Source organism: Corynebacterium sp. 22-2729, assembly GCF_053479475.1.
The window spans coordinates 230,687-280,427 of sequence record NZ_JBRBCA010000002.1; the positions used below are offsets into that span (position 1 = coordinate 230,687).

General features: G+C 58.3%; 35 protein-coding genes, 2 tRNA genes, 1 other RNA gene and 1 pseudogene (1 of these 39 only partly in view). 16 read left to right on the forward strand and 23 right to left on the reverse strand.

Translation table 11 applies throughout. From position 1 onward, the window contains the following. Positions 1–516 carry the 3' portion of an ammonia-dependent NAD(+) synthetase gene (gene nadE / locus ACUY2T_RS02540; RefSeq protein ID WP_448307439.1) on the forward strand. The gene continues 405 nt to the left of window position 1, outside the view, so only the last 516 of its 921 coding nucleotides appear in the window; the start codon falls outside the window, past its left edge; the stop codon is at positions 514–516. Here nadE and ACUY2T_RS02545 read toward each other — a convergent pair whose 3' ends face one another. The 4 genes from ACUY2T_RS02545 to pgm form a co-directional block, all read right to left on the reverse strand. Then, positions 517–1,086, reverse strand: coding sequence for a vitamin K epoxide reductase family protein (locus ACUY2T_RS02545; protein ID WP_293791907.1), 570 nt, complete (start codon positions 1,084–1,086; stop codon positions 517–519). Between the two features lie 230 nt (positions 1,087–1,316). Further along, positions 1,317–1,389 (reverse strand) — tRNA-Ala (locus ACUY2T_RS02550). 118 nt (positions 1,390–1,507) lie between these two features. Next, entirely contained in the window at positions 1,508–2,254 is a 747-nt protein-coding gene (locus ACUY2T_RS02555; RefSeq protein WP_408924706.1) for a DsbA family protein, read from the reverse strand. Positions 2,255–2,397: 143 nt separating this feature from the next. Further along, complete coding sequence (pgm, locus tag ACUY2T_RS02560) at positions 2,398–4,053, reverse strand: phosphoglucomutase (alpha-D-glucose-1,6-bisphosphate-dependent) (RefSeq protein WP_408924707.1); 1,656 nt, start codon at positions 4,051–4,053, stop codon at positions 2,398–2,400. Positions 4,054–4,276: 223 nt separating this feature from the next. On the opposite strand from pgm, the gene ACUY2T_RS02565 reads away from it, so the two are divergent. The 3 genes from ACUY2T_RS02565 (at position 4,277) to ACUY2T_RS02575 (ending at position 9,138) form a co-directional block, all read left to right on the forward strand. Beyond that, complete coding sequence (locus ACUY2T_RS02565) at positions 4,277–5,722, forward strand: alanine/glycine:cation symporter family protein (RefSeq protein ID WP_408924708.1); 1,446 nt, start codon at positions 4,277–4,279, stop codon at positions 5,720–5,722. An 84-nt stretch (positions 5,723–5,806) separates the two neighbouring features. Then, positions 5,807–7,480 (forward strand): AMP-binding protein, encoded by a 1,674-nt coding sequence (locus ACUY2T_RS02570; protein WP_448307443.1) that lies wholly within the window; start codon positions 5,807–5,809, stop codon positions 7,478–7,480. Between the two features lie 104 nt (positions 7,481–7,584). After that, entirely contained in the window at positions 7,585–9,138 is a 1,554-nt protein-coding gene (locus ACUY2T_RS02575) for a metallophosphoesterase (protein WP_448307445.1), read from the forward strand. Between the two features lie 22 nt (positions 9,139–9,160). Here the strand turns inward: ACUY2T_RS02575 and ACUY2T_RS02580 are convergent, their stop codons facing one another. From ACUY2T_RS02580 to ftsE, 7 genes are all read right to left on the reverse strand, one after another. Next, positions 9,161–10,516 (reverse strand): Na+/H+ antiporter family protein, encoded by a 1,356-nt coding sequence (locus ACUY2T_RS02580; RefSeq protein WP_448307447.1) that lies wholly within the window; start codon positions 10,514–10,516, stop codon positions 9,161–9,163. Positions 10,517–10,580: 64 nt separating this feature from the next. Continuing rightward, positions 10,581–13,295, reverse strand: coding sequence for a DEAD/DEAH box helicase family protein (locus tag ACUY2T_RS02585; protein WP_448307449.1), 2,715 nt, complete (start codon positions 13,293–13,295; stop codon positions 10,581–10,583). Positions 13,296–13,402: 107 nt separating this feature from the next. After that, positions 13,403–13,785: a transfer-messenger RNA gene (ssrA, locus tag ACUY2T_RS02590) on the reverse strand. Between the two features lie 76 nt (positions 13,786–13,861). Further along, on the reverse strand, positions 13,862–14,833 hold the full coding sequence (locus tag ACUY2T_RS02595) for a hypothetical protein (protein WP_448307451.1): 972 nt from the start codon (positions 14,831–14,833) through the stop codon (positions 13,862–13,864). Positions 14,834–14,842: 9 nt separating this feature from the next. Further along, positions 14,843–15,376, reverse strand: a complete 534-nt coding sequence (gene smpB / locus ACUY2T_RS02600; RefSeq protein WP_034975289.1) for an SsrA-binding protein SmpB — start codon at positions 15,374–15,376, stop codon at positions 14,843–14,845. Positions 15,377–15,426: 50 nt separating this feature from the next. Then, on the reverse strand, positions 15,427–16,329 hold the full coding sequence (gene ftsX / locus ACUY2T_RS02605) for a permease-like cell division protein FtsX (protein ID WP_034975291.1): 903 nt from the start codon (positions 16,327–16,329) through the stop codon (positions 15,427–15,429). A 41-nt stretch (positions 16,330–16,370) separates the two neighbouring features. Continuing rightward, the gene (gene ftsE / locus ACUY2T_RS02610) at positions 16,371–17,060 is read right to left on the reverse strand and encodes a cell division ATP-binding protein FtsE (protein WP_034975322.1); all 690 of its coding nucleotides are present in this window, start codon (positions 17,058–17,060) and stop codon (positions 16,371–16,373) included. 224 nt (positions 17,061–17,284) lie between these two features. On the opposite strand from ftsE, the gene ACUY2T_RS02615 reads away from it, so the two are divergent. Both ACUY2T_RS02615 and ACUY2T_RS02620 read left to right on the forward strand, forming a co-directional pair. Further along, entirely contained in the window at positions 17,285–18,904 is a 1,620-nt protein-coding gene (locus ACUY2T_RS02615) for an AbgT family transporter (RefSeq protein WP_293791922.1), read from the forward strand. Positions 18,905–19,059: 155 nt separating this feature from the next. Continuing rightward, positions 19,060–22,539 carry a bifunctional proline dehydrogenase/L-glutamate gamma-semialdehyde dehydrogenase gene (locus ACUY2T_RS02620; RefSeq protein WP_448307454.1) on the forward strand — a complete coding sequence of 1,160 codons (3,480 nt, stop codon included), beginning with the start codon at positions 19,060–19,062 and terminating at the stop codon, positions 22,537–22,539. 11 nt (positions 22,540–22,550) lie between these two features. Here ACUY2T_RS02620 and prfB read toward each other — a convergent pair whose 3' ends face one another. Next, positions 22,551–23,678: a peptide chain release factor 2 gene (gene prfB, locus ACUY2T_RS02625; protein ID WP_293791925.1), complete on the reverse strand. Its 1,128-nt coding sequence runs from the start codon at positions 23,676–23,678 to the stop codon at positions 22,551–22,553. A gap of 30 nt (positions 23,679–23,708) precedes the next feature. Here prfB and ACUY2T_RS02630 point away from each other — a divergent pair, with 30 nt between their 5' ends. Both ACUY2T_RS02630 and hisN read left to right on the forward strand, forming a co-directional pair. Next, complete coding sequence (locus ACUY2T_RS02630; RefSeq protein ID WP_448307481.1) at positions 23,709–24,578, forward strand: inositol monophosphatase family protein; 870 nt, start codon at positions 23,709–23,711, stop codon at positions 24,576–24,578. A 73-nt stretch (positions 24,579–24,651) separates the two neighbouring features. Beyond that, positions 24,652–25,497, forward strand: coding sequence for a histidinol-phosphatase (gene hisN, locus ACUY2T_RS02635; protein ID WP_448307457.1), 846 nt, complete (start codon positions 24,652–24,654; stop codon positions 25,495–25,497). Positions 25,498–25,511: 14 nt separating this feature from the next. Here the strand turns inward: hisN and ACUY2T_RS02640 are convergent, their stop codons facing one another. Beyond that, positions 25,512–27,035, reverse strand: a complete 1,524-nt coding sequence (locus ACUY2T_RS02640; protein WP_448307459.1) for an NAD-dependent succinate-semialdehyde dehydrogenase — start codon at positions 27,033–27,035, stop codon at positions 25,512–25,514. Between the two features lie 166 nt (positions 27,036–27,201). Here ACUY2T_RS02640 and pgi point away from each other — a divergent pair, with 166 nt between their 5' ends. Continuing rightward, positions 27,202–28,905: a glucose-6-phosphate isomerase gene (pgi, locus tag ACUY2T_RS02645; RefSeq protein ID WP_448307461.1), complete on the forward strand. Its 1,704-nt coding sequence runs from the start codon at positions 27,202–27,204 to the stop codon at positions 28,903–28,905. A 460-nt stretch (positions 28,906–29,365) separates the two neighbouring features. Here pgi and ACUY2T_RS02650 read toward each other — a convergent pair whose 3' ends face one another. From ACUY2T_RS02650 to ACUY2T_RS02665, 4 genes are all read right to left on the reverse strand, one after another. Beyond that, complete coding sequence (locus ACUY2T_RS02650) at positions 29,366–30,124, reverse strand: neuraminidase (RefSeq protein ID WP_293791929.1); 759 nt, start codon at positions 30,122–30,124, stop codon at positions 29,366–29,368. Positions 30,125–30,235: 111 nt separating this feature from the next. Further along, the gene (locus ACUY2T_RS02655; RefSeq protein WP_448307463.1) at positions 30,236–31,150 is read right to left on the reverse strand and encodes a hypothetical protein; all 915 of its coding nucleotides are present in this window, start codon (positions 31,148–31,150) and stop codon (positions 30,236–30,238) included. 691 nt (positions 31,151–31,841) lie between these two features. Next, a complete protein-coding gene (locus ACUY2T_RS02660; protein ID WP_448307464.1) occupies positions 31,842–32,687 on the reverse strand; it encodes a DNA-formamidopyrimidine glycosylase family protein in 846 nt (281 codons plus the stop codon). Further along, a complete protein-coding gene (locus tag ACUY2T_RS02665; protein ID WP_448307465.1) occupies positions 32,680–37,665 on the reverse strand; it encodes a DEAD/DEAH box helicase in 4,986 nt (1,661 codons plus the stop codon). The genes ACUY2T_RS02660 and ACUY2T_RS02665 overlap by 8 nt, the downstream gene beginning before the upstream one ends. Before the next feature lie 34 nt (positions 37,666–37,699). Here ACUY2T_RS02665 and ACUY2T_RS02670 point away from each other — a divergent pair, with 34 nt between their 5' ends. From ACUY2T_RS02670 to ACUY2T_RS02695, 6 genes are all read left to right on the forward strand, one after another. Beyond that, positions 37,700–38,464, forward strand: coding sequence for a 3'(2'),5'-bisphosphate nucleotidase CysQ (locus ACUY2T_RS02670; protein WP_034981149.1), 765 nt, complete (start codon positions 37,700–37,702; stop codon positions 38,462–38,464). Between the two features lie 35 nt (positions 38,465–38,499). Beyond that, a complete protein-coding gene (locus ACUY2T_RS02675; protein ID WP_034981152.1) occupies positions 38,500–39,426 on the forward strand; it encodes an alpha/beta fold hydrolase in 927 nt (308 codons plus the stop codon). Then, positions 39,416–40,405 (forward strand): lipase family alpha/beta hydrolase, encoded by a 990-nt coding sequence (locus ACUY2T_RS02680; RefSeq protein WP_448307466.1) that lies wholly within the window; start codon positions 39,416–39,418, stop codon positions 40,403–40,405. Before ACUY2T_RS02675 ends, ACUY2T_RS02680 begins: the two co-directional genes overlap by 11 nt. 92 nt (positions 40,406–40,497) lie before the next feature. Next, a complete protein-coding gene (locus tag ACUY2T_RS02685; protein ID WP_448307467.1) occupies positions 40,498–41,319 on the forward strand; it encodes a thymidylate synthase in 822 nt (273 codons plus the stop codon). Next, a complete protein-coding gene (locus ACUY2T_RS02690) occupies positions 41,320–42,024 on the forward strand; it encodes a dihydrofolate reductase (RefSeq protein ID WP_448307468.1) in 705 nt (234 codons plus the stop codon). 114 nt (positions 42,025–42,138) lie between these two features. Then, positions 42,139–42,414 carry a hypothetical protein gene (locus ACUY2T_RS02695; protein ID WP_237744319.1) on the forward strand — a complete coding sequence of 92 codons (276 nt, stop codon included), beginning with the start codon at positions 42,139–42,141 and terminating at the stop codon, positions 42,412–42,414. A 149-nt stretch (positions 42,415–42,563) separates the two neighbouring features. Here ACUY2T_RS02695 and ACUY2T_RS02700 read toward each other — a convergent pair whose 3' ends face one another. From ACUY2T_RS02700 to ACUY2T_RS02720, 5 genes are read right to left on the reverse strand one after another with little or no spacing between them, the layout of a single operon-like run. Next, complete coding sequence (locus tag ACUY2T_RS02700) at positions 42,564–44,336, reverse strand: ABC transporter ATP-binding protein (protein WP_034993051.1); 1,773 nt, start codon at positions 44,334–44,336, stop codon at positions 42,564–42,566. After that, a complete protein-coding gene (locus ACUY2T_RS02705; protein WP_448307482.1) occupies positions 44,329–46,077 on the reverse strand; it encodes an ABC transporter ATP-binding protein in 1,749 nt (582 codons plus the stop codon). Before ACUY2T_RS02705 ends, ACUY2T_RS02700 begins: the two co-directional genes overlap by 8 nt. Positions 46,078–46,084: 7 nt before the next feature. Further along, positions 46,085–47,554: an ABC transporter ATP-binding protein gene (locus ACUY2T_RS02710; RefSeq protein WP_448307469.1), complete on the reverse strand. Its 1,470-nt coding sequence runs from the start codon at positions 47,552–47,554 to the stop codon at positions 46,085–46,087. Beyond that, positions 47,551–48,276 (reverse strand): energy-coupling factor transporter transmembrane component T family protein, encoded by a 726-nt coding sequence (locus tag ACUY2T_RS02715; protein WP_448307470.1) that lies wholly within the window; start codon positions 48,274–48,276, stop codon positions 47,551–47,553. The genes ACUY2T_RS02710 and ACUY2T_RS02715 overlap by 4 nt, the downstream gene beginning before the upstream one ends. Beyond that, on the reverse strand, positions 48,273–48,908 hold the full coding sequence (locus tag ACUY2T_RS02720; protein WP_448307471.1) for an MptD family putative ECF transporter S component: 636 nt from the start codon (positions 48,906–48,908) through the stop codon (positions 48,273–48,275). The genes ACUY2T_RS02715 and ACUY2T_RS02720 overlap by 4 nt, the downstream gene beginning before the upstream one ends. 140 nt (positions 48,909–49,048) lie before the next feature. On the opposite strand from ACUY2T_RS02720, the pseudogene ACUY2T_RS02725 reads away from it, so the two are divergent. After that, positions 49,049–49,324, forward strand: a pseudogene (locus ACUY2T_RS02725) (IS481 family transposase); the annotation flags it as partial. Between the two features lie 30 nt (positions 49,325–49,354). Here the strand turns inward: ACUY2T_RS02725 and ACUY2T_RS02730 are convergent. After that, positions 49,355–49,427, reverse strand: a tRNA-Arg gene (locus ACUY2T_RS02730). Positions 49,428–49,741 lie beyond the last annotated feature (314 nt).

A 49,741-nucleotide genomic window follows, 5' to 3' on the forward strand; every position in this document is an offset into this window, starting at 1 on the left:
AAGGGTGCCACTGACGAAGCAGCGCGAGCAACGAGCGAGGCCCTCGGCATTTCGCACGTCAGCGACTTCAACAAGGGCAATATTAAGGCGCGCGAGCGCATGATCGCACAATATGCGCTCGCCGGCGAACTCGGCGGATTGGTTGTAGGCACAGATCATGCAGCAGAGGCAATCACGGGGTTCTACACCAAACACGGCGACGGTGCGGCAGACCTCATGCCACTGGCGGGACTCACGAAGCGACAGGGCGCAGCCCTACTGCAGCACCTCGGCGCCCCCGATAGCACCTGGCAGAAAGTCCCCACCGCCGACCTGGAAGAAGATCGTCCTGCCCTGCCCGACGAAGAGGCGCTAGGTGTGACGTACACGCAGCTTGACGATTACTTGGAAAGCACCAATGGTGCCGCAGACCTAGATCCGCAGGTCGCTAAGCACATCGAAGGCCTGTGGTTCCGGTCGCGTCACAAGCGGCATCTGCCGGTTGTTCCTCACGACAACTGGTGGCAGGCAGACTAGTTAGAACACGAACTGATCCAGAATCAGTGCGGTGAAGGCTAGGAACCAAGCCACAATTACCAGCAGTGGCATTCCCAGTGCGGAGTGAGGAACGCCCTCCCCCGCTTCACGACGCTGTTCGCGCAGGATGTGCACCAAGGTCATCACAAACATCGGCAGCGTCGCGGCCCACACCGCCATGCAATAAGGGCAAAGCGCGCCGATGGAGTAGATCGCAGCATAGGCCAGCCAGTGCACAAACACCACGCCCAGCGCCAACCCCGCCAGCGTGCAGTACCACATCCAGCGCGGGAGCTTCGCGCCGACGATGAGCATCACGGCCAAGGTCATCATCACCGGAAAACCAATCAGACCGATAAAGGGGTTGGCGAACCCGAACGCAGATGCCTGATCCGAGGCCATCACGTCCGTACACGAGATCACCTCGTTGAAGGTGCAGGCTGGCTTGAAGTCGGGGTTCAGCGCCATCTGCAGCTTGTCGTGCATGATCAAGGCGGAGAAGATCAGCCCGATCGTGGATAGCACCAGGAAGGTAATACCGAAGCGCTTCGTCGCTCCTAGACCGTTCATGAGTTTTCTCTCTGATTGTTTGTGACGCCCACACCTGTCTCGAACCGCATCGTTGCTATGAAGCGGTAGTTGAGACAGCCACAGCGGAGCCCTTTCACCTCGGTAAACTCCCTGAGCTGGGCGATTTCCATTGAGAACAGATTAGCACGCTGTGCGCGCTACTCCCCTTTTCCAGCGGTGACAGATACAACAAAACCCCCGGTCGGTGAAGACCGGGGGTTGGAATCCAGTGGAGCTAACGGGATTCGAACCCGTGACCCCCACACTGCCAGTGTGGTGCGCTACCAGCTGCGCCATAGCCCCGCTGCCTACCAGGCGATTTACTTCTAAATCCCTGTGAAGCGAACGGTGTTAAAGCTACAACACTGGAATTAACTTCTCCAAATCGCCTGGTTGCGCTGGGGTAGCAATCGCTTGAGCGCTATTTGTCTTCCAGCACAGTCGGAACCCAGGAGCCCAGAGTCTCATCCGGATTCATCGGCGGATCGAAGCGCTTGCCATTCTTGTACAGCAGTGGCGAGGAGACGTCACCTTCTCGCTTTTCGACTTCCTTGTCATTCTCGCGGGAGATCTTCGCGCCTTCGTCCTTAACGGACTTGTCACGAATCTTCTCAACCACGCCGCCGTCGACGCCCATCTTGTCTGCAGCGTTAGCCAGTTCGTCCCACTCCCACTGACGGGTAACGGTGGACTGCTCTTCCATCATCAGGCGGTGGAGGTTCCAAAACGCATCCACGTCACCAGTCTTTGCCACTGCCCAGGCGACAGCCGCACCACGGGTGGAAGGACCGGACTCGTCGCCACGATCCAGGAAGTTCAGGAAGCGGAACTTCACCTTCACCTTGCCGTCTTCCAGTGCCTTCTTCACATCGTCGCTAGAGGCGGTCTCCAGCTGCGCGCAGTAGTGGCAGCTGAAATCCTCGAAGACCTCGACGGTCGGCACGTTGTCGCCTGCATTCTCTGCTTCCAGGGTGACGATGCTGTCCTTGGCCGTCATCTTCACCTTTACCTCATCGTTCGGCAGGCTGATGTTATCGACCTTGTGCTTCTGGTTGTTGTACACAATGAAACCAATGGCTACAGCTGCAATGACGAGAATTGCAATGATTCCCCACAGGAAGCCGTTGCCCCCTTTAGATGCATTAGGGGCCTTAATCTTTTGGCTCACCGAGTGTTCCTTTCCGAAATGGTGACGTGTCTACTGCGCATGAGGGTATCGCAAGAGTCTGGCAAAACACTGAATCGACCCCGTGATTTTACGCAAACCTGCAGCGATTGCCCCAGAGAAGAGGCCGCCCCAATGTTGTGGGTCTAGCCCAGCACGCCATCCACGACAACCTGCGCCTCCTCCAGCACCTTCTCCAGGTGGTCGGCACCGTTAAAGGACTCAGCATAAATCTTGTACTTGTCCTCCGTACCGCTTGGGCGGGCGGCAAACCAAGCGTTTTCGGTGGTCACCTTCACTCCCCCAATAGCCGCGCCGTTGCCTGGAGCCTCCGTCAAGATCGACTCGATCTTCTCCCCCGCCAATTCGGTTGCTTCTACGTCGTTGGCGCTGAGCTTCTTCAGACGCTCCTTCTGCTCGCGGTTGGCCGGGGCATCGATGCGCTTGTACTGCGGCGCGCCTAGTTCCTCGGCCAGCTCCCGATAACGCTCTGAAGGGCTCTTGCCGGTCGTTGCCTTAATTTCGGACGCCAACAGGTCAGCGATGATGCCGTCCTTATCAGTGGACCAGACCTGCCCGTTGCGACGTAGAAAGGAAGCACCGGCGGATTCTTCTCCGCCAAAGCCCACGGATCCATTGACCAGCCCCGGCACGAACCACTTGAACCCGACCGGAACCTCCATCAGGTTGCGTCCCATACGAGCCACAACGCGGTCAATCATCGAGGAGCTCACCAGGGTCTTGCCCACGGCGGCCTCTTGCGGCCAGTTCTCACGGTGACTAAAGAGGTATTCGATGGCCACGGCAAGGTAGTGATTTGGGTTCATCAGGCCTGCGTCTGGGGTGACGATTCCGTGGCGGTCGGAGTCGGCGTCATTACCAGTAGCGATGTCATAGGAAGCCCCGCCGGCGCCTGCGACAGAATCGACCAGCGAGGCCATCGCGGACGGCGAAGAGCAATCCATGCGGATCTTGCCGTCAGAGTCCAAGGTCATGAAACCGAAGGCGGGATCGATGGTGGGGTTGACGACCGTGAGATCGAGGCCGTGCACATCAGCGATACGCTCCCAATACGCCACGGAGGCACCACCCATGGGATCGGCGCCGATGCGCACGCCTGCGTTGCGGATAGCCTCGATGTCGATAACCTCCGGCAGAGCGGCAACATAGTTGCCCAGGTAGTTGTGGCTCTCCACTAGTTCGGTGGAAGTGGAACGCAGTACGCCAGCGAGGTTTGCGTCCAGGTATTCGTTGGCACGGCGGGCAATCCAGCTGGTGGCGTCGGTATCCGCAGGCCCACCGGTCGGCGGGTTGTACTTGAAGCCGCCGTCACGTGGCGGGTTGTGAGAGGGAGTCACGACAATACCGTCGGCGCGGCCAGCGTCGTTGCCTTCCGGCCCACCGGGCAGCTGCTTGTTGTACTCCAGGATCGCGAAGCTGACAGACGGGGTGGGCACAAAGCCGCGTTCCTGATCCACCTTGACCGTCACGCGGTTACCAGCCAGGACCTCCAGCGCGGTAGCCTCGGCCGGTTCAGAAAGAGCGTGCGGGTCACGGCCAATAAAAATTGGACCGTTGATTCCCTGCTCGCGGCGGTAATCGACGATGGCCTGGGTGGTTGCCAGGATGTGTGCCTCGTTAAAGGCTCCATCGAAGGCGCTACCGCGATGACCGGACGTGCCGAAGCTGACGCGCTGGCCCGGATCGGCCAAGTTTGGAACCGTAGCGGAGTAGGCCTCGAGCAGGGCCGGGATATCGGTGAGGTCTTCGGGAGTGGCGGGCTGGCCAGCGCGTGGGTGCATTTTTAATCCTTCGGTCGGTGCCTGAAGCAGTGGTGCCTTAAAGCAAATTTTTGTGCTCAATATTTATGGTGCCCGATTCTGCACCGTTTTTCAGCGCTCTTGCACCCGAAAGACGCCCCCCTTAATAACTCTTTAACAACGGGTAACCGCAAAGCGGAACCTATCGAGGAATTTTTGGAAACCGTTTCATCTCTCCCCGCTACCGGCGTACTGTCTGTAGTTCATGCAAGACGTTTCATTCGCGGAGAACCTCCAGAACGTTCTGGATTCGATCGACAAGTTTGTGTGGAGCCAGTGGCTACTCATCCCACTGCTGCTTCTCACCGGACTTTGGCTCACGTTCCGCCTGCGTGGTGTGCAATTCCGCAAACTGTGGGTAGCGCTGCGGCACGGCCTGATCGACCGCGATGACGAGGGCGGCGAGGGCGACATCACCCAGTACCAGGCGCTCACCACTGCCCTGGCTGCGACCGTGGGAGTGGGCAACATTGTGGGTGTGGCCACTGCAATTTCTGTCGGTGGTCCCGGCGCACTGTTCTGGATGTGGGTTACTGGCCTGGTGGGCATGGCTTCGAAGTATTCGGAGGCATTCCTGGGTGTGCGTTTCCGCGTTGCCGATTCAAAGGGCAACGTATCCGGCGGCCCGCAGCGCTACCTGTCGCTAGGTATTCCCGGCGGACTCGGAAAATTCCTCGCGTGGTTCTTCACCATCGCGGCAATCATCGCCTCCTTTGGCATCGGCAACCTAACACAGGGCAATGCAGTTGCCGCTGGTTTGGAAGATACCTTTAATGTCAGCCCCACGGTCACCGGCGCGGTGATGTTCGTGCTCGTGGGTGCGGTGCTGTTGGGCGGCATTGGCTCGATCGGTAAGGTCACCTCGGCGTTCGTGCCACTCATGATCCTTATTTATATCGGCGGTGGACTTGTGGTGCTGACGCTGCACGCCAATGACATCCCGGCGTCTTTCGGACTTATTTTTAGTGACGCCTTTACGGGAACCTCTGCAACCGGTGGATTCCTAGGCTCGGGGATCATGCTGGCTATGCAAATGGGTGTGGCTCGTGGCATTTTCTCCAATGAGTCGGGCATGGGGTCGGCTGCAATTGCCGCTGCAGCGGCAAAGACCACCCACCCCGTGCGTCAAGGCCTGGTGTCTATGACTCAGACCTTTATCGACACGATCATTGTGGTGACGATGACCGGCCTGGTGATCATCACCACCGGTGTGTGGGATACCGGTGAGGACAATGCGGCCAACATGACAGCTCAGGCGTTCAGCAAGGGCATCGGCTCGGAGTGGGGCGGCACTATCGTCTCCCTCTCCATCGTCTTCTTCGCTTTCTCCACCATCCTGGGGTGGTCCTACTATGGCGAGCGCAACGCAGAGCGGGCCTTTGGCCCCTGGGCTTCCCTGCCCTATCGCATGCTGTTTACCTGTGTGGTCTTTGTTGGCGCGACCACAGAGATCGGATTGGCATGGACTTTCGCAGATATTGCCAATGGCCTGATGGCACTACCGAACCTGGTGGGTCTGCTGATCCTCTCCGGCCTTATCGCCCGAGAAACCAAGGCGTACTTGGCCTTCGACCCCACCCTGCGGGCACGCCCGGCGGATGTCGAGAAGTTCCTCATCGATACCAAGAACCCCTGGCGCAGCGCGCTTTAATGAGGGCACCTGCAGGCAGTTCTAAGTCCATCTGTTTTAATGATTTCGCCTCGCGCGGGAGTGATCTAAATTACAGTCTCGGGCATGACTTTCGCATCGCAACACGGCCTTAACGCACCACTTACTCCCCTGCGCTTCTTGCAGCGTTCTGCCCAGGTTCACCCGGACAAGGTAGCCGCGATCGACGGGCCACGCCGAATCACCTTTGCGGAGTTCAACCAAGATACGCAAGCCTTTGCTCACGCACTGATCGCCGACCACGTGGCCGAAGGCGATCGTGTAGGCATTCTCGCCGCCAATAGCTACGAGGCTCTGCTGGCACAGTTCGCCGTGCCGCTGGCCTGTGCAGTGACCGTACCGATCAATACCCGTCTGGCTCCGGCGGAAGTCAACTACATTCTCGATCACGCCTCCATCGACGTACTCATTGGAGAAAAGGATTTTATCGACCCCATCCTCGCTTCCGGAGAAAGGAAACTCCGCCGCGCGGTGTACATCGCCAATAAGGAAGGCGTGGAGCCCCAGGTTGATAGCCCAGCTACTGACCCCGAAGGGGCGTCACTAGTAACGACCTTTAGTGAGTACCTGGCCGAGCATCGCGATGAAGAGCCTCTTCCCTACCGCGTGCGTGACGAGAACGAAACCATCGCAATTAACTACACCTCCGGCACAACCGGCAAGCCGAAGGGCGTGATCTACACCCACCGCGGCGCATACCTGAACGCGCTAGGGCAGGCGCACACGCAGCACTTCAGCCACGACACGGTGTATCTGTGGACCCTGCCGATGTTCCACTGTTCCGGCTGGTGCACGGGCTGGGCAGCTATGGCCGTCAGTGCAACCCAAGTGGCGCTGCGCGCGGTTCGTGGCCCGGAGATGTGGGAACTCATCCGTACCGAGGGCGTGACCGCTATGTGTGGCGCACCGGCTGTACTAAACACCCTGGTAGACGACGAAAACAAGCGCCGGGTAACAAACCTGCGCGTGACCACAGCAGGCGCACCTCCGAGCCCGACGACCATCACCCGCTGCGAGAACATCGGCGTGGAAGTCACGCACGTCTACGGTCTGACCGAAAGTTACGGCCCGTTTACCGTCTGCGAGGCACAACCCGAGTGGGAGGACATGACGGTTCGCCGTCGCGCGGTGCTGAAGGCGCGCCAGGGTGTGGCGTCCATTACCAACGAGGATGTGCGCGTGATCGAGCCGACGGAAGGCCAGGACGAGGCACTTATCGACGTACCCGCCGACGGTGCGACGTTGGGTGAGATTGTGCTGACCGGTAACGGCATCATGGCCGGGTACTTCAACAACGAAGAGGCCACTGCACATGCCTTCCGTGGCGGTTGGTTCCACACCGGCGACCTGGGCGTGATGCACCCCAATGGCTATATCCAGCTGATGGACCGTGCGAAGGACGTGGTGGTTTCCGGCGGCGAGAACATCTCCACCATCGAGGTTGAGCAGGCCGTTATTAGCTATCCGGATGTCTCCGACTGCGCTGTGATCGGCGTGCCGGATGAAAAGTGGGGCGAGCGCCCACGCGCGTATGTGGTGCTGCGCCCGGAGGCTCATGGTACGGATCAGTCCGCGGTGGAAGAGGCCGTGAGCGCCCACTGCCGTGCCCACATCGCGGGCTATAAGGTGCCACGTGATGTACGGATTCTGGACGAGCTTCCCCGCACCTCCACTGGCAAGGTGCGCAAGAATGAGCTGCGTGAGGAGGCCTGGGCGGGCCACGAGCAAAAAATCAACTAGCTACTTTCCATCCCTCGCAGTTAACCCAGTATTCGCTAGGCCTTTCCCTTCCCGCTGCCTAAAGGCCGGTTGTTTGTCACGCACGACTTTTACCCTGTGCGCTTATGGGCAATAAAGGTTCTTTTTCTCGACGCCGATTCTTCAAAGCGCTTGGCTTCAGCGCCGGTTCCGCAGCTTTCGTGGTGGGGCCGCTTGCAAAGGCGGGCGCACAACCGGCTACGGGGGCAGGCGGTTCCACCCTGGCAGGTAGCGGGCTCACTGGTAGCTCTGCGCTGGGCTCCGCGAGCACCCCGGGGCTGGCGGGCTCGGCCAGCTATACCCCGAGCAATATCGGTAGCTCTGAGACCGGTTGGGTGATGGGGCGCAGGGGAAGCAGTCCGAACGGGACGTTCCTGGCCGGCGATCTGCAGGTGGTAACTGTTACGGAGGATTCCGTCACTATTAGCTGGCTGACGTGGGATGCGAAGGTCAGCATCGCCGAGCGTCCAGTGGGCATGCCCACTGAGGGCACACTGCGCGTATGGCCGGAGGATAATCCGCAAGATACGAAGATCGTCCGCTCCGAAAAGAATGCCTTCTTCCACATCTTGACGGTCGAGGGGTTGCAGCCGGAGACTACCTACCGTTTCAGTGCTTCCTCCCACGGTGTCGAGGCAAATGCCACCCACAATTACTTCCAGGAGCACAAACGGGAGTTCACTACCCTGCCGCGCCTCTCCGGTGAGCTTTTGCAGACTGTAGTGGTGGCCAACGATGTGCATATGGGCGAAGCGCAGGACGGCCTGTGGTTCGATGGTTTCCCTCCACCGGCCGTGCCAAACCCACAGTCGGCTCCCTACCCAGAGGTATGCCTGGATGCGGTTATCGATACCGCAGAGAGCTGTGGCGCCACCCACCTTTTCGTCAATGGTGACGTGACCAGTGAGGCTCGCCCAGCAGAGGTTCGCCGTGCTAAGGAGATGTTGGATAGGTTCTCCGGAACGTGGCGCGTGACCCGTGGCAACCATGACCGCCCACACAAGGCCGACGGTTCCTCTGGTTACGAAACCGCTAGTCCCTACGGCAAGGAGCACTTCGACCCCTTTGGTGATGTCTTCGAGCCCCGCCAGCAAGCATGGATGATGGACTTGGAGCCCGCAGGCGTGCGCGTGATCGGCATTGACTCTACGGAATTGGATAAATCCGGTGGTCGGATCGAGCCACAGCAGTTCCGCCAGATTGAGGGCTTCTTGCGCCGCGACCCAAACAAGCCGACCGTGTTGATGCTGCACCACCCCATGACACGCGAGGCTGGTTGGTCGAATGTCGCGGGTCCAGCGTTTATCCTCCGCGACCCGGATCTCATGCGCTTGCAGAAGATGATTCAGGCAGCTCCCGGCGTCAAGTTGGTTTTGGCGGGCCACACCCACCGCGCGCACCGCGATAAGCCGGACGTAGATACCCACGCTGTTTTCTTGGAAACCCCGGCAGCGAAGAACTGGCCGACCGGCGCTACCCAGTTGCGCTTTTACTCCGATGGCATTGCGGTGAACTTCCGCCACAACATGAGCGAAGAGGCTTTGGATTGGGCCAGCCGTACCCGTTGGACGAATTTCGGCCTGGCGCCGGAGATTCTGCTCGGACCGACGGACGCGCGCAACCTAGTGATCCGCTACTAGCGGACTCCACTGGTGTTGCTGGCTAAAGAACCATCGCGGCAAACCAGCCGGCGATCAGCAGCGGAATATTAAAGTGCAGGAATGTCGGAATTACGGAATCCCGGATGTGGTCGTGCTGGCCATCTGCGTTAAGTCCCGACGTGGGGCCTAGAGTCGAGTCAGAAGCTGGGGAGCCGGCGTCACCAAGAGCACCTGCAGTACCCACAATCGCCACAGTCGCGACCGGCGAGAAGCCCATCGACGCACACAGCGGAACGTAAATCGTCGCGATAATCGGCAACGTCGAGAAACTCGAACCGATGCCCATGGTGACGACCAGGCCGACCAGCAGCATCACCAACGCGGCAGCGGCCTTGTTGCCTGCGAAAAGATCAGCGGAGGTGTTAACCAGGCTTTCGACCTCGCCGGTGGCCTGCATGACAGCGGCGAAGCCTTGAGCGGTGATCATGATGAAGCCGATCAGTGCCATCATGCGCATACCGGCCGTGAAAACGTCATCAGCTTTCTTCCAATCGACAGCACCCGTGCCCATGAAAATCGTCAGGCCAACCAGGGCACCGATCAGCAGCGAATCGGCCTCCATGTCCATCGTCTGCATCACAACCTGTACAGCGAAGGTGGCGATGATTGCGACGATGGAGACAATGATTTTGTAGCGGGAAATCTCCCCGTCGGATGTGGTCTCCGTGTCCGTGATCGGGCGCTCTTTGTATTCGCGCGGTGTGCGGTAGGTAATGAACACTGCGATCAACAAGCCGCAGAACATACCCAAAGCGGGGATGGCCATTGCTTGCATCACGTTGATGCCGTCCGTGCTCATGCCGGCGCTATTGATATTGCCCAGCAGAATGTCGTTCAAGAAGATCGAGCCAAAGCCCAGCGGGATCCACATGTAGGTGGTGATCAGGCCGAACGTGAGGATACAGGTGACCAGGCGACGATCCAGCTGCAGCTTGTTAAAGACGCTTAGCAGTGGCGGGATAATCAACGGAATAAACGCAATGTGTACCGGGATGAGGTTCTGACTCATCACCGCCATCGCAAGGATGCCGGCCAGCATGAGCCATTTCGTTAGGGCTGCGGCGCGGTTCTTTGTTTCTTTGTTAGTGACGCCGAGTCTCCCCAGCAGTGAGTCTGCCAGCAGCTTGGGCAGCCCTGCGCTGGCTACAGCCATCGCGAAGGCACCGAGAAGGGCATAGCTAAGCGCAATTTTCGCGCCCCCGGAAAGGCCGTCTTGGAAGGCCACCATTGTGGCGTCCAAGCCCATGCCGCTCAGCAGGCCGCCGATGATGGCGCCGATGAATAGTGCCAGAACTACATGCACCCTAAGCAGTGCGAGGATCAGCATGACTACGACGGCGACAAGGACTGCGTTCATGTATCAAAGAATAATATGCACAGTCAGATGATTAGTAATCCCTACGTTAGTGCGGGTGCCCTTGTCAGTTTTGCAACAGTGCAGTTGCCGGCAGCTGCCGGTCGTAGCGCCGTGTTTGATTCGTCAGGCGAGCCGCAATATTTGTGCCACTGAGCTTGCGCGCTCGCAAAAGGAACGCCCGCCCTTCTGAGTTGCGGGTATACACCGCACGCATCGGCAAGTTCACGTGGTCTAGCTGTGCGATGAATTCATCAACGTTCTCCCGACGCGTGCCAATCACGTCGGGCACCGATTGCGCGCAGAAAATGCCGCGAATACGCACCTGGTGCGCGGGTGCAATCAGATAGCGCGCGTTGCGGATCTCCCCGGAGAGCTGAGCCATGGCGTCCGCAAAGAGCTTCCTTTCGGCGAATGTTCCGCCGGAAAGGCGCACATTCAGCCCCATAGGACCTTCGTCAACAACCGCCATGAGGTTGCGGGTCTTGATGATCCCTAAAGCACTCAGGGTGCGTGCCAGCGCCGTGGCCTCGGCCTTTATCCGCCGTGTAGCGTCGGTCAATTGGCGAACCCTCCGGGTACGCAGCAGTGACGCTACACCGCCGAGCAGTCCCAGCACTCCGAAACCCAGCCACTGCCCTTCTGCTGGAAGTAGTGGCATGCTTCGGCTTAGAGCTAACACGAACATGACCGCCAAGAAGCAGATATAGGCGATAATCACGTCTAGGTAGGGCACCACTGTGGCCGTTGCTGGCTTTTCGATATTCATGCGGAACTGCATCTCATAGGGCTGCCCATCCGGTACATTGCCCAGACCCAGCGCTTCCAACCACTGGTCTCGCATTGTGTCTCGGCGGAAGGCTCGAGCCAGCATTTCCTGGTTGGCATCGTCGATTCGGCGGTAGGCCTGGAACGGCGGTTCCGCGAAGCAGCGTTCGAAGCCATTCTCAATGACTGGCGCGTCAGCGCGCGGCGCGACAAAGGCTTCGAAACGTTGTTGCAACGAACGCACGTCGTGGGATCCCAGCACTTCGGCTGCTTCCCCTGCCCCGATATTGAGGGTCTGTGCCCCGCTATCCAGGGCCTTTCTGAGGCTTGACCGGTTGTCCGGTTCGCACGTAGCGATGTGCCAAATGTTTGCGGTTTTCTCCGGCGCGTCCGGGTCGACTCTAATTACCCGGCCACGCATCTGGTTGGTCAACATAAATGCTCGCACGGAGCTAGCAATAATCAGTGCGTTGGCGCATGGCGAATCCCATCCCTCCCCCAGTAGCGCGGCGGTCCCCACCAGAATTGTGAAAAGTCCTTCCCTAAACACGTGGGTTATCACGGGCACCGACACCCGCGTCCCGCCGGTGAAGCGCACCTCCACGTACTCGTCGGTGAGGTCCTTGGCGACCGTAACCTCGCCATCAAGTTCCGCGGCGAAAGATTCCACTTGCTCCAGCGCTGTGCGCGGGATGATGATAACCGAGCCGCTGATCGCGGCTATTTTTGTGCTGCTGCCTACTCGCCGTCGCACGGCTTCGAAGATGGGGATGACGCCCACGTGGACGAGGGCATCATCACTGCCTACACCAGACAGGTAATCCCGCTGGACGTAATCCGCTAGAACCACCATGCGCAGTGAGTCGGACATCGCGGCGACTTCCTTTTCGGCAATGTCGCCAACTGCACGGATCTTGCCCGCGGAGTGGGTCAGTATCCGGTTGACCTTTTTCTCCGCAGCAATGGAGATCTTTTCCTTATTGAGGAGGTTGTTGGCGCGCAATGCAGAGGCCACCACCGGGCTGGCACTAAAGAAATCGGGGTGGTCAATAACGAACTGCAGCCCAAGTTCGGTGGGTAGGTCCGAGCGTTTTTCGCAGAGTATCGCCTCAATATGCGGCGCAATGGGATATCCTGTAGCGGTCAACAGGGATTTGAGGGCATAGAAATTGTCCTCGTCATCCAGGCCTACCTGCAGTTGCTCATCATTTAGCCGATTGAGGTCGTTCGCTAGCTGTGCCAGCACTCCTTGTTGCTGCAGGTTTTCTAAGATTTCGTTCCCGCGCCTACGAAGGGCGGCAATTTCCTGCCTTTCCGCCTCGCTGGGCTTCGTTATATAGATGTAGTCCTGGTGGGGACACAGGTTGCCGGCAGCTACGAGTTCCGGAGCGAAGATCTCTTCGTCAATCGGGCCACATAATTGTTCGTAGCGCTGCCATTCTGCGGGCGTGGAATCATATGGCGGCGTGGCCGTTAGCGCGATTGTATTGAGAGCTGACGTGTGGCGACCGAGCTGATCCATGAAGGCAGTTAGGGCGCGATGCCATTGGGAGCGCAGGTGGTGTGCTTCGTCGAGGCATACCGTACCTATGTTGCGAACCGCATCGAGGATATCGAGGTCGGCGAAATCTTCACCGGTTTCCTCATCGAGCGCCTGGGTGTAGGCAGAGTACAGTGCCTGGTACGTGATGACTGTTAAGAAGGCCGGATCGTGCAGCGATGTAGAGCAGTATTTCCGCGGATCGGACGCGCTATCGCTGCGAAAATGCGTTTCGAAACGATCGATCCACTGATCTCGGATGGTGATGGTCGGAGCCAATATCAATGCAGGCTGGTCGAGTCGACACACTAGTTCCAGCCCGAGGATCGTTTTTCCTGAACCGGGCGCAGCGACGATGTGAATGCGGTGAGTCTGCTTCAAATCGTTGAAGCGATCGAGGATGCGCTGCTGATAAGGGCGGAAGGTTCCGGCAAAGCGCCAATCGGAGGGCGATAGTCTTTCGGGCGCTTTCATGCTGGCAAGTCTAACTGACTAGCAGATCTGCGGAGGCGGCAACCGCGTACGCACCTCTGCACAAATACGACAAAACCCCAGCTCATCTTAGAACTGGGGTTCAACGTTGGTGGAGCCGCCGGGAATTGAACCCGGGTCCTTTGCGACCTCGCCAGGGCTTCTCCGTGCGCAGTTCGCTCATGACCTCTGCTCGACCCTCCAGCACTCGCGAACCAGCCTGGATGATGGGCCCAGTTGCTCGAAAGGTGTCCCGCACGGCCCAAGCAACAAAGCCGAGCGGCAAGTCCCTTAAGTCGATGCCAGCTACCGGGTCAGGGACATCCCCGGGCTGACAGACACGCGGTCGCTGTAATTAGGCAGCGAGGGCGTAGTCGCGCTGAGTGTTCTCGGCGCTTATAAATTCGCAGCGACGCTTAAAATCGGTGGTCGTCTGCCTTCACCGGCACGCTTCCCCTGGCTCAATGCACAAAGTCGAAACCAAGTCGACCCCATGATCCCTGCTGCGGAAACGCTTGTACAACAGGAAATTTAACCTTACACCCCTGCACCGCGGCAGTTCAAGAACCCTACTTTTCAGCCTCGTTTTCCGGATCAGCGTCCTGCGCGGAGTCGAGCCCAGTCTCGTCCCACTTCGCCTTACGCTCCTTGGACTTCCTATTGTTCTTCACTGCCATGAGTCCCACTGCGATGCCGATGACGATCGGTACCCATACCTTGCTGTAATCGGCCATAAATCCGATCACGCGCAGAATCGGCTCCATCCATTCGGGTAGGTGCCAGTCCGGTAAATGCCAATCCGGCCAGGGAATGGAAGGAAGATTAATGTCCGGCCACGGGATCGATGGCAGGTTGATGTCCGGCCAGGGAATATTGATATCCCAGTCGGGTAGAAAGCTAAGTAACCATGCAATCAGCTTGGAAGCCAGAGGGCCTAGCACGATGACGGCCAGCGCCCAGCTACCCTTCCCTAGGCCAGTAATCAGCGGATAGAACCAGCGTTTGAACGGTGATTCCTCCATCGCTGCCCAACGCTGCGCCGCCCGCGACCCCTCTGGCGGGTCGAGGTGCACTACCCCTTCTTCATCCTTGACCTTTACCTCGAGCATCCAAATATCTAGAAAATTCGAGGTCCACCCCAGGTACGGCGCCGCAAGCGTCACCTCCCCGCCGTATTCCCCGGGTTCTAAGGTCGTGTCGGTCTTTCCCAGGTCAAGTTTCTGGTTAGCCAGGTTCTTAAAGCGTCCGATCGTCACCCCATCACGGCGCACCAGCAGTTCTAGATTCTTATCTAGGTCTTCTTCCAGCTTGGCGAATTTCTGCACCAGTTTATTGCTGCTCTGGTCGCTGTCTTTACTTGTGGACGCCCCCTCGTCCACCTCCACGACTTCATCGTCCGCTGTCTTTTCCGCCGTTTCTTCCGCGGATTTTCCTTTCTTGCTTTTAGGAAAGTCAGGATCGATGCGACGCAAGGCCGGTGGTTCCCCAACAATTACTTCGAGCAGCCCGAACTCCGGGTGTTGAAGAGACCAACGTTCCACGTGCACTGCCTAGCCCTTAATCCCCTTGATTCGGCGCCCCATCTCGCGCGTTATCTCGCGCTCCTCGGTGCGTCGCTTGATGTCTTGGCGCTTGTCATACTCCTGCTTACCGCGAGCCAGTGCCAGCTCCACCTTCAACTTGCCAGAGACAAAATACAACTGCAGCGGAACCAAGGTGTTGTTACCGTCACGAACCTTACCCATCAAAGAGTCGATTTCCCTGCGGTGCAGCAGCAGCTTCCGCGTACGTCGAGGACTGTGGTTTGTCCAATGTCCCATGGAATACTCCGGGATATGGAGACCGCGGAGCCAGACTTCACCTTCATCAATGGTGGCGTAGGCGTCCACAAGAGAAGCCTTACCCTCCCGCAGAGCCTTTACTTCAGTGCCCACCAGCACGACGCCACACTCGTAGGTATCGATGATGTGGTAATCGTGGCGTGCCTTGCGGTTAGTGGCAACGACAAACTGACCCTTGGGGGTCTTTCCCTTTTTCCCCTTCGATTTCCCCGAATCGGTGGGAGTGCTCTTTTTTGCTGCCATGACAGACACACACTACCACCGGGTTCTCCCCTAATGAAAAGGCGTCAATGTTAGTTCTTCACGTACCAGCGCAAGGTCACCTGGGCGGTGACCGCAGCGACGACCACGCCAACCAGCACGACAAACGGCGCCGCCAACCACAGGTCACTGTTAGTAACCCGCGCCACCAACTGTTGGTCGTACACAGCCTTCAGGGCACGGTCCACTACCAGCACCTTAGCTGCGAACATCCCGGCGACAGCCAGCACCGCACCGATCAGGGCGGCCATCATGGCCTCCAACACGAACGGGGCTTGGGTGTACCAGCGCGAAGCGCCGACCATGCGCATAATGCTGGTCTCGCTGCGGCGCGAGTAGGCGGTGATCTGCACCATATTCATAATCAGGAAGATGGCAGCCACGGCCTGCACAAAAGCAACGATGAACGACGCATTGCGGATGGAGTCCAGGTTTCGCATCGCAGACTGCAGGTTATCGCCTTGATCCACGATATTCGTCACTGCCGGGTTGTCACGCAGCGCTTCGATGGGGCCATCGTTTTCCGGATCCGTCAGGCGAACGTGGAAGGCGGCGGGCAGCGCGTCTTTCTCGGTCTGCTCCACCAATTGCGGATCGGATTCTCCGAATAGTTCCACAAAGCGTTCGTAGGACTGTTCCTTATTGCGGAAGGTCACCGACTTCACGCCCTCGTCACCCTCCAGCTGCTGCTTAATACTGGAGCACTCCGGGGAAGTACATGTGGGATCGGAGCTCGAGATTTTGTCGTCGAGCTGCACCATAACCTCGATGCGGTCGAAGTAAATATCCTTCGTCCGTTCCGTCATCGCACTGAGCAAAAAGCCGGTAGCCAGCAGTGCTAGGGCGATGGAGGTCGTGATGATCATCGCGATGGTCATCGTCATATTGCGGCGTAGGCCCGAAAACGCCTCGCGGAGCACAAAGTTGGTTTTCATAAATGTTTCCCTTATTAACTTCTAGCTTTGCTAGGCCCGGTCTAGCGGCCTACGCCGTACATACCTAGTTCGTCATCGCGCACAAGCTTGCCCTTGGAAAGCTCGATCACGCGCTTACGCATGGAATCAACGGCCACGTCGTCGTGAGTAGACATCACCACGGTCGTACCGTTCTGGTTGATGCGGTTCAACAGCATCATGATCTCTGTGGACGTATCGGGGTCCAGGTTGCCGGTCGGCTCGTCCGCCAGCAGCACCAAAGGCTTATTTACTGACGCCCGCGCGATCGCCACGCGCTGCTGCTCACCACCCGACAGCTCGTGTGGGAAGCGGTTTTCCTTTCCGTCGAGACCGACAGTCTTCAGCGCTGCTGGAACCAGGTGCTGGATCTCCGAGCGCTTCTTGCCGATAACCTCCAGGGCAAAGGCAACATTGTCAAAGACTGTTTTCTTCGGGAGCAGACGGAAGTCTTGGAAGACATAGCCGATGCGCTGACGCAGCTTCGGCACATCGCGACCCTTGATCTTGTTTACGTGATAGCCGGCGACGTGGAGGTCCCCGGAATCCAGCTTTTCCTCGCGCAGAATCAACTGCAGAAACGTCGACTTGCCGGAGCCCGACGGTCCGATGAGGAAGACGAACTCACCCTTCTCGATGTCCAGGGTGATGTTGTCCAAGGCGGGGCGCCCGGACGACCTATAACTCTTGGTTACGTTTTCGAAGGTGATCACGAGCACACAGTGTAGCGAAACTAATGAGCTAAAGATAGTCCAAAATGACTGAAGTGACTCAAGTGACTGCTTTTCTGAAGCCAGAATCCGGCTATCTTCTGTCCCGACGCACCTCAGAATGTAAAGTCACAACCTAATCCGGTTGAAGTTGGCGTCACAAAGAAATGGCGCCCGTACCCTACCCTCCTCGACCCTCCTCGATTTGGCGAGGATAGAAAGAGCTCATGAGCGAAAAGAAGACCGCGACGAAGAACGACAACCAACCCGGGGGCTTCCTCGGAACGATCGAGAAAATCGGAAACAAACTTCCAGACCCATTTTGGCTGTTCGTTATCCTCGGCGGCCTAGTTCTCATCTCCAGTTTCATCTTTAACAAAATCGGTTTGACCGCCACCAACCCGGAGGATGGCAAACCCGTGGAGATCGTGAACCTATTGAGTTCCGAAGGCTTAAAAGAGATCCTCTCAGGCGTGGTGGAGAACTACGTCAGCTTCCCACCGCTCGGCCTCATCATTACTGTCATGCTGGGTGTTGCCGTGGCGGAATACTCGGGCTTGATCAGCGCAGTGGTGCGCGCGATTGTCTCTCGGGTCGGAGCTAAAACCCTGACCTTTGTGGTGGCATTGGCGGGTGTAACAGGTTCCGTGGCCTCCGACGCGGTGTATGTGATTCTGATTCCTCTCGGTGCAGTTTCGTTCCGCGCGGTGGGACGCTCCCCGATCGTCGGTGCCATGGTTGCCTTTGCAGCATCCTCGGCGGGCTTTAACTCCTCGCTAGTGCTCAACATCACCGACGTGCTGCTGGGTGGAATTTCCACCTCGGCAGCACACATCGTAGATAAGGAGTACGACGTCTCCCCGCTGGCCAACTACTTCTTCGTGGCCGCTAGCGCCGTCGTGCTGGCGCTGATCATCACGGTTCTTACCGAGCTATACATGAACAAGCGAGTTCAGGAACTGGTAAACCACGACGAGATCGACTATTCGGAAGTCACCTTTAATACCGGCCGCGAGGGGGACGACGAGCTCGCGGGCAACGTACCGCAAGAAAAAATCACTGCGGCACTGCAGCTTGACGACGATGAATCGCGTGCGCTGCGCGTTACCGGTCTTGCTGCGGCAGTGATGACGGCACTCTACTTTGCCTTGCTTTTCGTTCCTTTCTCTCCGCTGCAGGGCGAGGGCGGCGAGGTAATGTCCAGCCCACTTATCACTGCAGTGGCCGTGCCGATCGGTGCTTCGTTCCTTATCCTCGGCCTGATTTACGGCCTGGGCATCAAGTCCATCACCAAAGCCAGTGACGTTCCAGACTTCATGGCTCGCGGGCTGAAGTCTCTGCTGCCGATGATGGTGCTCTTCTTTGCCGTTTCCCAGTTCCTCGCCTGGTTTAAGGCCTCTAACCTGGGAGCTTGGACAGCGATTAAGGGTGCGGAGCTGCTTCAGAAGGCCGATCTTCCGCCGCTGCTACTCTTCGCTGCCTTTGTGGTTCTGGTAGCGGTAGTCAACCTCTTCATCACCTCAGGCTCCGCACAGTGGGCGCTGATGGCCCCCATCGTTGTGCCGATGTTCATGTACGTAGGCTTCTCCCCCGAGGTCACGCAGATGCTGTTCCGTATCGGCGATTCCCCATCGAACATCATCACCCCGATGAGCCCCTACTTCGCCCTGGCACTAACCTTCCTGCAGCGCTACTACAAGAAGGCGGGAATCGGAACACTAATGTCGCTGGCACTTCCCTATTCCATCGCAATGCTCGTGGGCTGGTTCCTGTTCTTCGCGCTGTGGTGGATGGTCGGCCTACCTCTCGGCCCCGGCACGCCGATGGATTACCCCGCCGCACAATAGGGCGTTCCTGCCTGAATTAACCCCGCAACACACATAGTCGACCCCACGGTAGCCCGTTTTACCCCGCCTTATTAGGGTGGAAAACGTACCCGTGCACATAGCTTGGCCAAGGCTCATACATGATGCCCTGGCCAACGACTTAAGAATTGAGGTCGATGTTGAGCAGCCAGGCTAACACCCCTTTACCCAATAGTTCCGATGTCGAAGCGGTGGTCACCAAGGCAATCCACCGCGCCGAGCAATGGCTCGAGATTGAGGAAACCTCGGCATCCACCAAACAGCTAGCGGACATGGTGCACGACCCCGATGGCGTGGAGTTCACCTTTGCCTTCGTCGACCGTGTAGCCCGACCAGAGGACAATGCTGTTTCGGCCAAGGAGTTCGCCAAGATCGCGAATCCCTTCAAGCGCACCGAGCCAGTGCCGGGCTTCATGAGCCTGGTCGATTCGATACTGGTCACTGCTGGCTCCATTGCCGCACCACTACTGCCGAATATCGTGATGCCCATTGCGCGTACCTACCTGCGCACCACTGTCGGTCACCTGGTGCTCGACGCGGAATCCAAAGCCCTGGACCGGATGCTGGATGACTACCGCGACAGGGGCTTCCAACTCAATCTCAACCTGCTGGGTGAAGCCGTGCTGGGCGAGGCCGAGGCTCAGCGCCGTCTCGATAACACCATCGACCTGCTGAAGAATCCGCGGGTCGATTATGTCTCCGTTAAGGCGTCCTCTGTGGTCAGCCAACTCAACCACTGGGATTTCGAGGGTTCCATCGAGCGCCTCAAGGATCGCCTACGCCCGCTTTATCGCCAGGCGATGAAGCGCAACCCGCACCCCTTTATCAACCTGGACATGGAGGAATACAAGGACCTCCACCTGACCATCAAGCTATTCACCGAGCTGCTCGACGAAGAAGAGTTCCGCGACATGGAAGCGGGCATCGTGCTGCAGGCGTACCTGCCTGATACCTTCGATGCTCTCCAGGAACTGGCGGAGTTCGCCGCGCAGCGTCGCGCCAAGGGTGGAGCGAAGATCAAGGTGCGCCTGGTGAAGGGCGCGAACCTTTCCATGGAGCGCGTGGATTCTGAGATCCACGACTGGCCGCAGGCTCCTTTCCTCACCAAGGCGGAAGTCGACGCAAACTATGTGCGCCTGCTGGACTGGATCCTGCAGCCCGAACACGCAGAAAACCTGCGCGTTGGCGTGGCCTCGCACAACTTGTACCACCTGGCACTGGCTCACGAGCTCTCTGTTGCCCGAAACGTCGAGCACCAGCTGGATGTGGAAATGCTGCAGGGCATGTCCCCTGCACAGTCCGAGGCCGTGCGCGATGTTGTCGGCAATATGATCCTCTACACCCCGGTGGTAAAGAAGGAAGACTTCGACGTTGCCATCAGCTACCTGGTGCGCCGCCTGGAGGAAAATGGTGCGAAGCAGAACTTCCTCTATGCACTGTTTACCCCGGAGGATGACGAGACGGACGTCACCGGCATGACCCCGATGCAGGGCCAGGAGCTGCGCTTCCGTAACTCCGTCCGCGATCGCTGGGATACCTTCGCCGGTTCGCGTCGTACCCAAAACCGTTTGGAGGAAGAGGCCGAGAAGAAGGGCACCCAGTCCGCAGGCCTGCCGGGCAACTTCGTCAACGAACCCGATACCGACCCGACTCTTCCCGCAAACCGCGAGTGGGCTCTGCAGATCGTCGATCCTGCTAACGATCCAGGCCCTGCCCAGACTCCGCAGGTTACGGATCCTGCAGTTATTGACGCCGCCGTCGCGCGTTGCCGCGAGGCCTCCGAGCAGTGGTCTAAGAAGACCGGCGCGGAGCGTGCAGAGCTCCTGGACCGTGCAGCAGATGCACTGGCCAACAACCGTTCAAAGCTGATCTCCGCGGCGGTGTTCGAGGCCGGCAAGACCGTCGCAGAGACCGATCCCGAGGTCTCCGAGGCTATCGACTTTGCCCGCTACTACGCTGAGAGCGCCCGCCAGCTGGATCACGTCCGCGGCTCCGTGTTTACTCCCTACAAGTCGGTGGTTGTCACCCCACCGTGGAACTTCCCGATTGCGATCCCGCTGGGCGGCGTGTTTGCCGCACTGGCAGCTGGCGCTTGTGTGATCATCAAGCCCGCCCCGCAGGTCCTTCGTATCGCAGAGGTATTCATGGGTATCCTGCGCGAGGCTGGAATTAGCGAGGATCTGGTACAGCTGGTCAACGCAGACGAGGCCGAGGCCGGCAAGCGCTTGGTCAGCCACCCGGATGTAGAGTCCGTAATCCTCACTGGCGCTTCCGAGACCGCGAAGCTGTTCCGTAGCTGGAAACCGCGCATGGTCATTAACGCGGAGACATCCGGTAAGAATGCAATCATCGTCACACCTGCCGCGGACCCGGATCTGGCGGTCGCGGACATCTTCAAGTCCGCTTATGGCCACGCTGGTCAGAAGTGCTCCGCTGCCTCACTGATCATTACGGTCGGTTCGATCGGCAAGTCCAAGCGCTTTATCAACCAGCTGGTTGATGCGGTGCGTTCCATGAAGGTGGGCCCGGGATCCGACATCTCCACGTACATGAATGGAGTGATCGAAGCTCCGGGAGACAAGCTACTGCGCGGCCTGACCGAATTGGAAAAGGGCGAGAAGTGGCTGGTTAAGCCCCGCAAGCTAAACGACGAAGGCACCCTGTGGTCCCCGGGTCTGCGCGATAATGTGAAGCCCGGCAGCTGGTTCCACACCCACGAGTGCTTCGGCCCGGTGGCGGGCATTATGCACGCCGAGACCCTGGACGAGGCCATCGAGTGGCAGAACTCCACTGGCTTCGGCCTCACCGGCGGCATTCACACCATCGACGTGGAGGAAACTGCCTACTGGCGCGAGCGCGTGGAGGTCGGCAACGCATACGTGGAGCGCGGCATCACGGGCGCCATTGTGCAGCGTCAGTCCTTCGGCGGCTGGAAGAACTCCTCCTTGGGCAGTGGCGCGAAGGCCGGCGGACCGAATTACGTTGCCCAGCAGGGCGTGTGGACCGAAGGGGATATCAGCGAGCTGGCTGCCGGCACCCTTCCGACGCACATCACACAGCTGCTCCGCGAGATCCGTGGACTGGGCTCCCCTGCCCTGTCAAAGGACGATCACGTGTGGCTGCGCCGCGCCGCGGAGTCGGACGCCTACGCAATGTCCACCGAGTTCGGCGTCGAGCACGATAAAACGGCACTGGTGGTGGAATCCAATGTGTTCCGCTATAAGCCGCTGCTCGAACCGCTGCGCGTGCGCGTGTCCGAGGGTGCGAATCCTCGCGATCTGCTGCGCCTGAAGCTGGCTTCCGCCGCCACGGGTACAGAGTTGGATATTTCCGCCAACCCGGAGGTTGCCCGCGAGTGGGGTGAGCTGGGCGAGCAGATGCGTACCTCTTCTGACCGGGACTTCGCCGAGGAGATCGCCATCGCTCAGTCTGTGCGCGTCCGCGCCCTGGGCAATAGCCCGGAGGAGTTCTACGAGGCCGCTGCGAAGTCCGGCTCCGTGATCCTGGATCAGGATGTGTTGCCCGATGGTCGCCGCGAGCTGCTACCGCTGCTCCTCGAGCAGGCAATCTCCACTACGGAGCACCGCTTCGGCTACATCCACGGCCTCACCCCTTAAAAGGCTGAGGCTTAGGCCTCCTGCTGCTGCGCCATGCGCCAGCGGATGCCTGCCTCAAGGAAGCCGTCGAGGTCACCGTCTAGCACCTTGCTCGGATCGTTAACCTCGACGTTCGTCCGCAGATCCTTAACCATCTGGTACGGGTGCAGCACATAGTTGCGCATCTGGTTACCCCAGGAGTTCGAGCCGTCGCCCTTGAGCGCATCCATTTCGGCTTGTTCTTCTTGACGCTTCCGCTCCAGCAGCTTCGCCTGTAGCACTCGCATGGCGGAGGCCTTGTTCTGGATCTGCGATTTCTCGTTTTGGCATGTCACCACGATGCCGGTGGGCACGTGGGTCAGGCGTACTGCCGAGTCGGTGGTGTTCACCGATTGCCCACCCGGGCCAGAGGACCGATAGACGTCCACGCGCACGTCGTTTTCATCAATGTCGATGTGGTCGGTCTGCTCCACGACGGGCAACACCTCTACCTCGGCAAAGGACGTTTGACGACGGCCTTGGTTGTCGAATGGGGAAATGCGCACCAGGCGGTGGGTGCCCTGTTCCACGGAAAGGGTGCCGTACATATATTCGCCATGGATGACAATGGTGGCGGATTTAATGCCGGCCTCCTCGGCATAGGAAATGTCGTAGACCTCGACCTTGTGCCCTGCCTTTTCCGCCCAGCGGGTGTACATGCGCAAAAGCATCTCTGCCCAGTCGGCAGCATCCACGCCACCGGCGGCACTGCGAATATTTACCACGGCTTCGCGCTCGTCATACTCCCCAGACAGCATGGTCGTCACCTCAAGAGATTCAATCTCCTGACGCAGTTCTGTCCGCTCTGCATCGGCTAGCTGCACGGCTTCCTTGGCTGCCTCCGGGTCATCCCCGGCCTCTTCGTCGGCCATGTCGTAGAGCACGGGCAGATCGTCCAGACGCTGGCGTAGCCCCGTCACCTTCTTCAGCTTCGCCTGCACACGAGAAAGCTCGGAGGTTACCTGCTGTGCGTAGTCCGGATCATCCCACAGCGAGGGGTCGGCGGACTTATCCTCCAGTTCGCGGGCGCGGTCGCCCAGCTCGTCGAGATCCAGCACCTTCTCGATGGTGGTCAGGGTGCCGTCCAGGTCGCTTAAGTCTGCAGAAACTTCCGGTTGCATAATGCGCAAGTCTACCCCGCGGCATGCACAATGGAATGCATGGCTACTAACGGTTCTGATTCTTCATCCCCTATCCCCGAGGACATGCTGAACGCGATCATTAAGACGTTCATCGTGGCGCATGTCGACGATTCCGATCATCATCTGGCTCAGGCGCTGGTCTACAACGCAGGTCGACTTGCGTGGCGCATGCGTCAGACGGGAGTGGATACAGAGCACAAGACATCTGTCAGCGATGTCGTCACCGCGGCCGATCGGGCTGCGGAGAAGTTCATTGCCGACGCCCTGCGTGCGATCCGCCCTGAGGATGGGCTCTTGGGCGAAGAGGGCACGCGAGTGGAGTCGAAGTCGGGTCGCACGTGGGTTATCGACCCGGTCGATGGAACGTACAACTTCACTACTGGCTCCGATTATTGGTGTTCCGCCCTAGCTTTGGTGGAGGGTGACCCGGATAAACCGAATGCCCTGTTGTTCGGCGCCGTTCACCGTCCGGCGATGGGCTATACGTGGTTCGGCGGTCCTGATATTCCTACGACTCGTGACGCCACTAGCATCAGTCTGTCGAATACCTCCGCGGAGCTGACTTGCCTCGGTGGCTACCTACACCCCACCGATATTGCGGACAGTACCCGACTACGCAGTTGGTCCGCTGTGGCCACGCAGTTTGCCACGGTGCGGATGCTGGGGTCTGCGTCCATTGACTTGGCCTGCGTCGCCGGAGGCGAGCTCGGCTGCTGGATGCAGCACAGCGTGGCCAGCTGGGATTGGTTGCCGGGGCGTGCTTTGGTGGAGGGCGCTGGGGGCGTCACAAAGAAGGAAGAGAAAGACGGCACAACCTGGTTTATTGCCGGGGCGCCGGACGCGGTGGAGCAGGCTGCCACAGCTCTGCGTGAGGCGTAGCCCCTACCCCTTATTCACACCAGTCACATCTTCCCCATAGCCTTACGCGCGCCACAGGGTTATCATGTGTTGCATGACGGACGCGGTTTCCACATATGCAGATGACCTAACCCTGGCGCTTTCGCTTGCCGACGCAGCCGATGCGATCACCATGGCGCGCTTCGAGGCCAACGATCTCAGCGTTGAGTCTAAGCCGGATCTCACCCCTGTCAGCGATGCCGACACCGCCGTGGAGAAGGAGCTGCGCTCTATCATCGCCGCCCACCACCCCGATGACGCCCTGCTGGGTGAAGAGTTCGGCGGCGACGTCACCTTCGCTGGTCGGCAATGGGTCATCGACCCCATCGACGGCACCAAGAACTTCGTCCGCGGGGTACCCGTATGGGCCACGCTGATCAGTCTGCTCGTGGATGGCAAGCCCGTCGTGGGCGTGGTCTCCGCTCCTGCATTGGGTCGGCGTTGGTGGGCAGCCGAAGGCGCTGGGGCGTGGAGACTTTTCAATACTCCAGCCAGCGCAAGCATCGAGGCTGGTACCACTGAGGGCGGAATCCCCTCGGCGGGCGCGCGACAACTTGAAGTATCGAAAATCGGCCAGGTCGAGGATTCCTCGATCGCCATTTCTTCACTGTCCGGGTGGGCACAATGTGGCAAGCGCGAACAGCTGATCAGCCTCACGGATTCCGCGTGGCGCCTCCGCGGCTACGGTGACTTCTGGTCCTACATGCTGGTCGCCGAAGGAGCGGTGGATATCGCGGCGGAGCCGGAGGTGAGCCTCTGGGATCTGGCCGCACTAGTGCCGATCGTTACGGAAGCGGGCGGGCGATTCACTGCCCTCAATGGCGAGGACGGTCCGCACGGCGGATCCGCCGTCGCGACGAACGGCCTGCTGCACGAGGCCACTCTTCAAGCGCTGTCCTAGACCTCTCTAGATCTCTACACGTCGAGTGCCAGGTACACGGTCTCCAGGTACTCCTCGATACCCTCAAACCCACCTTCGCGCCCCAGACCGGACTGCTTCACGCCACCGAAGGGCGCAGAAGCATCCGACAGGGCTCCCCGGTTCACGCCCACCATGCCGGCTTCCATTCGCTCGGCAAAGCGCAGCGTCTTTTTCATATCCTCACCCATGACATAACCCGCCAGTCCAAAGACCGTATCGTTGGCGATCTTTTGTGCCTCATCATCACTGGAGACCCGCTGCACAGCAGCAACGGGGCCAAAGATTTCCTGGTTAGCAATCTCAAACTTGGGCGTCACACCCGTAAGCACCGTGGCGGGGTACCAGAAACCATTCGGATCCAGATCAGGGTGCGTCTCCCCCAGCTTCTCCAATGCCTCATTGCCGCCGAGAGCCACATTCGCACCCTCCTCAACGGCCTTCGCAACCAGGTCGCGCACGCCATCCCGCTGTTCTTCGCTTACGAGCGGCCCCATCGTGGTCTTCGAATCAGTACCCGGCCCCATGACGAACTCGCTCATCTTCTGAACCAACCCGGATTCAAACTCGTCAGCCAAAGACTCGTGGACGATGAAACGGTTAGCAGCCACGCACACCTGCCCCGCCCCACGCATTTTGGCCGCGATAGCCTGCTCCACCGCTTTGTTCACATTTGCATGCTCCAAAACGACGAAAGGCGCGTTGCCACCCAGCTCCAGGGATGTGCGGATCGTCTTCTTCGCTGCGGTGGCCGCCAGAGTTTGCCCCACCTCAGTGGAGCCGGTGAACGTCAGCTTGCGCAGGCGATCATCGTCCAGCAACGCGGAAACGCGACGAGCTGAAGACGTCGGCAGGACCTGGAACACCCCATCTGGAATACCCGCAATTCGGCCCAGCTCCGCGAAATACAGCATGGTCAATGGCGTGAGCTGAGCCGGCTTGGCAATCACGGTGCATCCCGCGGCCAACGCAGGAGCAAGCTTGCGGGTAACCATCGCCAGCGGGAAGTTCCATGGAGTAATAGCCAATACCGGCCCCACCGGGCGGTGTGTAGTCACGATGCGTCCATTGCCCGCGGGCGCAACCCGATACTCGCCACTAATAGCCGCGGTTCGCTCACTGAACCACCGCAGATACTCAGCCGCGTAAGTCACCTCGCCCTTCGAATCCGGTAGCGCACGTCCCAGCTCCAGAGACTGCAAAGCCGCCAATTGTTCAGCGTGCTCGTTTACCAGATCGAACAGCCGTCGCAAGATCTCGGAACGCTCCCGAGGAGCAGTTTCACCCCACTCTGCTTGCACCTCCACAGCCTTTTCCATGGCCTCTCGCGCATCATCCTCTGTTGCCGCCGCGACTTCCGCGAAAGGCTTCCCCGTGGCGGCGTCAAGAACAGAAAAAGTTTCCCCTTCGGATCCAGAGCGCCAGGCTCCACCCAAGAACAACCCCGTAGGCACCTCGAAGGTTTGCCCGGCTGCGCTCAAAGTAGTGCTGAAATCAGATGGAATGGTGAAAGAAGTCATGCCTCCACATATACGCGCCTTCCGCGCCGACTACATTTACGCGCCTTCAGCTCCAGCCACATTTACGCGCCTTCAGCGCCCACTACGCAGACCACCACGCACCCGCGGCATTTCCACTACCGTGGAAAGTGACATTTGCAGTGATGAAAGGAGCCCGGCAGTGCCCATGCCACAACAACGCGAATCCGCACATAAGACTCGGGAGTGGAAGAAGCTCACCGAATACGCCGACGCAACACGCGGCACCCAACTGCGGGAGCTTTTCACCGAGCAGCCGGGGCGCTCCAGTGACATGACCTATAACGTTGGCCCGCTGCATGTGGACCTGTCTAAGAACCTCATCGATGAGCGTGGTCTGCGACTACTGCTAGACCTGGCTCGCGCGCGTGGCCTGGAAGATCACCGCAGCGCCATGTTCGATGGCGAACACATCAATAGCACCGAGGACCGCGCTGTACTGCACACCGCGCTGCGCATTCCCGTGGATCGGGAGTTTAGTATTCCGGTTGATTCCGAAACAGGCGAGACACAAGACGTAGCCGCCGATGTACACGCCGTGCTGGGCCGTATGCGCGATTTCGCAAAGGCACTGCGCTCTGGCTCGTGGCAAGGTGTCACCGGCCACACCATCAAGCATGTGGTCAACATCGGCATCGGCGGCTCCGATTTGGGCCCGGCAATGGCTGCACAGGCGTTGCGCCCGTACATGACGGCGGGAATTACGCCACACTTCATCTCCAATATTGACCCTGCGGACGTGGCCGGCACCCTCGACGGACTCGATGCAGAATCCACGCTGTTCGTCATTGCCTCCAAGACCTTCACCACGTCCGAGACACTGGCCAACGCCCACGCCGCGCGCCGTTGGCTGCTGCAAACCCTCTCCGATGCTGGGGTTGAGGTCGAGGGAGATGACGCCATCCGCGACATCACTGCCAAGCACTTCGTGGCCGTATCCACCGCTGCAGAGAAGGTTCAAGATTTCGGCATCGACACGAAGAACATGTTTGAGTTCTGGGACTGGGTAGGCGGCCGCTACTCCGTGGACTCCGCGATTGGCCTGTCGCTGATGGCAGCCATTGGCCCACAGGACTTCATGCGGTTCTTGGAGGGTTTCCACGAGGTAGATGACCACTTCCGCACCGAGCCGTTGGAGATGAACATTCCGGTACTGATGGGCATGCTCGGCGTGTGGTACACGGACTTCCTGGGAGCACAATCGCATGCCGTGCTGCCGTACTCCGAAGACATGGCGCGCTTCCCCGCGTACCTTCAGCAGCTGACGATGGAGTCCAATGGCAAGTCCGTGCAGCTGGATGGCACGCCGGTGGAGATCCCCTCAGGCGAGATCTATTGGGGTGAGCCCGGCACCAACGGCCAGCACGCCTTCTTCCAGCTGCTGCATCAGGGCACACACCTGGTTCCGGCGGACTTCATCGGCTTTATCAACCCGCACGACGATGCAGTGGCCGCCGACGGAACCACCAGCATGCATGACATGTTGATGTCCAATTTCTTCGCCCAGACTCGTGTACTGGCCTTCGGCAAGAACGCAGAAGAGCTGGAGGAAGAAGGTGTGGCTCCTGAGCTCATCCCGCACAAGGTGATGCCCGGCAACCGCCCGACCACCACCATTCTGGCTAACAAGCTGACCCCGAAGGCACTGGGTGCACTGATTGCACTGTACGAGCACATCGTTTTCGTCCAGGGCGTGATCTGGGGCATCAACAGCTTCGATCAGTGGGGTGTAGAGCTCGGCAAGAAGCAGGCAAACGCACTGCTTCCTGCGGTTACTGGCGCGGAGCGCAGTGACGCCGGCGACTCCTCCACCGACGATTTGATCGCTTACTACCGCCAGCACCGGGTCTAGCGCTAACAAGTGGGATGAGTGATTGGAGACACAGAATTGCTAACACGGAGGCCTGGGGCGTCGATATCTAATACGAACCCCGCTTCCGAGTGGCTTGGAGCGTTGCTTGAAATGCTCTAGGCATTTCTTTCCCCACAAAAAGCGGGGGTTCGCCACTGTCCGAGATTCGCAGTCCTCGCCTTCCCAACAAGGCGGTGCACCGAAATCTGCTACCCCATCGCGGGATCCCTTAATGGAGTGCCGATGCTCCTGGCTGTCCCCCTTATGATTCCGTGGTTGGCGATTTATGCAATTTGGGTTGCCCTGCACCCTGGCCAAGGATAAGCACTGTCCTTTCGCCGAGCAGGGCGAGAAGGTCGCGCCCAAAAGTTTAAGCGCAAGAAGATTTAAGCGCGACAAAGGCTCCCTGCCGAAGCGGGGAGCCTTTAAAGTTGCTGCACTACCAGGGGATCAAACGTCCTTAGAACAGACCCTTGGTGGGCTTGTGCATCACGTCAGTGGTGGTGACTTCGCGGGAGTCAACGTTCTGGTCATTAGAGGTGGACTTGTCCTCCTCCAGACGACCGGTCTGCGTGACGGTGATGTAGTTCACCAGGCGGCCCAGCTTGGTCTTGCCGTCGCCGAAGTTCAGGTTAGCCAGCAGCTTGGACTCACCCGGGTTGACCGGGTTGGACAGGGTGACCTCGAAGCTGCGGACAGACTTGGCCTTGTCGAAGCCCAGGTCGCGAGTGTATGCACCGTTGAACCAGCCCGGAGTGATCAGGCGGTCAACACCCTTTGGTCCCTTTTCGGTGTGAACGTCGATGCGGAAGGTGGTAGCCGGGAAGTCCTGGTAGTAGATCTCGGAGCCAACGTTCTTAGCGGAGATGGAAACCAGGCCAGCGAAACCTGCGGACTTGCCAGCAGCAACGTGGATCTCAGGCTGCAGGTCGTACTTCTCGGCCGGAGCCTCAGCTTCCGGCTTCTCGGCAGGCTTCTCAGCCTCTGCCTCTGGCTTCTCAGCCTCTGCTTCTGGCTTCTCAGCGTCAGCGGCCGGAGCCTCTTCTGCTGGAGCTTCAGCGGGCTTCTCAGCCTCATCGGCAGTGACATCGGTTGCTACTACGTCGTTGTTGAAGCCAGGGTCAACGGCGTCTTCTGCGAAAGCGTTGCCAGCGCCTGCGAAGGCGGTGGTCACACCAATAGCGGCAGCGAGGGTCAGGGAAGCTGCATTCTTCTTCATGTGAGGGGGTTCCTTACTTTGTAGAGGTGCGGGTCGAAGCGTTGCGAGAGTTGATGCGAGATGAAGGTATTCAAGCGCTCCGACGCCACGGGAGTTTTAGCGAAGGGGGTTTTAAGCCTCTGCGGCTGCGTCGTCAGCAGGCTTGTCAGCAGCCTCGGAGTCGGCCGGCTTGTTTGCGGCAGCGTCATCGGCTGGCTTGTTGGCGTCGTCAGCTGGCTTGTTGGCGTCGTCAGCTGGCTTCTCGGCCGGCTTGTTAGCCTCTTCAGCTGGCTTGTTGGCGTCGTCAGCTGGCTTCTCGGAAGGCTTCTCCGCATCCTCCGGCTTAGCCGGAACTGCGGAATCAGCCGGGTTGCCGTACAGCTTCATGTTGACCTGGTTCTTCACCGGGGTCAGAGCGGACCACGGGGTCGGGGTGGACCAGGTGCCGTTCGCCTTGCAGAACTGCTGGGTACCGGTCATGTTGATGGTGCGGAAGCCGTAAGTAGCCTCGCCGGTGTGGCCGGCCGGAACGTCGTACGGGCCGATCTTCTGGCCAACATTCCAGCTCAGGGAGTAGGAAGCCTCAGCGCCGATGCTCTTAGCCAGCTCGTAGGCAATTCCGACGCTGCCCTTGCCGCTCTTGGCAGATGCCTCGCCGCCCAGGTTTGCGCTGACCGTCTCGGTGCGGTCGCCCTTGATGCTGATGGTGATGGTCTGGGTCTTGGACAGTTCCTGGGTCAGCGGGATGGTGTTCTTGGACTGGTTGGTAGCAGAGATGGTGCCAGCCGGGGTGAACTTGTCGTCAACCTTGTAGACGACGGTGCGGTAATCCTCACCGGAGTTGCAGACCGGGTGCGGGTTCAGGATGTTGGCCTTGATGTGGTCGCTGCCGTGGGTGGTGTTGACGATCGGCAGGGTGGGGTTCAGCTTCGGGGTTTCCGGGTAGTGCTCTTCCTTGGTGATGGCAGATGCCGGGGATGCGACTGCAGCTGCAACGATGACAGCAGCAGCGGCAGCACTTGCGCCGTTCTTCCACAGGTTCTTCATGTTTTGTGCTCCTCTTGCACGCCCACTGGTCGAAAAATGCGGTCCGACTACAGCCGGTCCGCGTTAGCGAGTGCATTGGTGATGCTGCGATAGTGCACGTCGCTCTACTTCAAAGGGTCTTGCGAGTCTTCGCCCAGGTGGCTTTGTTCGAATCAGGTTAAGGGGTGCCCTCGCCTGGGTGATGCTCGGTATTCGTGAGGACCGCACACCGCTCAGGCTCTGAGTGACGAGATCCAACTTTAGACCCTCGAAGCTTCTCATTGTTCGACAATTTTGCACCGCAGTGCACCACATTCAATCCCAATGTCATCTTGCGTTAACCTCTAGTTAACCGTAGAAAACTTAGCCAACCCTTAAAACGCCTCTCAGGCGCGCCCGAAACGACATTCACTGTTGATGTACCCAATTCGAACTCGATTTCAATTAGCCTCTCGCCGCGACCATATAAAACTCGATCAAACTGTAGCCCCACCCCGTTCCCTGCCGAACAATTCTCAAAATATAAGAACCCTCACCCCTTTTTCGAGCAAAACATTTCAACCATCAACCTGCGATTCACCCCATAACCCCCACTTTAGTGAACTTTAGGTAAACTCTTCTCACCAGGCATTTCCTTAATGGGCGCGCTACATTTTACCCCAATATGGGGTTATTGTATCTCGCTTCACTACCCCTGCTGGAGCTTCAATCCTCAGTGCCCTTGACAGTTTGGGCACCACCAAATGATGCGCTCCAGCTCGCCTGCATCCAGTTCCGGATCTCCTCCAGCCCAGCGCCCGCCCAACGTCCCCTGCAAAATTGCCGTCCCACACCTCCGGCACGCTTTCCCTGCACGCCCAAACACCCACGTGCTGTACCCTGGCCGGCGATCTCCAGTAAAAACCCGGTGCGGTTCAAGACGGTTGTCCCACATCAATCGTCGCGCCATATCTATAGCCTTGGCGACGCCTTCTTCTCCCACTCTCCCGACTTCCACTTCCGGGTGCATTCCCACGAGGAACATCACCTCAGCGCGATACTCGTTGCCAATTCCTGCAACATTCTTCTGATCCAGCAAAGCAGCCCCCAGGGAGCGCGTGGGCCGTGCCATAATCCGCTCGATTGCCTCATGCCTTCCCACCGTCTCCCACTCATCCGCCAGAATGTCCGGCCCCAAATGCTCCACCACCTGCGGGAAGTCGGCAAAGGGAAAGACCCGCACAAATCCCAGATCGTGCCCTACGATCTCAATCTCTACCCCTCCCGGATGCTGCGGGCTGAAGCGCAATACAATGCGGGCACTGTAGCCAGGCCGACGCCAGCGTTCACCCGCCCGGTGAATCGCCCATACCCCCTCCATCTTCAGGTGGGTGTGGATCACCCGCTCCCCAATGTGCATAAATAGGTGTTTGCCATAGGGCCAGACCCGGTGCACTTCATCCCCATCAAAAGTCTCGGTCGCAAACCGCGGTACACGAATATCCGTGTACCGCACCGTCCGCCCGGTCATCCATTGGAGTCGGTTGGAAAGTTGTAGAACGGAATCACCCTCAGGCACGGATACTCAATCCTTTCGGAGTAAGTCGCGCCCCAGCGGCTACCCAATCCGTCGTATTAATGTCCATCGCCGAGGAACCATTGACCTTCTCCACGGTCACAGGACTCAATCGTCCAGCACGGACGGCTTCCCGTAGGACTCGAACCACCAGATCTATTTGCGCTGCGGGAATTGCCGGCGACTCCGATGTGGCGTCATTAAAATCGAGCCGAGCAAAAAACACCACGTTTTTACCTCCGCGAGAGACATACGCCTCGGCGCGACCTGCCGCAACGATAATCATGGCGCCAGCAGAACGCGTGGGAGCCATCAACTCGGCGCTCGAACTACCTGGCTGTACAGTGCTTGAACGTGGCCACGGCAGCGTGGAACCGTAGGGGTTCGCCGGATCCAGAACTGACAGCAGCAGCGGAACGGAGGCTTCCGAATTGTTCATTGCCTCTCCACCACGCCCATCCTGCGCGCGCCGCAATTGGGAGATCACATCGCGCGGGGCAAACTGCGCACCGCCCAGGCCTTCGACGATATAGCCGCGAAGGACTTCACCGGAATCCTCCCAAGCGCTCAAAGTTCGATAAGCCTCGGCAAAACCACCGGCGGCCTTTTCAGCAACGACGGCTCCGCGGGTCACCACCGCATAGCGGTCGATCCAAGCCTCGGACAGCACGAGAGCCTTTTCAGCAGCGTCCGGCCTTTCTACGCCACCGGCACCCGCAGTACCTATAGCACTCACTGGACTAACGCCCGATACCGCCGACCAACGCCCTGGCACGGACGAGTGCGCATTCAATGCCTGTCGGGCTGCTCGCGCAAAACCACTGCGCCCCATCCGTACCCGTCGCACCGAGCCACGCCCCTGGTTTCTCCGCGGTGCGCGATGAGCTTGTTTACCGGTGGTCCCTGCTTCCACCAACCGTGCTCTCAGAGCCGCGAAACTATCGGGAGTAACCAGCCCAGCATCGAAGAGTTCCCACAGCGCCGCGTCCACTTCCGCATGTCCCGCTCCCGTCGCCGACTGCAACTCAGCTGCCAGAAACGCACCACCTCGTTGCAGATGCTCGAGGATCTGCGTGGCCACCATGCCGAGGGATGTCCCTTCCTTCTTTTCGACGCCGCGTTCCAGCCCTGCATCACCTCCCAGCAGGTACTCGGCCATGCCAGTGGGCATAAAACTCACCCAGGCATCCTTGGCTCCGGCCTGTCCGGCACCAGTAGTGAGAACCTCCCCGGTGCTGAGCAGCTCATCTAAATCCCCCGGCTGATAGTCCGGAATGCGAGCTGGAAGCACCAGCGTTTCCCATGCACTGGCGGGAATTGGCACCCCGGCAAGTTGTTCGAGCACGCTGAGGAGCTCCTCGCGCTGCATGTGCCCCAACCCATGCCAGTCAGCCAGGAACTGGGCATAGGTCTGCTGAGTTACGGGTTCCAACGCTCCGCGGGCAGCGGCCAAAGTCGCTGAACGCAGACGGCGCAGCATCCCTGTGTCCACGTATTGCATCTCGGACTGGGCATCTGCCTCTGCGCCACTTGGCGAGACGGAACCGGTGGCGTCCTCGAGAAACACAAAGCGCCCCGAGCTCAAGCGACGCTGCTGTGCTCCCCTAGTATTTTGCGTCCATTTCGTAAGCAGTGCATCGGCCGTTGCGCGTCCCAGGCCAAACTCCGCTGCAGCCTCTGAGGCAGTAGTAGGTCCGCGGTTCTTCATCCACCGCAGCAATAATTGGTCAATGGCATTATCCACCTGATCAACCTGCTCAGTGACGATGGCAACTCCCGGTGGAACTGGCACTCCCAGCCCATCGCGCAGCAGCGCCATGTCCTCGACAGCAGCTAATTTGGCCTGCCCGCCGAAGTTGACCTCCATCAGGCGAGTCGGAATCAATTCGAGCAGTTGATTGAGGCTATCCTCCACTGTCCCCGCCCACGGCTCAAGGCGCTCACACACGCCATCGGTGCTCAGCGGGCCGAGCGCACGCAGCATATCCACAGCCTGTTCCACGCTGCCAGCCTTGCGCCCCTCCGCCAGCCACTGAGCGGCGTTCACCACGCGCCGTACCGCAGCCGGGTCTAGGGCCATGCCCTCCTCACGGGTGCCCAGTACTTTGGCAAGCAACGCGGGATCCACGGCCAGGGCTGCGGCCCGTTCTGCAGAATCTCCCTCATAAATAAAGGCGCTGGTATAGGTGAACAACAGCGACTCCGCAAAGGCACTTGGCCCCTCGGTTGTGACCTCCGCCAAACGCACACCACGCTGCCCTAGCCCCGCCACCAAGGTCTTCAAAAAATCCAGGTTGTACACGTCGTGTACACACTCCCGCATGGTCTCCACCATCACGGGGAACTCCGGATGCTCGCGGGCAACATCCAACAATTGGGCGGCACGCTGGCGCTGCTGCCACAACGGTTGGCGCTTGCCCGGGTTTCGGCGCGGCAGCAGCAAAGCCCTAGCTGCACACTCGCGAAAACGTGCGGCAAACAGGGCGGAGGATCCCACTTCTTCCACCACATCCGATAGCGTGGCCTCTGCCCGCTCGGAGCCGCCAAAGCCGTGTTCGCCGAGCAAAAGCTCCATTCCCGGAGGTTCCTCGGAATACGGCAGGCGCAGCACCATGCCGTCATCTCCTGCCACTGCCATTGCGTCGATACCTGTGCGGCGGTTCAGCTCTGCACCCAACGCCAGCGCCCAAGGTGCATTCACTCCCCGACCAAACGGCGTGTGCACCACCACGCGCCAATCACCAATGTCATCGCGGAAGCGCTCGATCAGCACGGTGCGTTCATCCGGGATGATTCCAGCGGTTTCCTTCTGTTCCTGGTAGTAGGCATCGAGGTTGGCGCGAGTGTGGGCGTCCACAAAATCGGCAGAACGTATATCCCCTAAAGTGTCAGAACCCCAGGTACGGCGGTTCTCACCGATGGCCATGCCCAGCTCCACCGGGCGGCCTGCGGCATCACCCACCCAAAATGGCAGTCGACCAGTGTGCCCGGCGGCGGGGGCAACGATCACCTGGTTGCGGTTAATTTCCAAAATCCGCCAACTGCTCGCCCCCAGGGTGAACACATCGCCCACACGAGATTCGTAGACCATTTCCTCGTCCAGCTCGCCCACCCGGCGCGCGCCGTCGTTCTCCCCGGCAGCCAGGAAAACCCCGAACATGCCGCGATCCGGGATGGTGCCGCCGCTGGTTACCGCAAGGCGCTGTGAGCCGGGACGGGCTTCTAGGGTGCCGGCCACAGGGGCGTACACCACGCGGGCTTTTAGGTCAGCGAAGTCAGTAGAGGGATAACGCCCGCTGAGCATCTCGACAACCCCATCGAAGGCCTCCCGCGGCAGCGTGGAATAGGGATGAGCGCGGCGTACCACCCGCCACCACTCCTCCACGTCGAGCGCGTCTTTTCCGGCACTCGCCTGCACACTTGCAGCCACGGTCTGCTGCGCCAGCACATCTAGCGCATTATGCACCACGTGCAGTGGCTCCAATTCTCCCTTGAGTAGCCGGTCGACGACCACCACCGCAGCCTCAGCGTCCTGCTTGTGCAATGGGTAGATCGTCGCGTGGCTGGTCGCTCCCACGTTGTGCCCGGCGCGACCACAGCGCTGCACTGCCGCAGCCACTGACGGTGGCGCCCCAACCTGTACCACGTGGTCCACCAATCCCATATCGATGCCGAGTTCCAAGGAACTCGTCGCCACCACGCAGCGCAGTTCACCGGACTTCAACGCTGCCTCAATGTCCGCGCGTTCCTCCTTCGACACGGAACCGTGGTGTGCCCGTGCCACGCCTTCACCGCTGATCCCTCGCACTGCGCCGGACTGTGCCATCAACTGTGCTGGGTCGCGCCGTGTTAAAGCCGCCAGTGCATCGGGATCATGTTCTTTCGCCCACTCCTCGTTGAGAGCCCCGGTGAGCCGCTCTGCTGCGCGCCGGGAGTTCACGAACACGAGGGTGGAGCGGTTTTCCATCACCTGCTGGTAGATCGCCTTTTGCACATGCGGCCATACGCTCTTTTGCTGCGGTAGCGCGGATTCTTTGTCCACGCCACTGGCCACCCGTGCGCCCGAGCCATTCTGTGTGCTGCCACCCACGCCCTCGCCAATGAGGCTGGGGCCAAGCAGTGCCTCATCTATGGGGCCTATTGGTTCCTCTTCTGGCTCTTCTGTTGACGCCCCCTCGTCCGCCACCTCATACTTCGCCAACGCGATGTCCTCCGCTGCCGGAGGATCTTGAAAATCCTCCACCACGCTGATTACCTGCACATCCCACGATTTCGGCTGCTCTGGGTTCACCACCGTTACCGGTCGATCACCGCCGAGGAAACTAGCAGCCTTATCCACGGGATTCACCGTCGCCGATAGTCCGATGCGCTGAACTGCCTGACCCGTCAACATCTCTAAACGTTCCAATGACAGAGCCAGATGTGTGCCGCGCTTCGTTCCCGCCACGGCATGCACCTCGTCGACGATGACGGTGTCCACATTCGCCAGCGTGGCCGCGGCCTTGCTTGTCAGCATGAGGTACAGAGATTCGGGGGTGGTCACCAAAATCTCCGGTGGATTGCGCAGCAGCTTAGAACGTTCCGACTGCGGGGTATCTCCGCTGCGCACTCCCACCCGTACGGGCGCTACGGTTTCCCCCATCGCGTCCGCCACCCTAGCGATGCCAGCAAGAGGGGCAGCCAGGTTTCGGCTGACGTCTACGCCCAGGGCTTTCAGCGGGGAAATGTACAGCACCTTGGTGGGACTGGACTTTTCAGGCGTAGGGGCGTCATTAAAAAAAGATCCCCCAGAAAGCTTTGACAGTGACCAGAGAAAAGCCGCTAGAGTTTTGCCGGAACCGGTCGGCGCTACAACCAGCGCATTCTGACCTGCAGAGATAGCCTTCCAGGCTTGGGTTTGCACGACCGTCGGCTCGGCGAATACATCCCGGAACCACGCTGCAACGGGGGCATAAAAGGAATCCAGCGGGTCAACAGCCATGTGACCATTTAAACAGACCGCTAAAGTAAGAACTATGACGGCTGAACTCAATGATGCGACGCTGGCCCAGAGACTCGCGCAGGGCACCGGGGAAATCCTCAAAGGCGTAAGAAACGTAGGTCTGCTCCGCGGCACCGAACTCGGGAAAGCGGGCGACGCACTAGCACAGGACTGGATTGCCCGGTCCCTCATCCAGCACCGTCCGAATGATGCGATGTTGTCGGAAGAGGCCGAAGATGACCTCGCGCGCCTGGACAACTCCCGCGTGTGGATTATCGATCCGCTTGATGGCACCCGCGAGTATGCAGGAGGCCGCCAGGACTGGGCCGTGCACATCGCCTTGGCAGAAAACGGCGAGATCGTCGAGTCCGCCGTAGGTATGCCGGATCTGGGGCGTGTGTTCAGCAGCGCCGAGGTCCGTGCCGTTCGGGGGCAGCGCACTAACCGTCTAGTCATCAGCCAAAACACCACTCCCGCCATTGCAGAGTTCATCGCCGAAGACTTGGGCATGGAGCTGGTCACCATGGGTTCCTGCGGTGCCAAGGCCGTCTCCGTAATCCTGGGAGATAACGACGCTTATGTGCACGCCGGCGGCCAATACGAGTGGGATAACGCCGCTCCTGTGGGCATTGCACAGGCCGCTGGTCTGCACACCTCCCGCTTGGATGGCACACCGCTTCGTTACAACTGCGAGTCTCCATACCTGCCGGATCTGGTCATCTCCCGCCCTGACCGAGCCGACGAAATTCTGGCCTCCGCCGCGAAGTTCCACGAGAAGCACGGAGCTTATTCTCTCTAGATGTTTAGCCCCCTTAGCCCTTAAGCTAGGGCGGTATGCTTCCTTTTTCCTTCTTGACGCCCCGCCCCGCCTCCCGCGCGCAGCTGGAGCCGGACGCGGACATTCCCGCCACGCTGCAGGGGCGCTTCGTCCTGGGCGCTCCGGCTAATAACCCGCAGAAGGAGCTTTCGGAAGAGCACCCCTATCCCCTGGTTTTCATCCACGGTACGACGGATAATTCCTTCCGGTGGCAGAAGGCCACGACGTACTTTGCAGCCCGTGACTACTCTGTGTGGGCCTTTAACTACGGCAAGCCGGAAGTCGGCCGTCCCGCTATACCTGGGGTGTTTGCTGTGAACGATATCGACGAATCCGCCGTAGAGATCGCGGAAACAATCGATTACATCCTGGACGTGACAGGCGCCAGCAAAGTGAATCTAGTGGGACATTCCCAGGGCGGGCTGCACATTAAGAAGTACATTGCGGAACATGGCGGACACGAGAAGGTGCATCGTGCGGTGGGCATTGCCGCGACCTATCACGGCACCACGATGACGGGTATGTCCTCGATCCTGCAGAATTTGGTGGATCGCAACCCGGAGTTTGCGGATCTGGTGGCGGGTAAGGCTGCGGTGCAGCAACTGAACCGTTCGGAGTTGATCCGCAAGCTCAACGAACTGCCAGATACTCACCCAAACGTTACTTATACGAACATCTACACCTCGAAGGATCTTACGGCCACGCCGAATTCGACGTCCCAGCTGGAGTCGGTTGACGGAGCCGATGTTGCAGAGGCGGAGGTCGGCGAGGTCTGCGGATTGTTACTACCCCCGGGGCATGCGTCGCTACCTGAAAACGATCACGTAATTGGCCTGGTGGAATGGGGATTGACCCGCGACCAGGGTGATTGCACACCTGTGCACGTGGGTTGTAACGGTGGCCAGCGGTGGAAGTTGGGCTATCGTTTCTTCTATGACAACTAAGTATCTCGCAGTCGGGCGGACTCGCAGTGCCGCCCGTGCCAGTGTCGCCGCACTGGCTCTCACCCTGACTTCCTCTCTTTTCTCTGCCACGCTCGCTCCTGCCGCTTTGGCCTCCCCTAGTGATGACGCCGCCGTGCCAGATGGGCTCGTAGGTAAGCATGTGGCAACTACCCCTGTGAACAATGCCCTGTGCGTGCCTTCGCCGGAACATCCGAATCCTGTCGTTTTCATCCACGGCACGTCGGATAACTCCACGCGCTGGCAGAAGGCCGCCAATGCTCTTACGGAGCAGGGCTTTTGCACCTGGGCTTTCAACTATGGAAAGCGTCAGGATAGCAAGCCGAATCTGCTTGGTCTTTATGCCACGGAGGATATCGACGATTCCGCCAAGGAGATCGCATCAACCATCGACTACATCTTGTCTGTCACGGGTGCAGAGAAGGTCGATTTGGTTGGGCACTCTCAGGGCGGACTTCACCTGAAGAAGTACATCGCGGAAAACGGCGGCGGAGAAAAAGTCGACCGCGTGGTCGGCGTGGCTCCGACATATCACGGCACCACGTTAAATGGCATGGATAAGATGCTGCGCCCGATCATCGAGCGCAACCCAGAACTCGCGGAATCCGTGGCGGGCAAGGCCGGCGTGCAGCAGCTGATCGGCTCGGAGGTAATCAACCGGCTGAACGAGAAGCCGGATACTGACAAGCGCGTGCAGTACACCAACCTGTATTCCTCGGCTGATACCACCGCCACCCCGAACAGCACCTCCCAGCTGAAGTCTGTCGACGGCGCTGACGTGGCCAACGTGGAGATCGGAAAGGCCTGTAACCTTCTGATTCCGCCGGGGCACGCCGCCCTGCCACAGAACAACCAGACCATCGGTCTGATTCTGTGGGGTTTAACACGCAAGGCGGGCGACCATAATCCCACTACCAGCGACTGCGCCAACCCGACCAGCAAGTCGACACTCAAATCCTGACAGGCTCCGCGCCCCGTGCGTGCCACCTCTGACTGTCCGACGTAGACTATGTGGGACTTTGAATTAGAGCAGGAAAGGCAGGCGGAGCGTCAGTGGATACCCAGCAACAGCCAGGCTCCATCCCCACCCCGTATGAAGATCTGCTCCGGCAGATTTTGGAGACCGGTACTCCCAAGGGAGACCGAACGGGCACCGGCACCACCAGCCTGTTTGGTCGTCAGCTACGCTACGACCTCTCTGCGGGTTTCCCCCTGATCACCACCAAATCGGTGCACATTAAGTCCGTGGTTGGCGAGCTGCTGTGGTTCCTCCGGGGTGATTCCAATGTGCGCTGGCTGCAGGAAAACGGCATCCGCATTTGGAATGAATGGGCGGACGAAAACGGTGACTTAGGGCCGGTTTATGGCGTGCAGTGGCGCAGCTGGCCCACCCCGAACGGCCAGCACATCGATCAGATCTCGGGGGCTTTCAACATGCTTCAGACCAACCCCGACTCCCGCCGCAATATCGTCAGCGCATGGAATGTTTCCGAGCTGAACAACATGGCTCTGCCACCATGCCACCTGTTGTTCCAGCTGTATGTGGCAGACGGCAAGTTGAGCTGCCAGCTGTATCAGCGCAGCGCGGACATGTTCCTGGGCGTACCTTTCAACATCGCGAGCTACTCGCTGTTAACTCACATGTTTGCCCAGCAGGCGGGTCTGGAGGTTGGCGAGTTCATCTGGACCGGCGGCGATTGCCACATCTACGACAACCACGTGGAACAGGTAAAGCTGCAGCTTTCGCGCGATCCTCGCCCGTATCCGCAGCTACAGCTAAACAAGGCGGCGGATATGTTCTCCTACGACTTCTCCGATATCGAGTTCACCGGTTACGACCCGCACCCGGTGATCAAGGCAAAGGTGGCCGTATAAATGACGACTAACGAAAAGCCCCACCGTCCGACTGGCTATGAGCCCGGAGATTACCCGGATCTCACCGCCGCAGCGGTGAATTACGCGCTGGAGGCTAAGGGGATTTCCCGCGACCAGGTTGAGATTGGCATGATCTGGGCACAAACCACCGATGGCGTCATTGGTGATGGTGCGGACATGCCATGGTATCTGCCAGAGGACTTGAAGCACTTCAAGAACGCTACAAGCGGCTATCCGGTCGTCATGGGGCGCACCTCCTGGGAAGCACTAGACGATGGCTTCCGTCCACTGCCGGATCGCACGAATTATGTGATCACCCGGCAGGATAACTATGACGCTCCCGGTGGCATTGTCGAACCGTCGATCCCCAGCGCACTGGCCAACGCCGCCGAGCAGATCCTGAACGAGCTGACGGACAGCGCCGACAAAGGCGAGGGCGCTGACGACCGCACCCCTACAGTGTGGGTGCTGGGTGGCGGTCAGGTGTACGCCCAGTGCATGCCCGTGGCTGACCGCATCGTCATCACGGAGATTGATATGGAGGCACCCGAACGATTTCAGGTGTATGCACCACTGGTTCCGGAAGAGGAATTTGAAGAGTCGGCGCAGGACTGGCAGGAATCGGAAAAGGGCCACCCGGTCGACCAAGAAGTCGATACCGAGCAGCCCTTGCGCTACCGCTTCTGCACCTGGACGCGACGCTAGTCCAGGGCATCAGTTCATTCTGCGCCTGCTTCGCGCGGCTTCTGCTCTTGGGTTTTTGCCGCGCTTTCGCGGATGCTCTTGACGATCGCCTCTGAATCAAGGGTGCCATCCGCTTTGAAGAATCCGACAGATTTTGCCACCCCCGACGTCGCGGCACGGTACGGGGCGCCTGGCACCGTGCTCATTGGGCTCGGCTTGGAAGCCGTCGGCGTCCTTATCCTCGTCCTGCTTATGGTCATCGCCGCGCCGCTGAACCTGTACGGCTTGGGCCTGGGGTTCGCCTCCGCGCAGCTGACCGGCACGATGCTGCGGGATATTCCCGTCTATGACTCCAGGCAAGCCTCCGCAACGCAAACGACCGTGTGCCTGGGGCAGTGGTGTAGGCCTTAAGCGTAGGCATAGCCAACGCCGCGCAGTGGTCACTCGTAGCCGCTACCGTATTCTTCGCTCTGAGCTTTGTCGGTGCACTTAGGGTGCTCCGTGCTGCGGGGGGGGGGAGAAGGGTGCCCCCGCAAACAACGCCAATCTCGGTGCCCGCGTTAATCGCGTCCCGAATTGATTTTCCACCCGCGTGCTGCTTTGCGTTGCTGCCAGAAGTGACGGTAGATACCGGGGACATCGGAAAGCTCAGAATGCGTGCCCAGCTGGCTGACTTGCCCGTGTTCATCCAAGACTACGATTTGATCAGCAGATTTGATTGTATCCAGCTTATGGGCGATGACAATGAAAGTAGATTGCTCCCGTAGCTCGTCCATCGCAGCAAGAATGTTTGCCTCATTTTCTGCATCGAGCGCGGAGGTAGCCTCATCAAAGAGTACAATCGGCGCTTGTTTGAGAAGCGCGCGAGCTACAGATACGCGCTGGCGTTCACCACCGGATAGAAGCCGCCCGCCTTCACCAACTGGAGTATGCCACCCTAGGCGGTTGGCAATAGAAGTCACGCCTGAAAGATCAGCTGCGCGGAAGACTTCCTCATCGGAGGCGTCGGGACGACCAACGCGGATATTAGCGATTAACGAGTCGTCGAAGAGGTAGACGTCCTGAAAGACCATGGACAGTCTGGACATTAACTGTTCGGTTCCAAGCTCGCGGATATCTACGCCGTCAACCATCACCGCCCCGGAATCTACATCCCAGAATCGCGAAATAAGGCGCGCAATTGTGGTCTTTCCGGAGCCAGAAGGACCGACAATGGCGGTAACGGTGCCTGATCGAGCATGGAAAGCGACATCTACCAATACTGGTTTATCGCCGTATCCAAACGTGACATTACGCAGCTCTACATTTCCCGAACCATCGCCTGGGCGCGGAGTAGTGGGTTCTGGCAGGGAAGGAGCATCGGTGATGAGCTCAGTTTCTGCGAGCGCGATACGGCCGGCATCTAAACCGACGAAAGAAGAACCCAGCTCCTCAAGCGTGCGGGTAAACCTCAAGCTGATTCCGATGATCGCAATTGTTTCTAGTGGCGATAGGGCGCCTTCAACGGCAAAATCCGCGGAGACCATAATGAGAGCCACGATGAAGATCTGCACTACTATGCCGTTGAGTAGCAAAGCTAATGTGGATACCCATAGCTCGCGTATTCGTGCTTTATGGTCGATTTCTAGCGCTTGCTCTAGTGGCGCAAAAACTTGTGATTGTCCTGCCGCGCGCAGGGCTGGTTGACGGTTAGCAAATTCTACGATGCGCTGGGAGAGCTCTTTACTCGGCCCCAGTGTGCGGTTCGATGCTTTCTCACGAATCCATGCAGCCAACTGCATCACCACGAGCGCCAATGGTGCGATGATAAGAAGGACCAAGCCCAGCTTCGGGTTCCAGAAACACGCTCCTACTAACAAGGTGACAAGTGCCGCGCTATCGCGGTATACCGTTCCTTGAATATGCGCAATGGTCTCGGCCGCCACCATAAAGCGATCTGAAACGAGGCGAGATAGGCCGCCAGTATTAGCCGGTACGAACCAGCCGAGCGGTAGCGTTGCTAATTTATCGCCCACAGTCGTGTGCGCGGTTCGGATGAAATCCAAGGCCGTGTGGTAAGAGGCCATGGTTGCGAAAAATCGTAGCGCAAAAGCTACGAGCGCAATTGCCAAAAGCGTCCACATCCATGGTGCGATCGTCGTATCCCCATCGAGTGCCTTTGTAAGTGGCACGAGCGTGAGAACGGCGAGGCCGTCAAGCACGCCCACGATAAGAGATAGACAAGCATACCTTTTATTGAGCTTATGGCCTACAGGGCCTTGCAGCTTTTTGACACTGCGAGTGAGTAGCGGATCACGAAGACGCGAACTAGCAGGCGTAGTGGCATTAGACATGAGAATTATCCTTCATAGGCTTGAGGCAGATTATTTGGTCTGCGCCTTGGATGGACTCCGGCTTGTGGGCGATGACTAAGACGGTCTTGCCTCTGACGAGTGTGGCTAGAGCTGCTTGAATTTCTGCTTCGCAGTCAGGATCAGTTGCCGCAGTAGCTTCATCCAGGATCAAGATTGGGGCATTGGTAACAATTGCCCGGGCAATAGAAATGCGTTGCTGTTGTCCACCGGATAAAGAGATGTCCTCACCAACAACGGTGTCGAGCCCAGCCGGTAAAGCGCGAATATCAGCAGCTATGTGCGCAGCCTCTGCAGCTTGCCAGATCTCTTCATCGCGGGCTTCTGGGCGTGCAAGGCGAATGTTTTCCCGAATACTCATACGCAGTAAATGAGGATCTTGTAAGACGAAAGCCACAGTGCGGTACAAACTGTCGAAAGTGAGATCACGGATATCCACGTGGTTGATAGTGATTGTGCCCGAATCTGGATCCTGGAAACGCGCCAGCATCGTTGCTGCTGTGGATTTGCCAGCCCCAGAGGGGCCAATCAATGCCGTGACAGTGCCTGCTTTTAGTTGCGCAGAAAAGTCTTGGAGGACTGGTGTGTCTGGGGCGTAGCTAAAGCTGACCTTATGGAACTCCACCTCCATGTCTTGACTATTGGCATCGAGGCTCTTTTGGCCTTCTTTCACGTGGGAAATTGTCATGACTTCATCAAGGCGCAACGCCGCATTGCCAGCGAGCTGGTAAGACCACATCATTTGGCCGACGGTTTGAATCGTGCCCGGGAGCACCAGCGCAATTAACGTTGTTGCGATGACTTCAGCGACCGTTACATAGTCACCAGCTATCAGCAGGGAACCGACTCCTACATTGATAAGGATGAGGACAGGAACCGCCACCACAGATTCTGAGATTGCGCTAACACGCAGAAGAGGACGTACCCACTCGTAATAGAATTCCGCGAATCTTTGGGCAGCTTCGCGATATCGAGCGTGGGCTTTGCCAACGGTGCCGAAAGCCTTGATGACGGAAATACCTTCGGAGAACTCCACCGCAGTCGCAGAGACCTCACCCAGATAATTATCCATTTCCGCAGTTTTTGTGCCCATATCTTTCATTGAATACGCTTGGATTGCTAGGAAAATGGGCACAGTGGCAATAGAAAGAAGACCAAGGCGCCAATCCAAGATAAAGGCATAAACCAGAAGCGCGAGGGGCGTAAAGATCGCGGCAACCTTCTCTACAGGAGCGTGGGCTGTCAGGGTGTGCAGAGTTAACGTATCGTCCTCGACGGCTTTGCGAACTTTGCCGGAATTAGTCTGGCTAAACCACGAGAGTGGTGCTTTCGCAATAGCGGTAATAATTCGGCGCCGGTTAATCCCCACCAGCTTTGCATCAGCGAAGTGGGTGATCGCAAGGGAAAGGAAATAGAAGAATAGCTGGCCCAAAAAAGTAGCAAGTAGCCATTTCACAATGGACGCGACGTCATCAGTATTGCCGTCGATTAGAGCATTTCCCAGTGCCACCAACGCGACGTAGGGTGCTACGGCGAGTATCGAGGATATAAGCGCGAGAAACTGTGCGAAGTAGATGGTTGTTTGCACTGGGGCCAGTAGCTTTTTTAGAGCGACCTGGCCGGCTTTTAGTTTTGCACGAGCCTCTTCTTCCGGTGACGCACCGTGTGATTCTGGTGCGTGGGTTCCGCTTGATTCTGTGGAACTCTGTCTTATTTCAGACATTTCTTTCTCAATTCTTGTTGATGTCAGTAATATCGATGATTCTGGTGACTGATTCTTGGATGAATTCGTGGTCATGGGTGATGACGATGACCACTGCTCCGCTTGCTGCAAGAGATCGAAGCAGCGCAGAGATGGATTGCAGTTGGCGCCAGCCCACGCCAGAGGTAGGTTCATCGAAGATGTAGACCTCTGCTTGCTCGGCTTGGGCTGAAGCTATGGCTAAGCGTTGCCGTTGCCCACCGGACAGAGACTGCGGATGCCGTTGGGCCATTCCTGCCAGATCGAGGCGATGGAGAATCTCATTGACATCGATGTGGTCCCGCTTCTTCTTTGCCAGTCCGAGCGTGACTTCTTCTTCGGTGGTGGCTGCGAATAATTGGCGGCCAACATCTTGCATCACCATGTACGCGGCACGTCTGCGGGCAGCCGCTCCTACTCGTTTGCTGTTCAAACGGAGATTACCGCCGCGTTTGGGAGAAGCAAGACCACAAATGATCCTGGCGAGGGTGGTTTTTCCAGCGCCGTTGGGCCCGATTAAGGCAGTGACTTCGCCGCTGGAGAAAAATGCGTGGTCAATGTTTAGCACCTCATGCGTGCCATAAGAAAAACAGATGTTGCTTAACTCGAGTCCTCTCCGCTGGGGATCGGCGTTTTCGAGCGTGGGTGGTACCGGCACGCTCGCGGGCAGGGGAACGTGGTGTAAGCTGCGTAGCCCCAATTGTTTGCGTTCGGGTTCGTCTAAGCCATAAAACTCCTGAGCGTGGAAACTCCGCGTTATTTTTCCCTGAGTCAAGTAAATGACTTGGTCAGCGATATCTTTTAAGAAAAAGAGGCGGTGATCAGCGATAATGATCGTTGTGCCTAATTCCTTCAAGCGGTGTAGCACGCGTGCAAGAATATCGATGCTTTCCATGGAGAGATTGGACGTGGGTTCATCGAGAAGCACGAGACTGCCCGGGGACACAAGCGCGCATGCGCATGCCACGGTTTGTAACTGTCCACCGGATAATTCTTTGAATCGCCGGCCCCGAAGATCGTTAATGCCTAGTAGCTCGACCGCTGATTGAATCCTCGACTCAATTTCTGTGGGATCCACACCAAGGTTTTCTAGCCCGAAGGCCAATTCTGTATTGACGCTTTCAGTGAAAAATTGTGTCCTTGGATTCTGGAATACTGAGGCGCTGAACTCGATGGCTCGGAACAGCGGTTCTTCCGTAGGGTTAAAAGCCTGGTCATCCTTTATAATAGTGATGGTGCCTAGTAGCTCTCCTGGATTGAAATGGGGGATGAGCCCGTTGATCAACTTGAGTACCGTGGACTTTCCCGATCCGGAATCACCGGTAATCAGTAGGCACTGTCCTGGAGAGACAGAAAAAGACACATCAGATACACCTTGAATGCCTGGCCGAGCGCCCGATGGATATGTAAAAGAAACGTTGTGGGCGTTTACACTGGTTGCGATACTGCGTTCGTTCATAAGTGGACCTCCATGGGAAGCCAGACAGAGGCAACAACGAGGCCCAACCCAGCTAGTGCAGTTGCATCGACAAGCTTGAAGGAAAGATCGGCGGTGGTGGTCGGGCGTATGGGGCCTCCCAATCCGCGGACAAGAGCGGAGGCAGCGAGCTCATCACCAGCGCGGACGACGGCGCCTAATAAGGGGATGATCAGCATCGCGGACGATTGTGTGGGCTGTGTGATCCAGCTTTTTACTCCAGGCTGGAGCCCCCGAAGGATCATGGCATCGCGGATGGCTTTGGCTTCTGCCACGATGATCGGCAAAACGCGCAGGAATACCGCGGGTGGAATAGTGGCCCAGCCTGGTAAACGCAGGTCTCGCAGTGCTGAGGTCAACGTGGATGGTGTGAGAGTAAGCAAGCCGAATGCGCCGATGGACATGCTGATGACAAAACGGCTTAGCCACGAAAAAATTGCCGCTGAAAAAGCGAAAAATGTGGAGCCAGGAAGCTGTAATAGGCCCCAATACCCTAGATAGGATAATGCAAAAGCGAACAGGCAAATAAGACCATAGTGTGGCTTTACTGTAGCTAGTGCGATGGAGCTGAAGGCGATAGAAATCAGCAGTGTCGGTAGGTGGCCGTGGCTGAGAGCTACCGCATTGATTACTAGAACAGAAAGCAGCACGGTCCGTGGATCGATCGAAGATCGACGAAGCACGCCCTGTTTTTGCAGGCTCACAGGAGACCAGCGCTTTCAAAGTGTTTGTGGCTGACGCGAACTCCGACCTTTCCTCCGATAAAGCCGACGATGAGCGCACAAATGGCCAGTACTCCAATGGTCCATGGCTGGAAGATATCCGACATAGCATCGGCGTATTCTTGACCCATTTGGTCTGCGATATCGACGTAGTATGAGTCTGTATCCAGAATTAGCGGGATAAAAGGCAAAGAAATCCAGACACAGAAGACGCCGTAGGCAATAGGGAAGGACTTGGCAATACTGAGGTGGCTTTTTGCAATAATCAAATCCGCGATAAACCCAAGAATTATGCTTCCCAGCAAGGTCCAGAAGTAGTGTCCGGTAAGCATGAATGCTAATCCGTTAATACCACCGACGAGGGTGAAAGCACCCATTTTGGGCGTGCGGGCGGCATAAAGCGCTAGCACGATTCCGTTTGCGATTGCCGCGATGAACCATCCAATAAACATGAATTGTGGTCCTGCGAATCCAATCATTCCGCTTATAAAGGTGATTACAAAGTAAAGTGCAGCAAAGATGCCAGCGTTGATGAGATCTCTGGTGTTTAAACGTGCCGTCGACCCACTGGATGAGCTTGCACTCCGTGCGGGCGTAGAGGACTGTTGGGCCATAGTAAACCTCAATTCATGAACAGCAGGAAAGGTAAGGCTTACCTAATACAGATAATACTCTTTATAAACTACTTCTAGTTTTGATCTGAAGATTCACCCTTAATGGGGGTGAATGCAGATAAGTAGACACCAAACCAGACCACGACTACCGACTACGCACCGACAAAGTCGGCACCAACGGCAAGACAACCCTGCGATGGGGCAGTAAACTACGCCGCCTCTACATCGGCCGCCGATGGGGCGGGGGAACCAATCACCATGGTGTCTGCATCGACAACCACGTCGACATCAAAATAACCGCCACCGGGGCACAAATCGCTGCCTACACACTTACCGAAGAAAAGATCTACTACAACAAGAAAGACAACGAACTCAACCCCAGTCGGGGCAACCAAAAACAAAAATCTCGAGACACCGACCGGAACGATGTCTCGAGACTTCCAGCGTGCCCCAGAGAGGAATCGAACCTCCGACACCGGCTTTAGGAGAGCCGTGCTCTATCCACTGAGCTACTAGGGCAATCGCATGACAAACGGCAACCAGCGCTCATCCGCAGCCTGCCGACCATGCGAACTACATAATACAAGCCAGGCTTTGTTCCCTGTTAACCAGACCTTCAGCTCATTGACACTAGGGGCGTCACCACCAAAATCGCCGGCGCTGCACCCGCAGCAAAGCTACGATCGATAACTATGGGCGACGCAGTTGAAGTGTCCCGGGTTTTGTTCCTAGGCTTGTGCCTTGATTTCCATTATTTCTCGACTGGGGTGGTGTTCCCAAAATTCGGTTTCGACTTCAGCCGGCGTGCGGTAGCCCAGGCTCTGGTGGAGCCT

Excerpts from the sequence above, each read along its gene's own strand:
- ACUY2T_RS02585 (WP_448307449.1), bottom strand. The coding sequence starts at position 13,295 with ATGAAAGCGCCCGAAAGACTATCGCCCTCCGATTGGCGCTTTGCCGGA.
- ACUY2T_RS02700 (WP_034993051.1), bottom strand. The coding sequence starts at position 44,336 with ATGTCTAATGCCACTACGCCTGCTAGTTCGCGTCTTCGTGATCCGCTA.
- ACUY2T_RS02575 (WP_448307445.1), top strand. The coding sequence starts at position 7,585 with ATGGGCAATAAAGGTTCTTTTTCTCGACGCCGATTCTTCAAAGCGCTT.
- ACUY2T_RS02640 (WP_448307459.1), bottom strand. The coding sequence starts at position 27,035 with ATGACTTCTTTCACCATTCCATCTGATTTCAGCACTACTTTGAGCGCA.
- ACUY2T_RS02620 (WP_448307454.1), top strand. The coding sequence starts at position 19,060 with ATGTTGAGCAGCCAGGCTAACACCCCTTTACCCAATAGTTCCGATGTC.
- ACUY2T_RS02670 (WP_034981149.1), top strand. The coding sequence starts at position 37,700 with ATGACGGCTGAACTCAATGATGCGACGCTGGCCCAGAGACTCGCGCAG.
- hisN (WP_448307457.1), top strand. The coding sequence starts at position 24,652 with ATGACGGACGCGGTTTCCACATATGCAGATGACCTAACCCTGGCGCTT.
- ACUY2T_RS02655 (WP_448307463.1), bottom strand. The coding sequence starts at position 31,150 with ATGAAGAACCTGTGGAAGAACGGCGCAAGTGCTGCCGCTGCTGCTGTC.
- ACUY2T_RS02580 (WP_448307447.1), bottom strand. The coding sequence starts at position 10,516 with ATGAACGCAGTCCTTGTCGCCGTCGTAGTCATGCTGATCCTCGCACTG.
- ACUY2T_RS02570 (WP_448307443.1), top strand. The coding sequence starts at position 5,807 with ATGACTTTCGCATCGCAACACGGCCTTAACGCACCACTTACTCCCCTG.
- ACUY2T_RS02545 (WP_293791907.1), bottom strand. The coding sequence starts at position 1,086 with ATGAACGGTCTAGGAGCGACGAAGCGCTTCGGTATTACCTTCCTGGTG.
- ftsX (WP_034975291.1), bottom strand. The coding sequence starts at position 16,329 with ATGAAAACCAACTTTGTGCTCCGCGAGGCGTTTTCGGGCCTACGCCGC.
- ACUY2T_RS02675 (WP_034981152.1), top strand. The coding sequence starts at position 38,500 with ATGCTTCCTTTTTCCTTCTTGACGCCCCGCCCCGCCTCCCGCGCGCAG.
- pgm (WP_408924707.1), bottom strand. The coding sequence starts at position 4,053 with ATGCACCCACGCGCTGGCCAGCCCGCCACTCCCGAAGACCTCACCGAT.
- smpB (WP_034975289.1), bottom strand. The coding sequence starts at position 15,376 with ATGGCAGCAAAAAAGAGCACTCCCACCGATTCGGGGAAATCGAAGGGG.
- ACUY2T_RS02710 (WP_448307469.1), bottom strand. The coding sequence starts at position 47,554 with ATGAACGAACGCAGTATCGCAACCAGTGTAAACGCCCACAACGTTTCT.
- ACUY2T_RS02705 (WP_448307482.1), bottom strand. The coding sequence starts at position 46,077 with ATGTCTGAAATAAGACAGAGTTCCACAGAATCAAGCGGAACCCACGCA.
- ACUY2T_RS02615 (WP_293791922.1), top strand. The coding sequence starts at position 17,285 with ATGAGCGAAAAGAAGACCGCGACGAAGAACGACAACCAACCCGGGGGC.
- pgi (WP_448307461.1), top strand. The coding sequence starts at position 27,202 with ATGCCACAACAACGCGAATCCGCACATAAGACTCGGGAGTGGAAGAAG.
- ACUY2T_RS02665 (WP_448307465.1), bottom strand. The coding sequence starts at position 37,665 with ATGGCTGTTGACCCGCTGGATTCCTTTTATGCCCCCGTTGCAGCGTGG.
- ACUY2T_RS02690 (WP_448307468.1), top strand. The coding sequence starts at position 41,320 with ATGACGACTAACGAAAAGCCCCACCGTCCGACTGGCTATGAGCCCGGA.
- prfB (WP_293791925.1), bottom strand. The coding sequence starts at position 23,678 with ATGCAACCGGAAGTTTCTGCAGACTTAAGCGACCTGGACGGCACCCTG.
- ACUY2T_RS02630 (WP_448307481.1), top strand. The coding sequence starts at position 23,709 with ATGGAATGCATGGCTACTAACGGTTCTGATTCTTCATCCCCTATCCCC.
- ACUY2T_RS02650 (WP_293791929.1), bottom strand. The coding sequence starts at position 30,124 with ATGAAGAAGAATGCAGCTTCCCTGACCCTCGCTGCCGCTATTGGTGTG.
- ACUY2T_RS02720 (WP_448307471.1), bottom strand. The coding sequence starts at position 48,908 with ATGGCCCAACAGTCCTCTACGCCCGCACGGAGTGCAAGCTCATCCAGT.
- ACUY2T_RS02565 (WP_408924708.1), top strand. The coding sequence starts at position 4,277 with ATGCAAGACGTTTCATTCGCGGAGAACCTCCAGAACGTTCTGGATTCG.
- ACUY2T_RS02680 (WP_448307466.1), top strand. The coding sequence starts at position 39,416 with ATGACAACTAAGTATCTCGCAGTCGGGCGGACTCGCAGTGCCGCCCGT.